Origin of the sequence: Pseudoalteromonas sp. XMcav2-N (assembly GCF_024124545.1) — a bacterium.
GTDB lineage: Bacteria > Pseudomonadota > Gammaproteobacteria > Enterobacterales > Alteromonadaceae > Pseudoalteromonas.
Genome location: NZ_JAMXSF010000001.1, coordinates 288358 through 345061 on the forward strand (window position 1 = coordinate 288358; position 56704 = coordinate 345061).

Annotated in this window: 57 protein-coding genes (1 of these 57 cut by a window edge); 29 read left to right on the forward strand and 28 right to left on the reverse strand. The window is 47.9% G+C overall.

What is annotated here, in order from left to right:
- The first annotated feature begins 37 nt into the window (after positions 1-37).
- Positions 38-376: a nitrogen regulatory protein P-II gene (gene glnB / locus NH568_RS00995; protein ID WP_010382451.1), complete on the forward strand. Its 339-nt coding sequence runs from the start codon at positions 38-40 to the stop codon at positions 374-376.
- A 119-nt stretch (positions 377-495) separates the two neighbouring features.
- Here the strand turns inward: glnB and NH568_RS01000 are convergent, their stop codons facing one another.
- Entirely contained in the window at positions 496-1263 is a 768-nt protein-coding gene (locus NH568_RS01000) for an outer membrane protein assembly factor BamD (RefSeq protein ID WP_253043955.1), read from the reverse strand.
- A gap of 121 nt (positions 1264-1384) precedes the next feature.
- On the opposite strand from NH568_RS01000, the gene rluD reads away from it, so the two are divergent.
- From rluD to NH568_RS01030, 6 genes are all read left to right on the forward strand, one after another.
- Complete coding sequence (rluD, locus tag NH568_RS01005) at positions 1385-2362, forward strand: 23S rRNA pseudouridine(1911/1915/1917) synthase RluD (protein WP_253043958.1); 978 nt, start codon at positions 1385-1387, stop codon at positions 2360-2362.
- 1 nt (position 2363) lies between these two features.
- Positions 2364-3089, forward strand: a complete 726-nt coding sequence (gene pgeF / locus NH568_RS01010) for a peptidoglycan editing factor PgeF (protein WP_253043960.1) — start codon at positions 2364-2366, stop codon at positions 3087-3089.
- A 90-nt stretch (positions 3090-3179) separates the two neighbouring features.
- Positions 3180-5753: an ATP-dependent chaperone ClpB gene (gene clpB, locus NH568_RS01015; RefSeq protein ID WP_253043963.1), complete on the forward strand. Its 2574-nt coding sequence runs from the start codon at positions 3180-3182 to the stop codon at positions 5751-5753.
- Positions 5754-5869: 116 nt separating this feature from the next.
- The gene (locus tag NH568_RS01020) at positions 5870-6805 is read left to right on the forward strand and encodes an NADP-dependent oxidoreductase (protein WP_253043965.1); all 936 of its coding nucleotides are present in this window, start codon (positions 5870-5872) and stop codon (positions 6803-6805) included.
- Positions 6806-6876: 71 nt separating this feature from the next.
- The gene (gshA, locus tag NH568_RS01025) at positions 6877-8454 is read left to right on the forward strand and encodes a glutamate--cysteine ligase (RefSeq protein WP_253043967.1); all 1578 of its coding nucleotides are present in this window, start codon (positions 6877-6879) and stop codon (positions 8452-8454) included.
- A 117-nt stretch (positions 8455-8571) separates the two neighbouring features.
- Positions 8572-9180, forward strand: coding sequence for a hypothetical protein (locus NH568_RS01030; RefSeq protein ID WP_253043969.1), 609 nt, complete (start codon positions 8572-8574; stop codon positions 9178-9180).
- 121 nt (positions 9181-9301) lie between these two features.
- On the opposite strand, the gene NH568_RS01035 is transcribed toward NH568_RS01030, so the two are convergent.
- The 4 genes from NH568_RS01035 to ccsA all read right to left on the reverse strand — a co-directional run bounded on the left by NH568_RS01035 (position 9302) and on the right by ccsA (position 12158).
- Positions 9302-9550 carry a hypothetical protein gene (locus NH568_RS01035; RefSeq protein WP_138549724.1) on the reverse strand — a complete coding sequence of 83 codons (249 nt, stop codon included), beginning with the start codon at positions 9548-9550 and terminating at the stop codon, positions 9302-9304.
- Between the two features lie 19 nt (positions 9551-9569).
- Positions 9570-9818 carry a hypothetical protein gene (locus tag NH568_RS01040; RefSeq protein ID WP_253043971.1) on the reverse strand — a complete coding sequence of 83 codons (249 nt, stop codon included), beginning with the start codon at positions 9816-9818 and terminating at the stop codon, positions 9570-9572.
- A 156-nt stretch (positions 9819-9974) separates the two neighbouring features.
- Entirely contained in the window at positions 9975-11258 is a 1284-nt protein-coding gene (locus NH568_RS01045; protein ID WP_138544442.1) for an HlyC/CorC family transporter, read from the reverse strand.
- Between the two features lie 93 nt (positions 11259-11351).
- Positions 11352-12158 carry a cytochrome c biogenesis protein CcsA gene (ccsA, locus tag NH568_RS01050; RefSeq protein ID WP_253043974.1) on the reverse strand — a complete coding sequence of 269 codons (807 nt, stop codon included), beginning with the start codon at positions 12156-12158 and terminating at the stop codon, positions 11352-11354.
- A 162-nt stretch (positions 12159-12320) separates the two neighbouring features.
- Here ccsA and ffh point away from each other — a divergent pair, with 162 nt between their 5' ends.
- Complete coding sequence (gene ffh, locus NH568_RS01055) at positions 12321-13700, forward strand: signal recognition particle protein (protein WP_253043977.1); 1380 nt, start codon at positions 12321-12323, stop codon at positions 13698-13700.
- Positions 13701-13764: 64 nt separating this feature from the next.
- Here the strand turns inward: ffh and NH568_RS01060 are convergent, their stop codons facing one another.
- Genes NH568_RS01060 through NH568_RS01075 form a run of 4 tightly spaced genes read right to left on the reverse strand, consistent with a single transcriptional unit; the run spans position 13765 to position 17149 of the window.
- Entirely contained in the window at positions 13765-14505 is a 741-nt protein-coding gene (locus tag NH568_RS01060) for a DUF2470 domain-containing protein (protein ID WP_253043980.1), read from the reverse strand.
- The gene (locus NH568_RS01065; protein WP_253043982.1) at positions 14498-15295 is read right to left on the reverse strand and encodes a heme ABC transporter ATP-binding protein; all 798 of its coding nucleotides are present in this window, start codon (positions 15293-15295) and stop codon (positions 14498-14500) included. Before NH568_RS01065 ends, NH568_RS01060 begins: the two co-directional genes overlap by 8 nt.
- A complete protein-coding gene (locus tag NH568_RS01070) occupies positions 15288-16334 on the reverse strand; it encodes an iron ABC transporter permease (protein ID WP_253043984.1) in 1047 nt (348 codons plus the stop codon). The genes NH568_RS01065 and NH568_RS01070 overlap by 8 nt, the downstream gene beginning before the upstream one ends.
- Complete coding sequence (locus NH568_RS01075; protein WP_253043986.1) at positions 16331-17149, reverse strand: ABC transporter substrate-binding protein; 819 nt, start codon at positions 17147-17149, stop codon at positions 16331-16333. The genes NH568_RS01070 and NH568_RS01075 overlap by 4 nt, the downstream gene beginning before the upstream one ends.
- Before the next feature lie 242 nt (positions 17150-17391).
- On the opposite strand from NH568_RS01075, the gene NH568_RS01080 reads away from it, so the two are divergent.
- From NH568_RS01080 to tyrA, 6 genes are all read left to right on the forward strand, one after another.
- A complete protein-coding gene (locus NH568_RS01080; RefSeq protein ID WP_253043988.1) occupies positions 17392-19479 on the forward strand; it encodes a TonB-dependent hemoglobin/transferrin/lactoferrin family receptor in 2088 nt (695 codons plus the stop codon).
- Positions 19480-19797: 318 nt separating this feature from the next.
- Positions 19798-20046: a 30S ribosomal protein S16 gene (rpsP, locus tag NH568_RS01085; protein WP_010382415.1), complete on the forward strand. Its 249-nt coding sequence runs from the start codon at positions 19798-19800 to the stop codon at positions 20044-20046.
- Positions 20047-20063: 17 nt separating this feature from the next.
- Entirely contained in the window at positions 20064-20597 is a 534-nt protein-coding gene (gene rimM, locus NH568_RS01090) for a ribosome maturation factor RimM (protein WP_138549733.1), read from the forward strand.
- Positions 20597-21361, forward strand: coding sequence for a tRNA (guanosine(37)-N1)-methyltransferase TrmD (trmD, locus tag NH568_RS01095; protein ID WP_253043990.1), 765 nt, complete (start codon positions 20597-20599; stop codon positions 21359-21361). Before rimM ends, trmD begins: the two co-directional genes overlap by 1 nt.
- A 33-nt stretch (positions 21362-21394) precedes the next feature.
- Entirely contained in the window at positions 21395-21754 is a 360-nt protein-coding gene (gene rplS, locus NH568_RS01100; protein WP_054014092.1) for a 50S ribosomal protein L19, read from the forward strand.
- Between the two features lie 267 nt (positions 21755-22021).
- Positions 22022-23155, forward strand: a complete 1134-nt coding sequence (gene tyrA / locus NH568_RS01105) for a bifunctional chorismate mutase/prephenate dehydrogenase (protein WP_253043992.1) — start codon at positions 22022-22024, stop codon at positions 23153-23155.
- 252 nt (positions 23156-23407) lie between these two features.
- On the opposite strand, the gene NH568_RS01110 is transcribed toward tyrA, so the two are convergent.
- Entirely contained in the window at positions 23408-24562 is a 1155-nt protein-coding gene (locus tag NH568_RS01110) for a chorismate mutase (RefSeq protein WP_253043994.1), read from the reverse strand.
- 315 nt (positions 24563-24877) lie between these two features.
- Between NH568_RS01110 and NH568_RS01115 the strand changes: the two genes are divergently transcribed.
- On the forward strand, positions 24878-27871 hold the full coding sequence (locus NH568_RS01115) for an EAL domain-containing protein (protein WP_253043996.1): 2994 nt from the start codon (positions 24878-24880) through the stop codon (positions 27869-27871).
- Positions 27872-27918: 47 nt separating this feature from the next.
- On the opposite strand, the gene NH568_RS01120 is transcribed toward NH568_RS01115, so the two are convergent.
- Positions 27919-28248, reverse strand: coding sequence for a stress response translation initiation inhibitor YciH (locus tag NH568_RS01120; RefSeq protein ID WP_138549737.1), 330 nt, complete (start codon positions 28246-28248; stop codon positions 27919-27921).
- A 145-nt stretch (positions 28249-28393) separates the two neighbouring features.
- On the opposite strand from NH568_RS01120, the gene NH568_RS01125 reads away from it, so the two are divergent.
- The 4 genes from NH568_RS01125 to NH568_RS01140 all read left to right on the forward strand — a co-directional run bounded on the left by NH568_RS01125 (position 28394) and on the right by NH568_RS01140 (position 32425).
- The gene (locus NH568_RS01125) at positions 28394-28699 is read left to right on the forward strand and encodes an STAS domain-containing protein (RefSeq protein WP_054014087.1); all 306 of its coding nucleotides are present in this window, start codon (positions 28394-28396) and stop codon (positions 28697-28699) included.
- 18 nt (positions 28700-28717) lie between these two features.
- Positions 28718-30364: a fused response regulator/phosphatase gene (locus NH568_RS01130; RefSeq protein ID WP_253043998.1), complete on the forward strand. Its 1647-nt coding sequence runs from the start codon at positions 28718-28720 to the stop codon at positions 30362-30364.
- 102 nt (positions 30365-30466) lie between these two features.
- Positions 30467-31126 carry a GAF domain-containing protein gene (locus NH568_RS01135; RefSeq protein ID WP_253044000.1) on the forward strand — a complete coding sequence of 220 codons (660 nt, stop codon included), beginning with the start codon at positions 30467-30469 and terminating at the stop codon, positions 31124-31126.
- 105 nt (positions 31127-31231) lie between these two features.
- The gene (locus NH568_RS01140) at positions 31232-32425 is read left to right on the forward strand and encodes an amino acid aminotransferase (RefSeq protein WP_253044003.1); all 1194 of its coding nucleotides are present in this window, start codon (positions 31232-31234) and stop codon (positions 32423-32425) included.
- Between the two features lie 75 nt (positions 32426-32500).
- Here NH568_RS01140 and NH568_RS01145 read toward each other — a convergent pair whose 3' ends face one another.
- The gene (locus NH568_RS01145; protein ID WP_253044004.1) at positions 32501-32812 is read right to left on the reverse strand and encodes a YebG family protein; all 312 of its coding nucleotides are present in this window, start codon (positions 32810-32812) and stop codon (positions 32501-32503) included.
- Between the two features lie 384 nt (positions 32813-33196).
- Between NH568_RS01145 and NH568_RS01150 the strand changes: the two genes are divergently transcribed.
- Positions 33197-33490: a ComEA family DNA-binding protein gene (locus NH568_RS01150; protein WP_253044006.1), complete on the forward strand. Its 294-nt coding sequence runs from the start codon at positions 33197-33199 to the stop codon at positions 33488-33490.
- A gap of 53 nt (positions 33491-33543) precedes the next feature.
- Here NH568_RS01150 and NH568_RS01155 read toward each other — a convergent pair whose 3' ends face one another.
- Positions 33544-34458, reverse strand: a complete 915-nt coding sequence (locus tag NH568_RS01155; protein WP_253044015.1) for a hypothetical protein — start codon at positions 34456-34458, stop codon at positions 33544-33546.
- Positions 34459-34467: 9 nt separating this feature from the next.
- Complete coding sequence (locus tag NH568_RS01160) at positions 34468-36813, reverse strand: TonB-dependent receptor (protein WP_253044017.1); 2346 nt, start codon at positions 36811-36813, stop codon at positions 34468-34470.
- Between the two features lie 282 nt (positions 36814-37095).
- Here NH568_RS01160 and NH568_RS01165 point away from each other — a divergent pair, with 282 nt between their 5' ends.
- Positions 37096-37254 (forward strand): hypothetical protein, encoded by a 159-nt coding sequence (locus tag NH568_RS01165; protein WP_253044019.1) that lies wholly within the window; start codon positions 37096-37098, stop codon positions 37252-37254.
- A gap of 45 nt (positions 37255-37299) precedes the next feature.
- Here NH568_RS01165 and NH568_RS01170 read toward each other — a convergent pair whose 3' ends face one another.
- Entirely contained in the window at positions 37300-37602 is a 303-nt protein-coding gene (locus NH568_RS01170; RefSeq protein ID WP_253044021.1) for a hypothetical protein, read from the reverse strand.
- 7 nt (positions 37603-37609) lie between these two features.
- Positions 37610-38122 (reverse strand): disulfide bond formation protein DsbB, encoded by a 513-nt coding sequence (dsbB, locus tag NH568_RS01175; protein ID WP_253044023.1) that lies wholly within the window; start codon positions 38120-38122, stop codon positions 37610-37612.
- A gap of 171 nt (positions 38123-38293) precedes the next feature.
- Between dsbB and NH568_RS01180 the strand changes: the two genes are divergently transcribed.
- Both NH568_RS01180 and NH568_RS01185 read left to right on the forward strand, forming a co-directional pair.
- On the forward strand, positions 38294-38716 hold the full coding sequence (locus NH568_RS01180) for an NUDIX hydrolase (protein ID WP_253044025.1): 423 nt from the start codon (positions 38294-38296) through the stop codon (positions 38714-38716).
- Positions 38717-38933: 217 nt separating this feature from the next.
- Positions 38934-40043, forward strand: a complete 1110-nt coding sequence (locus tag NH568_RS01185; protein WP_253044027.1) for an AraC family transcriptional regulator — start codon at positions 38934-38936, stop codon at positions 40041-40043.
- Here NH568_RS01185 and NH568_RS01190 read toward each other — a convergent pair.
- Both NH568_RS01190 and NH568_RS01195 read right to left on the reverse strand, forming a co-directional pair.
- The gene (locus NH568_RS01190; protein ID WP_253044029.1) at positions 39992-41164 is read right to left on the reverse strand and encodes a DUF418 domain-containing protein; all 1173 of its coding nucleotides are present in this window, start codon (positions 41162-41164) and stop codon (positions 39992-39994) included. The genes NH568_RS01185 and NH568_RS01190 overlap by 52 nt on opposite strands.
- Positions 41165-41343: 179 nt before the next feature.
- The gene (locus tag NH568_RS01195; RefSeq protein WP_253044031.1) at positions 41344-41748 is read right to left on the reverse strand and encodes a helix-turn-helix domain-containing protein; all 405 of its coding nucleotides are present in this window, start codon (positions 41746-41748) and stop codon (positions 41344-41346) included.
- A gap of 101 nt (positions 41749-41849) precedes the next feature.
- Between NH568_RS01195 and NH568_RS01200 the strand changes: the two genes are divergently transcribed.
- Positions 41850-42458: a class I SAM-dependent methyltransferase gene (locus NH568_RS01200; RefSeq protein WP_253044032.1), complete on the forward strand. Its 609-nt coding sequence runs from the start codon at positions 41850-41852 to the stop codon at positions 42456-42458.
- Between the two features lie 65 nt (positions 42459-42523).
- Here NH568_RS01200 and NH568_RS01205 read toward each other — a convergent pair whose 3' ends face one another.
- A complete protein-coding gene (locus tag NH568_RS01205) occupies positions 42524-44284 on the reverse strand; it encodes a S41 family peptidase (protein ID WP_253044033.1) in 1761 nt (586 codons plus the stop codon).
- Positions 44285-44587: 303 nt separating this feature from the next.
- On the opposite strand from NH568_RS01205, the gene fadR reads away from it, so the two are divergent.
- Entirely contained in the window at positions 44588-45301 is a 714-nt protein-coding gene (gene fadR / locus NH568_RS01210; protein ID WP_253044034.1) for a fatty acid metabolism transcriptional regulator FadR, read from the forward strand.
- A 310-nt stretch (positions 45302-45611) separates the two neighbouring features.
- Entirely contained in the window at positions 45612-46217 is a 606-nt protein-coding gene (locus NH568_RS01215) for a peroxiredoxin C (RefSeq protein ID WP_010382361.1), read from the forward strand.
- Positions 46218-46444: 227 nt separating this feature from the next.
- Here the strand turns inward: NH568_RS01215 and NH568_RS23895 are convergent, their stop codons facing one another.
- The 3 genes from NH568_RS23895 to NH568_RS01225 form a co-directional block, all read right to left on the reverse strand.
- Positions 46445-46570, reverse strand: coding sequence for a hypothetical protein (locus NH568_RS23895; protein WP_290444055.1), 126 nt, complete (start codon positions 46568-46570; stop codon positions 46445-46447).
- 1 nt (position 46571) lies between these two features.
- Positions 46572-46883, reverse strand: coding sequence for a hypothetical protein (locus tag NH568_RS01220; RefSeq protein ID WP_253044035.1), 312 nt, complete (start codon positions 46881-46883; stop codon positions 46572-46574).
- A gap of 191 nt (positions 46884-47074) precedes the next feature.
- Positions 47075-47875: a response regulator gene (locus tag NH568_RS01225; protein ID WP_253044036.1), complete on the reverse strand. Its 801-nt coding sequence runs from the start codon at positions 47873-47875 to the stop codon at positions 47075-47077.
- A 126-nt stretch (positions 47876-48001) separates the two neighbouring features.
- Between NH568_RS01225 and NH568_RS23900 the strand changes: the two genes are divergently transcribed.
- On the forward strand, positions 48002-48130 hold the full coding sequence (locus NH568_RS23900) for a hypothetical protein (RefSeq protein WP_290444056.1): 129 nt from the start codon (positions 48002-48004) through the stop codon (positions 48128-48130).
- Here the strand turns inward: NH568_RS23900 and smrB are convergent.
- Positions 48127-48681 carry an endonuclease SmrB gene (smrB, locus tag NH568_RS01230; RefSeq protein WP_253044038.1) on the reverse strand — a complete coding sequence of 185 codons (555 nt, stop codon included), beginning with the start codon at positions 48679-48681 and terminating at the stop codon, positions 48127-48129. The genes NH568_RS23900 and smrB overlap by 4 nt on opposite strands.
- Before the next feature lie 85 nt (positions 48682-48766).
- Between smrB and prmB the strand changes: the two genes are divergently transcribed.
- Positions 48767-49702, forward strand: coding sequence for a 50S ribosomal protein L3 N(5)-glutamine methyltransferase (gene prmB / locus NH568_RS01235; protein ID WP_253044042.1), 936 nt, complete (start codon positions 48767-48769; stop codon positions 49700-49702).
- Between the two features lie 55 nt (positions 49703-49757).
- Positions 49758-50858, forward strand: coding sequence for a chorismate synthase (gene aroC / locus NH568_RS01240; protein WP_253044045.1), 1101 nt, complete (start codon positions 49758-49760; stop codon positions 50856-50858).
- 56 nt (positions 50859-50914) lie between these two features.
- Here the strand turns inward: aroC and NH568_RS01245 are convergent, their stop codons facing one another.
- From NH568_RS01245 to NH568_RS01265, 5 genes are all read right to left on the reverse strand, one after another.
- The gene (locus NH568_RS01245) at positions 50915-51526 is read right to left on the reverse strand and encodes a superoxide dismutase (protein WP_253044048.1); all 612 of its coding nucleotides are present in this window, start codon (positions 51524-51526) and stop codon (positions 50915-50917) included.
- A gap of 16 nt (positions 51527-51542) precedes the next feature.
- Positions 51543-52046, reverse strand: coding sequence for a hypothetical protein (locus NH568_RS01250; RefSeq protein WP_253044050.1), 504 nt, complete (start codon positions 52044-52046; stop codon positions 51543-51545).
- 236 nt (positions 52047-52282) lie between these two features.
- Positions 52283-53137 carry a glutathione-dependent disulfide-bond oxidoreductase gene (gene yghU, locus NH568_RS01255; protein WP_253044053.1) on the reverse strand — a complete coding sequence of 285 codons (855 nt, stop codon included), beginning with the start codon at positions 53135-53137 and terminating at the stop codon, positions 52283-52285.
- 145 nt (positions 53138-53282) lie between these two features.
- Positions 53283-55847, reverse strand: coding sequence for an Ig-like domain-containing protein (locus tag NH568_RS01260; RefSeq protein WP_253044056.1), 2565 nt, complete (start codon positions 55845-55847; stop codon positions 53283-53285).
- Positions 55848-55925: 78 nt separating this feature from the next.
- A protein-coding gene (locus NH568_RS01265; RefSeq protein ID WP_253044057.1) for a mechanosensitive ion channel family protein crosses the window boundary here: on the reverse strand, positions 55926-56704 show its 3' portion. Its footprint extends 61 nt past the window's final position; the window shows 779 of its 840 coding nt (coding positions 62-840); the start codon falls outside the window, past its right edge — the gene reads right to left on this strand; it ends in the stop codon at positions 55926-55928.

The window sequence follows — 56704 nt, forward strand, 5'->3', positions numbered from 1 at the left end:
TAAAATCGACGCATTACCAAAGGGATAAAAATCAATCATGAAAAAGATAGAAGCCATTATAAAACCATTTAAGCTAGATGACGTGCGTGAAGCCTTGTCTGACATCGGTATTACCGGTATGACAGTATGTGAAGTAAAAGGCTTTGGCCGACAAAAAGGGCATACCGAGTTATATCGTGGCGCAGAATATATGGTCGACTTTCTGCCAAAGGTGAAACTGGATATCGTGCTGGCCGAAGAAGATGTGGATCGGGCTATCGATGTCATTTTAAAAACAGCGCAAACCGGCAAAATTGGCGATGGTAAGATCTTTGTCACAGAAGTGGAGCGTGTTGTTCGTATCCGTACGGGTGAAGAGGATGAAGAAGCGATCTAATATCAATTGCACTTAATTAAGCAAATGATGTAGCAGGCAACTGACTTATCAAGAAAAGATATAAAAGCGCCGGGTACTGCAACCAGTCCCGGCGTTTTCGATTGATCAGTGAAGTGCTGTTATTGCTGACGCTGTTGGTTTTGCTCTTTGGCTCTGCGAGCGTTGTCGCTGAGCTCTTCAAGTCCAAGCATTGCGTAGCTCTTTTCCATCATTTCAAGGGCAGGTACCAGATAGCTGCTTTGTGAAAAGTGTTCTACAACATACTTGCCCCGATTGGCTGCGGCAAGATAGGCTTCACGCTCAAAGTAATAGTTGGCGACCTTCAGTTCATAACGTGCCATTTTGTTTAGCAACCAGGCAAGGCGCTTTTTGGCTTCCGGCACATAGGCACTGTCAGGATAATTCTTTACCAGAGTCGATAAGTCCTGAAAAGCAACGCGTGTCCGGCTTGGGTCGCGGTCTGCACGGTCAATACCAAAGTATTCCTGGAAGCCATTCTCATCTGCCTTAATGTTGATCAGGCCCCGCATGTAGTACATGTAGTCGAGGTTTTTATGGTTGGGATTAAGGCGTAAAAAGCGATCTACTGTCGCTAAAGCCTGTTCTGTGTTCCCTGTTTGATAAAAGGCATATACCAAGTCCATTTGTACCTGATGAGAGTAAGGGCCAAATGGATAGCGTGAGTTGATGGCACTCAGTAGTTCAATCGCACGGGCATATAGGCCAGAGTCGAGTGTTTGTTTGGCGTCTTCGTACAATGCCTGCACAGATTTATTTGGTACGCGTTCGATTTCTTCTTGTTCTGGGGCGGATGAGCAGGCTGCTAATCCCAATACAGATGCGCTCAATACGATTGCAAAAGCGCGTTTTCCCAACGTCTTTATCATTTTATTTTACTACCTTCGTTATCAGGCTAGGCCAAGTCGGCAAAACCGAGTAAACTATGCATTTATGCGATTCTAACCCAGTCGAGCATGGCTTGCACTGGTATTTTAGGTAAAGTTACACATGTCTGAGCAAATTTCTCTACAAGCCGATGTGCCAGTGGAACTGGGCGGTAAACGTCTAGACCAGATTTTGGCGCAATTGTTCCCCGATTTTTCACGTTCCAGAATAAAAACTTGGATCCTTGACGAAAAAGTCACCGTCAACGGTGATGTACTGGCGATCCCTAAGGAAAAACTGCTGGGTGGTGAAGTGGTTGCGGTGGAAACGCAAATTGAGGCTGAACGGGAGTACGAAGCGCAGGACATCGCGTTAGATATTGTTTATGAAGATGACGACATCCTAGTGATCAATAAGCCAATGGGTCTGGTTGTACATCCTGGTGCTGGCAACCCCAACGGTACCGTGCTGAATGCATTGTTACATCACCACCCCGAGATCATTAACGTCCCACGTGCGGGCATAGTGCACCGTCTTGATAAAGACACCACGGGATTGATGGTGGTGGCCAAGACCATAGTTGCGCAAACACATCTGGTGAAAAACCTTCAGGCACGTGAAAACTTTACCCGTGAGTATGAAGCGATATGTAATGGCACCATGACCGCCGGTGGCATGATAGAAAAGCCCATTGGTCGCCATGCCACTAAACGTACCCACATGGCAATCCATGAAATGGGTAAACCGGCGATTACGCATTACCGGGTTGCGGAAAAATTCCGCGCACACACGCGCTTGCGGTTACGCCTTGAAACTGGCCGTACCCACCAGATCCGTGTGCATATGGCTTATCTCAAGCATCCTCTGGTGGGGGATCAGCTTTATGGTGGTCGTCCCTGTCCGCCACGCAATGCATCTCCAGAGTTTCTTGATACGCTTCGGGGCTTTAAACGTCAGGCACTGCATGCGGTAAAATTGCGTATCGCACATCCTGTCAGTGGTGAGGTCATGACCTGGGAAGCGCCGATCCCAGAAGATATGCAGGAGCTCACCGCGGCACTGCGTGAAGATAGCAAACAGAACCCACAGATAGATTACTAATATGATCTATCCAGATTGGCCGTTACAGGGGGTCGTTGGCGCCCTGTCTACCACAAGGCAGGGAGGCGTATCTGCGTCCCCTTTTGATGGTTTCAATCTGGCCTATCATGTCGGCGACGCGCCGCAGGCCGTCGCACAGAACAGGGCACGGTTGCAGGCTGAGGTCTCGTTGCCAATCGTCTGGCTGGAGCAAGTACACGGTAACACTGTCATCGATGCTGATGATGAGTATGATATTGCTTCACTTCCTCAGGCTGATGCCATTTTTACCCGTTCTTCTCAATTTGCTTTGGCAATCATGACTGCCGACTGTTTACCTGTGCTGGTTGCCAGTGAAGACGGTCTGGAAATAGCGGCGGTTCATTGTGGCTGGCGGCCATTGGTGGCAGGGATTCTTGCTAAGACTCTGGCGCATTTTAAAACGCCTGCGAGTCAATTACATGTCTGGTTAGGGCCTGCTATTGGTCCTCAGGCTTTTGAAGTAGGCAAAGAGGTCGTTGATCAGTTTGTCGCACTCAGCTGGGTACACAGCCAGGCGTTCGTGCGCCAGAAAAACGGTCAGTATCTGGCTGATATTTACCTTCTTGCCAGACAGCAACTGAGTGAACTGGGTGTCACTGCTGTGTCTGAGCACGCACACTGTACGGTTGCTCATCCTCAATATTATTTTTCTTATCGCAGAGATAGACGCTGCGGTCGAATGGCCAGTTTGATTTGGCGCAAATAAATCTCGCTCTTTTGCTTTACACACCTTGATCAAACTCGCTGTGATACCCATTTTATAGGTAATTAAGTTATTTATAAGGTTATTTAGGGTATGCGAATAGATAGGTTTACCAGTAAATTTCAAGCTGCGCTGTCCGATGCGCAGTCACTCGCATTAGGGCGGGATCATCAGTTTATTGAACCTGTACATTTAATGTACTCTTTGTTGCAGCAAAGCGGCTCCAGCGTCCGTGCTTTGTTCGCTCAGGCCGGGGTCAGTGCCGATGAGCTGAACACGAAACTCTCTCAGGCCATAGAAAAGCTGTTCAAGGTTGAGGGGGTCGGCGGTGATGTACAACTGTCAAATAACCTCATTTCACTAATCAATTTATGTGACAAGTATGCTCAGAAACGCAAAGACAAATACATCTCCAGTGAGCTGTTTGTGTTTGCGGCATGCGAAGATAAAGGCCCGCTGGGCGATATCTTCCGCTCGTTGAATATCACTCAGGACAAAATTGAAAAAGCCATTAAAGCCATTCGCGGTGGCCAAAAGGTGGATGACCCGAATGCTGAAGATACCCGTCAGGCACTGGAGAAATACACGATAGATCTGACTGAGCGTGCCGAGCAGGGCAAGCTGGATCCGGTGATTGGTCGTGACGATGAAATTCGCCGAACCGTGCAGGTTTTGCAGCGTCGAACCAAGAATAACCCTGTGTTGATCGGTGAGCCCGGCGTTGGTAAAACAGCCATTGTAGAGGGCCTGGCACAGCGTATCATCAATGGTGAAGTACCTGAGGGTCTTAAAGACAAGCGTGTACTATCGCTTGATCTTGGGGCACTGGTAGCTGGTGCAAAATACCGCGGAGAATTTGAGGAACGCCTCAAGTCTGTACTGAATGAATTGGCCAAAGAAGAAGGCCGGGTGATCCTCTTTATTGATGAGATCCATACTATGGTGGGCGCTGGCAAGACAGATGGCGCCATGGATGCGGGCAATATGCTCAAGCCAGCGCTGGCACGCGGCGAGTTGCATTGTGTGGGGGCAACAACCCTGGATGAGTATCGCCAGTACATTGAAAAAGACGCTGCGCTGGAGCGACGTTTCCAGAAAGTCTTTGTGGCAGAGCCAAGTGTCGAAGACACCATTGCGATTTTGCGAGGGCTAAAAGAGCGCTATGAATTGCATCACTCTGTTGATATTACCGATCCGGCCATTGTCGCTGCGGCACACTTGTCACATCGTTATATCAGCGACAGGCAGTTGCCGGATAAGGCCATTGATCTTATCGATGAGGCCGGCTCTTCCATTCGTTTGCAAATAGACTCTAAGCCGGAACAGCTGGACAAGCTGGAGCGTCGCATTATTCAGCTAAAACTGGAAGACAATGCACTGGCCAAGGAAAAAGATGAAGCCAGCCAGAAGCGCCGCACTGAAATGCAGACTCTGATCCAGCAGTTGGAATCTGAGTATCGTGAACTCGATGAAGTATGGAATGCAGAGAAGGCCTCATTGCAGGGTACGCAGGTCATCAAGGCGGAGCTGGAACAGGCCCGTCTGGATCTGGATGTGGCACGCCGGGCAAGCGACTTGCAGCGTATGTCAGAGCTGCAATATGGTCGAATTCCGGAGTTGGAGCGCAAACTGGATTTAGCTTCTCAGGCTGAGATGCAGGAAATGAGTCTGCTGAAAAACCAGGTTGGTGAAGATGAAATCGCGGAAATTTTGTCGCGCTGGACAGGGATCCCGGTGGCAAAAATGCTTCAGGGCGAGCGAGACAAACTGCTGCAGATGGAAGATGAGTTACACAGAAAGGTCATTGGTCAGGATGAGGCCGTCAGTGCGGTGGCCAATGCCATCCGCCGCTCGCGCGCGGGCCTGGCCGATCCTAACCGGCCGATTGGCTCGTTTTTGTTCTTAGGTCCAACTGGGGTAGGTAAAACTGAGCTGACCAAAGCGTTAGCAGGCTTTATGTTTGACACGGAAGATGCCATGGTGCGCATTGATATGTCTGAGTTTATGGAAAAACACTCGGTAGCACGTCTGGTGGGGGCACCCCCAGGGTATGTGGGGTATGAAGAGGGGGGTTATCTGACCGAAGCGGTCCGCCGTCGCCCTTACTCCGTGATTTTGCTCGATGAAGTGGAAAAAGCGCACCCTGACGTGTTTAATATTTTACTTCAGGTACTCGACGACGGGCGTCTGACGGATGGCCAGGGTCGCACTGTTGATTTTAAAAACGCGGTGATCATTATGACCTCGAATCTGGGCTCAGATGTTATTCAGGAGCAAGCAGGCAGCAATGATTATGCTGTCCTGAAGCAACGTGTCATGGATGTATTGGTGACGCAATTCAGACCTGAATTTATCAACCGTATCGACGAAACGGTCGTCTTCCATCCGCTGATCAATGAGCACATTAAGCAAATTGCGGACATTCAGCTGTCAAAGCTGCGCCAGCGTTTGCATGACAAAGGGTTTGGCTTTGAGCTCACTGAGGCTGCGCTGGATAAGATTGCGGCCAGTGGTTTCGATCCTGTCTACGGTGCGCGACCACTCAAACGTGCGGTCCAGCATCATATTGAAAATCCGCTGGCACAGCAGCTACTGCAGGGGGATTTTGACGTTGGTGACGTGATTAAGGTGGATGTTGTTGAAGGCGACATCGTTTTCACGCGTTAACTCCTTCATCGGGCGGCAATATGCTGTCCGTATCTGTTTAAATTCAGCGTGCTGAGGTTGGGGGTTTTGTTGTGATATGTTAGAGTTCATTATCGCCACATAAACACGCATCTTCCATGGAAAAGCTCTTTCGCCAGTATGGCATTTTTCAATTTGGTGGCAGCACTGAACTGTGTGCTCAGGACTTGCCACTGACATCACCTAGCGATCAGCAGGTGCTGATCAAAGTTATTTCAACGTCAGTCAATCCCATCGATATTAAAACACGCAACGGCCTTGGTTATGTTGCACAAGGTAAAGCGCCCAATGCGTTTTTGCCTCTGGGCTATGACGTATTGGGCGAAGTCGTACAAACCGGTAACCATGTAAGCGGGCTTGAGCCGGGAGATAAGGTGATTGGCATGGCTGGCTTTGCCAGTCATCCCGGGAGTTATGCCAGCCATGTTTATTGCAACGCTGATGAATTAATTAAAGTCGAACAGAATGTGAAAACCAGTTTGGCCGGTCTGTGTCTGGCAGGGTTGACTGCATGGCAGGCGCTGGCCGATTTTAATCCTGAGCACGCGCCTGTGTATGTCAATGCAGCAACCGGAGGGGTTGGTCACCTGTTACTGCAAATCGCCAGATTACGCGGATTTGATGTGGTCCCTGTCAGTCGGCGCACTGAGCATCAGGTATTCAGCACATTGGACTTTGAGGCCATCACGTTGGACGCGTATTTGTCACAGCCTCGTAAGGGCCTCTTGATTGATTTAGTCGGAGGAAAGCTTGGGCAAAGTATGACGCAAAACCTGCTTGCTGGCTCTGAACTCGTCACTGTTCCCACGGTAACAAAAGATCAGGTGTTAGCAGTTGCTCACCAACAGGGTGTGACGGGACGTGGACTATTGGTTGAAGCAAACCAGGCACATTTGGCATGTTTGTATGAAGCCGTATGTACAGAGCAGTTGCAGGTATTGGTTGATCAGCAATTTAAATTAAGCGACATTCAGCGGGCGCATGAGTATGTTGAACAAGGTGCGCATTTTGGCAAAGTGATCATTACCGCTTGAGTATTCGTAATTTGCCCCAATTGACAGTAGCATTGTGTATTACTGAGCACCGGGCCTCGAGGTATTAGTTTTTGAAACAGTTAAATTTACAAGGCAAGTTAGAAGCGCTTGCGACATCGGCACATCGTAGCGCCTTGCGTGGCATTAAACGTGGGATTGAACGAGAAGCGCTGAGAATTAAGTCATCCGGAGAGATAGCAAAAACCCCTCACCCTCAAGGGGCTGGTCATGCGTTGACACATGGTGCGATCACAACTGATTTCTCCGAGTCTCTCCTGGAGTTTATTACCCCGGTCAGCGAATCACCAGAGGAAACGCTATCTCAGCTGAGGGACTTGCAAAAATATACCCTGAGTCATATGGGTGATGAACTCTTGTGGCCAATGAGTATGCCGTGTTTTATCCAGCATGAAGACGACATTACGCTGGCACAGTTTGGTCAGTCAAATATTGGTCAAATGAAAACCTTATATCGGGAAGGCTTAAAAAACCGCTATGGCAGTATGATGCAGGCTATTGCGGGAGTACACTTTAACATATCGTTCCCTGATTCTTTGTGGCAGAGCCTGCAGACACTGGCAGAGGATACGCAACCTTCACAAGACTTTATTTCTGACCAGTATTTGGGCCTCATCAGAAATTTTAAACGTGAATTGTGGCTGATCAGTTACTTGTTTGGCGCTTCTCCTGCTCTGTGTCATTCTTTTTTGCAAGGCAAGAGCAGTGAATTACCGTTTAAACAGCTGGGACAGGGGACACTCTACCTGGAGTATGGCACGGCATTACGTTTGGGAGATCTGGGTTACACCAACAGTGCTCAGTCATCACTGCGTGTTACCTACAACAGCCTGGATGAGTATGTCGCGGGGCTGCAAAAGGCCATTCGTAGTCAATCTGATCTGTATCAACATATTCCGGACTATCAACACGATGCGCCGAAACAGCTCAATAAGAACATTCTCCAGATAGAAAACGAATTCTATTCGCCTATCCGGCCTAAGCGCAATGGTCGTGCAGGAGAAACCCCAACTCAGGCGCTTAGCCGAGGTGGTATTGAGTATGTTGAGATTCGGGCTCTGGATGTTAATCCATTCAGTGAGACAGGGATTGATCTTGAACAAATCCTGTTTTTGGATGTATTCCTTACTTATTGCCTGTTGAAAGAGTCGCCTGCACTAAGCTGGGAAGAGCAAAAAGTCTGTGATCTAAATTTACAACAGGTCATCAATGAAGGACGTAATCCTGATGTGACTCTCAAGCGGGAAACAGAAGCTTGTTCTTTACAGCAATGGGGCCAGGACATTTTTGAGCAATTGCATCGGGTTGCAGCTTTGCTGGATGAAGCGCATGGTGCTGAGCGCTACATGCCTGTGATAACTAAGCTCAGTGAGTGGGTAAGTCAGCCTGAGTTAACTATATCCGGACGTATTGTTGAACAACTAACCCGCCAGGCTCAGGATAGCGGAAAACTGGCTTTGTCACTGGCACAGCAGTACAAACACTATCACGTGTCAGACGACTATCATGTATTTCAGCAAGCCGATCTGGATACAATGAGTGCGCAATCATTTGCGGATGAACGAGACGTTGTTGCAAAAGACAGTGCCACGTTTAACGAATTTTTGCGTGACTACTTTTCCAGAGCATAAAAAAAGCGCAGCCAGTAGGCTGCGCAAATAAATATCAGGGATGAAACAATGCTAAACTGCTGCATTCAGAGAGTAAGACCGGCACAATTTTGAAAAGTTCAACGAGTTCATAAAAAAATGAGAAAAAAAATAATTTTATTACCTTTGTTGGCTGCATTAACTGGCTGCGCGACTGCACCTCCGAAGCAACCGAATGATATTTGTAAAATTTTTCAAGAAAAGGAGGACTGGTACTTTGATGCAAAAGATGCCCAAGAAAAGTGGGGATCGCCAAAACACGTATTAATGAGCATGATGTACCAGGAAAGTTCGTTCAGACATGACGCCGCGCCTCCAATGGAGTACTTTTTATGGGTTATCCCCATTGGTCGTGCCAGTAGTGCCTATGGCTACTCACAGGCAAAAACACCAACATGGAGTGATTACATTCGCGAAACGGGTAACTCAGGTGCAGACAGAGATGATTTCGAAGATGCCATAGATTTCATGGGGTGGTTTGTCTACAAGACCCATAAAATCAACGGTGTGTCCAAATGGGATGCCTATGCACAATACCTCAACTATCACGAAGGTTGGGGCGGCTACCGACGGGGTACCTATAAGAAGAAGCAGTGGCTGATGAAAGTAGCCAATAAAGTGAAGCATCGTGCCTCGCGTTATGGTGCTCAGCTTAAGCGATGTGAGGCCGACCTGGATAAGAACTGGTTTGAGCGATTATTCTCCTAACGTTACGCTATTTAAGCTCCTTCCTTAAAAATGTGCAGCAGATAACTCACCTGCTGCACCGTGCTCAATGTTTAGCAATAGCATTGGGCAGAATTGCAATTCCTGTTATTTCCTTGTCGAATTAGCAGGTAGTGTTGCGTGAAAATCGACAATCCCAGGTGTCACACTCATTATGGATAGAGGGCAGGCAGTTGTAGGATTGGGCGCAGTTCAGTGTTGTACAGGTGTAGCTGGTGCGCGTATCCCAGTCACTTGGACAATTTGAAGTAGGTGGTACACCACCTGCGATTTTACCAGTCATTTTGACTGGTAACACTGAGTTGTCGGCTGAGAGTGTTTTTACTTTTTTCTTATTTAGCTTAAGTTTCATATTAATTCCTTTATTGATATTAGCATCCGTTTCTGGAGAAACGGCAATCCCAAGACAAAGGGCAATCACCGACAATAGTGTGCGGTAGCGGGCAAGTGTAGGTTTCGCATTGAGTTGATACACAACCGCCGCTGGTCCAGCGATCCCAGTCACTTGGACATTCTAGTGTCACTAAACCACCGGCAACCTGACGTGTCATTTTCCCGGGTAGCACTGCGCTGTCAGAAGACAAGGCTTTCACGCTTTTTTTGTTCAATTTTAACTTCATTTGTATTTCCTTGTTTATTTTGAATATGCCCATAGGTTGGGCTGACTTAGTTAACAATAATGAAATTAATTTGTACAGAATATGGGCAAAGTTTTAATGGGGAGTTGGTGAGTTTTTTGTAACTAAAAATAAAAAGCCGCGTAACGCGGCTTTTTATTAGTGTGATTTGGCAGGTTTTTTCTTTTTATTGGGGTAAACCTTGACCACTTTAATCATATTTTCCTTTATTTCGACCACTTCCATGGGGTAGCCCGCTATTTTCAGGCCCAACTGTGTCTGTGGAATATCCTCAAGATATTCAACAATCAGTCCGCTGAGGGTTTTTGGACCTTCCGTAGGCAGGTGCCAACGCATTTCTTTGTTCAGGTCACGTACGTTCGCGCCACCATCAACCATAACAGAGCCATCATTTTGAACGTCTACCTCGTCGCTCGGGGCTGGTGTTTTGGTTGTGGTAAAGTCGCCGACTACTTCTTCAAGGATGTCTTCCAGTGTCACCAGGCCCTGGATATCTCCATATTCGTCGACCACCAGACCGATACGCTCTTTGTTTTGCTGGAACTTTAAAAGTTGCGTGTTCAGTGAGGTGCTTTCCGGAATATAGTAAATTTCTCGCACCGCTCGCAGCAGAGAAGGCTTGTCAAACTGCTCTTTGGTCAGCAGACGCAAAGCATCGCGTGAATGGATAAAGCCCACGGCGTCATCTATCTGGTCGCGATATAGCAACACTCGGGTATGCTGAGCGTTGGTGAGCTGTTTAGAGATCACTTTCCAGTCGTCGTTGATATCAATTGCATTGATCTCACTGCGTGGGATCATAATGTCTTCAACCGTCACATGATCTAAATCCAATATGGAGGTCATCATATCTTGGTGATTGGTTGGCAACATAGCGCCAGATTCATTGAGGACAGTTTTGAGCTCTTCTTTACTCAAGCTGTGTTCTTCTATCTGCTCCGGTGATACGCCAATCAGTTTCAACATGCCGTTGGTGATCCAGTTCACAGTCACAACCACAGGGAAGAGTATTTTTAACAGGAGTTTCAGAATCACAGAGCTGGGAAACGCGATTTTTTCTGGGTACAGTGCCGCCAATGTTTTCGGTGTGACTTCTGCAAAGATCAAGATGACCAAGGTCAGAGCAAAGGTAGCAACCACAATACCTGCATCACCCAGTAAGCGCATACCCAACACGGTAGCAACCGCTGAAGCGGCAATGTTAACCAGGTTATTTCCGATTAAGATCAGACCAATTAAACGGTCGGGGCGTTTTAAAAGTTCGTCTACGCGCTGTGCCGACTTGTGTTTTTCTTTTACCAAGTGACGCAATCGGTAGCGATTGATAGACATGATCCCGGTTTCCGAACTGGAAAAGTAGCCCGAGAGCAGAACAAGCACGCCAAGAATAATAAACAAGGCGCTGGTTGATATGTCGTCCAACAGAGGATCCCTTTTTTGCTTACGAAAGAGTATTAAGCGTTAGCCAGAATTCAGAGTCAAGTCAAAAAGCATGAACTTAAGTTAAAACTTAGATTAAAACTTACCTAAGATCACTTCTTGAACAAATCGACTGCCGAAATAAGCTAATGTCACAATGCCTGATGCGCCTAATACAGCGAATACCACAGACTTACCCCGCCAGCCAAACTGGTGGTGGCCAATGGTCACAGCAGTGAAAATACACCAGGCAATCAGCGACAGTACTGTCTTATGTAAAAACTCTTTGGCAAACATGCCTTCGAGGAACACAAAACCAGACAACAGCGCCAGAGTTAACAGGCCCGTACCTACAGTCAGTAGTTGGTAGAGCTGAGATTCAACCTGCATCAATGGCGGAAGGTGACTGTGCATGATGGCCAAATCTTTTTCTTTTAATCTGCGATCAATAAAATAAAACTGTACCGCGTAAAGCGTGGCAATAATAAGTACGCAGTAAGCCAGTAAAGATAAGGAAATATGCACCACCAAGCCAATATCCACGTCCAGCGATTTCATCACAATATGATGCGGGACAAACAGGCTGGCGACCAGGAGAATCGAGGCGAAGCCGTAGACAACCGGCAATAACAAAGTGGCCGGAAACTTTAAAGAAACCGTAGTCACCGACACCACAATGACCCAGCAGGTGAGCAGCGCCACATTAATGGTGCTGAGGTCTTGGCCATCCTGCGTAAACACGGAGTTTACCAGTACCAGCATATGGCTAAGTATCGCCACGGTGCTGAAAATAATGGTCAGCTTTTGACTTGGGCCTTCCTTATGGAATAGGCGCGATAGTACATGCCCGGTGGCAAGTACATAAAACAGACTGGCAAACAAAGATAAACTGATGATCAACATGAATGGCTTTCTACTTACATGCTCCTTTTGTAGGCTATTGTATTTTAAGCTCGGGTTCTTGCATAGGGGCAGGGAAAAAGTTTCTTAACTGACTTGAATACTGTATTAGTGACGCGCATATCAGTATAATGCTGGGCAATTACGACATACTGGAAGCGATAAATGTTTGAGAACCTCCAAGAACGCTTAGGAAAAACGCTTAAAAACATCAGCGGCCGCGGCCGACTAACCGAAGACAATATTAAAGAAACGCTCCGCGAAGTGCGTATGGCGCTGCTCGAAGCGGATGTGGCTTTACCTGTCGTCAGAGACTTTGTGAAGCAGGTCAAAGAGCGTGCGGTTGGTGTTGAAGTGACTAAGAGCCTGAGCCCGGGTCAGGTTTTCATCAAGATCGTGCGTGAAGAACTTGAAAAAGCCATGGGTGAAGCCAACGAGGAGCTCAACCTGGCTGCGCAGCCACCTGCGGTTGTTATGATGGCAGGTCTGCAAGGTGCGGGTAAAACCACCAGTGTGGGTAAGCTTGCTAAGTTCTTAAAAGAGCGTAAGAAAAAATCTGTGCTGGTGGTCAGTGCCGACGTCTACCGTCCGGCGGCTATCAAGCAGCTGGAAACGTTGGCCACAGAAGTAGACGTTGAGTTCTTCCCCAGTGATATTTCGCAAAAACCGGTAGACATCGCAACGAATGCGATTTCACATGCCAGGAAAAAGTTCATTGATGTAGTACTGGTGGATACTGCCGGTCGTTTGCACGTCGACAGCGAGATGATGGGCGAGATCAAAGATCTGCACGCAGCCATCTCTCCAATTGAAACTCTGTTCGTTGTTGATTCCATGACGGGTCAGGATGCTGCAAATACGGCGAAGGCATTCGACGAAGCCTTGCCGCTAACTGGTGTGATCCTGACCAAGACTGACGGTGATGCACGCGGCGGTGCGGCGTTATCTATTCGTCATATTACTGGTAAACCCATTAAGTTCATCGGTGTGGGCGAGCGTACGGATGCGCTGGAACCATTCCACCCGGATCGTGTCGCGTCACGTATTCTTGGTATGGGTGACGTACTGTCATTGATCGAAGAAGTCGAGTCTAAGGTTGATAAAGACAAAGCGGCTAAAGTGGCCGAGAAAGTCTTTAAAGGCGATGGATTCACGCTCGAAGACTTTGCTGAGCAGCTGCGCCAGATGAAAAACATGGGCGGCATGATGTCAATGCTGGACAAACTGCCTGGTATGTCGAACCTGCCGGATGCAGTGAAAGGTCAGGTAAACGACAAGACGTTTAACCAGATGGAAGCCATCATTAACTCCATGACACCGCACGAGCGCGCGCGCCCGGAAGTCATTAAAGGCTCACGTAAGAAGCGGATTGCGGCCGGTTCAGGTACTCAGGTGCAGGATATCAATAAACTTCTCAAGCAGTTTACCCAGATGCAGAAAATGATGAAAAAGATGAAGGGCAAAGGCGGCATGATGAAAATGATGAAGAACATGAAAGGCATGATGCCGCCGGGCATGTTCGGTGGTGGCGGTCCGAAGTTTTAATTCAGGGCCAAGCCAGACTAAAAAAGGACAGACTGATGCAAATCACTCTGTCCTTTTTTAATAGTTAGCTTTCTACAGCTTCACTGAATTGTGCGCGGGCCGCTTTGGTAAGGCGCACCAGCTCTTTGCGCACTGCGGTTGCGTCTTCACAGCGCTTATCAAAAGGCACGTAGTATGATTTGTCATTGGCTCTGAAATAGCAGCCTTCATTGAGTAACGTGGTCATAGTCACCTCTGCGGCATCAACATTATGCACCAGCTTGAGGATCAACTGATTGGCATCCTGATGATCATCATTCATATGCGCCACCATGTGCGCTTCACTGGCCAGGTCCCAATTTGCAGCAGGCTGTGCCCATTCGTCTGCCTCCAGCCAGAATATCTGCCCAAATCCGGCAATATACCGTACGCGTTTTATTTCCATACGCCAGAGTTTGAAATCATGGGCCTGGCGATAGCTGATGGCTTCTGGAAAATGACGCTCGTAACGCAGCAGTAGGTCAGCGGTTTCTTCATCTGCAACTGGCGCAGCGTCACCGACTATAGTGACTCGGGCATGTTCGTTCTGATCGCCGCTTTGTGCAGCATCGAAAATTGTTGCACACACCCTGCTGTCTTCTGTCAAATTGCGCGAATGTTGCGCAATACCAGCAATGTAAAAAACCAGCCGACCCTGATCGTCACTCATAAACGGTGTGACGGAGCCAAACGGGTAGCCCGCCAGGTTTTTAGAGAGTGTGGACATCACACAGACAGTCGATTGTCTGAGCAGCTGGCGCGCTTCAAAAACGGCTTGTTCACGCATTGGGAGCTCCTGTTAGCGGTTCTGAGAATATCATAGGTATATTATATCCGGGATGCAGATTAATCTGCATGCCTGTTTGGTAAATGGGTTGCAATACTTCGTGTCTGAGAACATCTTGCGGCGGGCCATCGCTGCGGATCTGGCCATTATCCAGCAAGAGGATCCGGTCGGCATAAAGCGACGCGAGATTTAAATCATGTAACACGGCAATAACCGTATTGCCTTGACGGGCAAAGCGTTGCGCGGCACTGAGTACCCGATGCTGGTGGTGCAGATCCAGTGCCGAGGTCGGTTCATCCAGCAACATCAGCTTGTTTCGGGTCTTGGGGTCATGAGCGTTAAGCTGGGCAAGACAACGGGCAAACTGGGCGCGCTGAAATTCACCACCCGACAATTGCGTAATTTCCCGATTTGCGAGTTTTTCAAGTGCCAGTTGCGTGATGAGTTTATCAACCACTGCCGCCTGCTCAGCGGTGCTTTCCTGATAAGGGTAGCGACCCATAGCGATTAACTCGGCGGTACAGAAAGCAAAATTAACACGGTTGTGCTGTAATAGCACAGCCCGTTGAGTAGCCAGAGTCAACGGATCGAGCGTACCTAAGGTATGTCCGTGCCACAGGATCTGGCCACTATAAGGAATATCATCACAAATCGCGCTTAATAATGTGGATTTTCCTGCACCATTTTCACCCAACAGGACAATAAACTGGTCAGTGTGAAGTTCAAATGACAGTTCCTTCAGCACGGGTTTACCTGAGCGGGCGACGCTCAGGTTGCGACATTCAAGCATGTGCGCCTCGCTTTTGTTGTATCAGCAAATAAACGAAAAAGGGACTACCAAACAATGCGGTGATCACGCCAATAGGTAGTTCTGAGGGGGCGACCACGAGACGAGCCAGCCAGTCAGCAGTGAGCAACACCACACAGCCAAGCAGCATACTCAAAGGCAACATTCGCCTTAAATCGGGACCAACCAACAATCGTGCCAAGTGGGGGACCAGCAGGCCGACAAAGCCAATCATGCCCGACATAGCAACCGCCCCGCCGACGCCCAGTGCTATCAGAAAAATCACCTCATTTTTGAGTCGGCTGACATTGACACCCAGATGCCTGGCATCACGTTCCCCGAGCATCAGAGCATTGATCTGTTTGCGACGCATAACCAGCATCACGATACAAATGAGAATGAGCGGTGCGCCATATTGCATAGCGGACCAGCTGGCGCCGGCGAGCGCGCCCATCTGCCAGTAGGTCATCAGGCGCAAAGAAGTATCATCGGCAAAAAAGCTGAGCAGTCCGATCAGCGCCATGGCCACGGCATTGATCGCCACTCCGGCAAGCAGCAGTATAGTGATCTGGACCTGACCGTTGTGGCTGGCAATACGATACAGCAGGGAAGTAATGGCCAGCGCGCCTAAAAAAGCCGCCGGGGCGACCATGGCTTCGTTAATGAAGGCTACTTTTGGGGAAAGTGCTATCACCGCAATGGCTGCGACGGCCGCACCACCGGTGACCCCCATCAAGCTGGGGTCGGCCAATGGGTTGCGGCACAGAGCCTGACTGGCAGCGCCACTGCAGGCAAGCACACACCCAACCAACAGGGCCAGTAACAGCCTTGGCAGACGGATCTGAGTGACCACGGTTATATGCAGCTCGGTAATATCTTGTGTCAGCTGATCTGGGAGCAGGGCTACCAGAGGCATACGCCAGTCCCAGCCTACCGGACCGCTACTGAGAGACAACCAGGCCAGCGCAAGCAATACAGTACTGCTTAACCATAACCAGATTGTGTGATGACGTGATGTTAAAATCGAGTGCGTCGGAGTCATAGCGTGGATTGTTCCCGATATGCGGCAAGCTGAGCTATGGCTTCAGGTAGCCGGGTGGTCATCCCCATCGACATCAAAGAATCCATCACGAGCAGTCTGCATTGCTGCGCGGCCGGTAGCAAAGTCAGGGCACTTTGCTGACAAAACTGCTCCGGGCCACCGAGGCTGTAAACAACGTGGCTTGGGGCGACCAGAAAGTCGGGCGAACTGACTAGCATAGCTTCGCGATTGAAGGGCTTATAGCCGGGCTCTGTTGCCAGATTGCGCACACCTGTGTAGCCGAAGAGCAGATCAGGCACGGTTTCAGGGCCGGCCACGGTGATGCCTCGCTCGCCGGCAGAGAGAATAAAAAGCGCACTGAGGGATGATGGTGGTGCTTTGGGCGGTAAGGCTTGCTTCAGTTTATTTATAAGTCTTTGTGCCTGACTTGGCTGGTTTAGATCTTGGCCAAGCTGGGCTATCAGGTTAAATAGCTCATTGGTATTAGTCGGCTTATCATACAGGTTTAGCTGCACTCCGGTGCTGCGCAACTGAGTCAAAACTTCGGGCCTTCCGCTGCCTTGTAAAGCTAGGATCAGTTCAGGGTGTTGCGATAGCACGCCTTCAGCGGCCAGATCTCGATAGTAGCCCACCTTAGGCAATTTAGTTGCAGCCACAGGAGAGGTGCTGGAGGTATCTACAGCCACGACGTTTTCTCCTGCCCCCAGAGCAAATACTATGTCTGTTATGGAGCCTCCCGCGATAACTATCCGCTGTGCGGCGACCCCTTGGTGACTGAGCATTGATATCAAAATCAGAAACATTAATTTATGCATTGGTTTATCTCGTTTAATACAATGATTTTTGGTTGCCCTTTATTTTTTGTCACAATTTTTTAATTCATGTGTCACGCAGAAATAGAGGGTGATTGCCTTGTCAGATGCCGATTCTACTGAATAAAAACATCTAAATCTACATAAATATAAAAATGAAAACCATTATCATTTGCAAATGTGTTTCAGGAACATTATAGTGCACAGCAAAATAGTTCTGTTTAAATCCCTGAATGAGGTTTCTAATGACTTTTAAGCACAGCAGTATTGCGCTTGGCGTAGTGACGGCACTCCTTGGTACGACCGAATTAAAGGCCGATGAATTTGAAAAGTCGGACGAGGTCATTGTGGTCAGTGGCTCGCGGGTCGAACAAAAGCTATCGGATTTGGCGGGGAGCGTCAGCGTTGTCACTGAGCAAGCTCTTGAGGAGGAGGTCAGTATCGACCTGGCTTCGGCGTTTCGTTATCAAACGGGTATCACGACGCATGGTAGCGCCGGCAATGCTCAGGCTATGACAATACGGGGTATCGGAGGCAATCGGGTTGTCTATATCAAAGATGGCCGGCGCATGAACGATGCTTATGAAGGCGGGCAGGGGTTGCTGGTTGGCCGGGGTTACCTGGACGTAGAAGGCGTCAAGCAGATTGAAGTCGCCAAAGGCGCTGCCTCCTCTCTGTACGGCTCAGATGCACTTGGCGGCATCGTCGTAATTACGACCAAATCGCCTACAGATTACCTGGCAGGTGAGCAGAGTTTCGGACAGCTAAGTGTGGTCTATCATGGCGCTAGCAGCGAGCAAAGCCTCAGCGGAGTATTTGCGACTAAAGTTGGCGAGCATGCCGCGTCGATGCAGCTTACACGTCGTGATGGTAAGGAAACTCAGAACTATGACGATAATTTACCAGGCTATGAATACACCTCAACAGCAGCAATCTTGAAAGGCGAATTTGTGCTCGACGAACAATCGATTTTGCTTGGTACGGTTGATTTCTTTGAGCAGGACACGGAGCAAGTACTGGTTGCCAATGCGCATGAGACACAAGATATGAACGACAGCCTTGCAGTGTCTTTGGCATTTCAAACGAGTGCTTCCACACCACTATATAACACGCTTGAAGCCCAAGTCTATTTTAGTGATTACGAGCAAACGAGTGATCAAGTTCGCGCAGGCGCGGATCGTTCCGGCCTTTATGTGGATACCAATGACTATCGTTTTGAACAGCAGATCTTTGGTACTCGTTTAGTGCTCGCCAAGCAGCTCAATGCAGGCAACATACAACATCAACTGATTTATGGCGTTGACTTGGATAGTTACGAAACCCGGCGGCCTCGTTTCAAGACTCGCAGGGATATGCAAGGTGCTCTAATTAAAGAGCACGAGGCGCAAAAAGCGTTTCCTGGTGCGGATACTCGCCTCATTGGTGTGTTTATTCAGGATAATGTGACGCTTGTCCCTGAAAAAATATCTCTGAACGCAGGCCTGCGCTTTGATAGTTATAGGATGGAGCCTAAACAGGATGTGCTCTATAAAGATGCACAGTTTGACGATATCAGCGAAACTGCGTTGTCACCAAAAGTTGGCTTAGTCTATTCGTTGACGGAAAACCTCAATATTGTCGGCCAATACGCACGTGGATTCAAAATTCCACCGCATGACCAGGCCTATCAAAGTCATGGTGTCGAGCCTTTCTATCAAATTATCCCTAATACTGACCTCGATCCAGAGTATAGTGACAGTGTGGAGCTAGGCCTCAAGGGGAGCTTTGAAAATAGTCAGTTTTCAATCGCGCTATTCCATTCTAAGTTTGATGATTTTATTAATAATAAGCTTGTTCGTACTGAGCCGACCTTTATTCCTAATGTTGAAAAACAGATTTATCAGTACCAGAACATAGAAGAAGTTAAAATTAAAGGTCTGGAAGCCAATATGACACTGTGGCTTAATGAGTATGTTGCGCTTGATAGTGGTGTCACATACTTGTATGGCAAGGACGAGCAAACAGATGAGTACATCAGTTCATTGAGCCCGTTAAATGGCTTCATTAAGGCGCGCTATGAGTCTGAGAACTGGTCTGTAACCGCCGCCATGCGCGCGGCCAGCAAAATGACTAAGGTGCCTGCTGATGCGATTGAAACCGCTGGCTGGGCAACCGTGGATGTATTTTCTGATTATCAGTGGAAAAACTGGAAACTGAACGCTGGTATTTTCAACCTTTTCGATAAGGAGTATGTCAATTATGAACGTATTGCCAGCAACCCTGTGGACAGCAATATGTCACAATACACGATGCCGGGTCGGCATTTGGCTGTAAAGCTAAAAATGACCTTCTAGCCAAGGCTTAATTTGACAGGTTATTACAACGATAGGTTGTATAACTCTGCCATGAGAGAAGTGTCGTCTCGTTGCGGCCCTTCTCTTTTTCAGATCAGTTAAATAATCTTAAGAATATGCCCGTTGAGCGGCTTTAAACAGCGGTATTATTGTGCCTTTGCTACCAGCTATTATTGTACAACCCCTCTTTCTTCATCATTTGGTAATAAAATGGATTTCCCACTTGCAATGCGTGAAAAAAGACGTACAATTCCCCAGCTTCCCAAAGTGGGAAGCAAATCTTATTAATGAAAACAGTCAATCTATGTAGAGGACGGTATGGTAACTATTCGTTTGCAACGTGGCGGCGCTAAAAAGCGTCCATTCTATCAAATCGTGGTTGCGGATAGCCGTTTCTCGCGTGACGGTCGTTTCATCGAGAAAGTAGGTTTCTTTAACCCAATCGCTGCTGGTCAAGAAGAAAAGCTTCGTCTAGACCTTGCCCGTGTTGATCACTGGGTAGGTCAAGGCGCTGGTCTTTCTGATCGCGTAGCTAAATTGGTTAAAGACGCTCGTAAAGCGGCTTAATAGGCGTAAGTGTAACCATGAGTCAAGAAAAAACCTCGACAATCGTTGTTGGTAAACTTGGTGCTCCTTATGGCATCAAAGGTTGGCTTAAGGTGCATTCATTTACTGATGATCCCCAAGGGATCTTCGATTTCAGCCCATGGTTGATAGGTCAACAAGGTAAATGGCAAACCTTTGAAGTGAGCGACTGGCGTCGTCACAGCAAAGGCTTTATCGCTAAGTTTGCGAACATCAACGACAGAGACGAAGCAATGGCACTGACCAACGCGGAAATCTCGGTAGATGTAGAGCAGCTCCCTGAATTACCAGAAGGGGAGTTTTATTGGCGAGATCTCATCGGTATGACAGTCGTTACGACAAAAGGGTATAACCTGGGTCATGTTGATGACTTGATGGAGACAGGATCAAATGACGTTTTGGTTGTGAAAGCAAACAAAAAAGATGCATTTGGCCAGTCAGAACGTTTAATCCCTTTCCTGACAGACTCTGTTGTGATTGAGGTTAAACATGAAGAACGAGAAATTACTGTAGACTGGGATCCGGCGTTTTAATGAGTGAACAGCAAAAACTATGGGTTGGGATGATTTCACTCTTTCCTGAAATGTTTGACGCGGTAACTCAGCAAGGTGTGACCGGTCGGGCCGTGAAAAACGGTTTGATCGACTTTCACTGCTGGAATCCGAGAGACTATGCACTGGATAAGCACAGAACCGTTGATGATCGTCCTTATGGCGGTGGTCCGGGCATGCTGATGATGGTTGAGCCTCTCAAGCAAGCCATCCTTGATGCCAAACAGGCAGCAGGTGAGGGCGCAAAAGTAATTTACATGTCTCCACAAGGGCGGAAGTTAGATCAACAAGGTGCGGCCGAACTGGCTCAATCCGAAAAGTTGATTTTAGTCGCTGGTCGCTACGAAGGTATAGACGAGCGGATCATCGAGTCGTATGTCGACGAAGAATGGTCCATCGGGGATTTTATTTTAAGTGGGGGTGAACTACCCGCCATGACATTAATCGATGCAGTCGCACGATTGGTGCCAGGTGTGTTAGGGCACAACCAGTCTGCGGAACAAGATTCGTTCTCAGAGGGCTTATTAGATTGTCCACACTATACTCGGCCAGAAACGTTGGATGGAAAACAGGTGCCTGCTGTATTACTCAGCGGAAACCACCAAGCGATAGCCGAGTGGCGCTTAAAGCAGTCACTGGGAAGAACTTGGTTACGCCGTCCAGACTTGTTGCGTAACCTAGCTCTGACTGAGGAGCAAGCACGTTTGCTTGCTGAATTTCAGCAAGAACATGAAGCTTGTGGCTAGAAGACAGTTACTCCTAGGAATGTGAGAAATAAAATGGCAAAAGTAAACCAAAATATTATTAAAGAGCTTGAAGCTGAACAGCTTAAGCAAGACGTACCTGCTTTCGGCGCTGGTGACACAGTAGTTGTTCAGGTTCGCGTTAAAGAAGGCGAGAAAGAGCGTCTACAGGCCTTTGAAGGTGTTGTAATCGCTAAGCGTAATCGTGGTCTTCACTCTGCATTCACAGTTCGTAAAATCTCGAACGGTGAAGGTGTAGAGCGTGTATTCCAAACGCACAGCCCTCTTGTTAGCAGCATTGCAGTGAAGCGTCGTGGTGCAGTTCGCCGCGCGAAACTTTACTATCTGCGTGAGCGTTCTGGTAAGTCTGCACGTATTAAAGAAAAACTTAACTAATACGTCGCATTTACCAATGCTTAAAAACGGGCCACTCTTTGAGTGGCCCGTTTTGGTTTTGGGCCACAATCATCTGACTTCGTCAATTGCCTACCTATACGTCTACGACTTTTAATATTGATCCGCTTTAATTCAATGATCAACCTGCTTTAGGTGGACTATGATGAGATTTAATCGCGGTAAAAGAGCTTGCCAATCTGAGTGAGTTGGCATTAGACTGGTGTACCTTTTGGTTTACTAAAGTAAATAATAGTTTACAGTATGGGAATGAGTCAAACATCTGAACTAACTTTGCTCAGGGAAAAAATTGATGCCTGCGACAGTGCGTTGGTTGACCTGCTGGCACAACGTCGAGAGCTCACTGAGCAGGTTGGAAAAATCAAGCAAGTCACCGGGGCACCGCTGCATGTGCCGCAAAGAGAGGCGGACCTGATTGAGGCAAGGCGAGCGCAAGCAGATAAAAAGGGAGTCAACCCGGATCTCGTTGAAGACATATTACGCCGAATGATGCGCGAAGCCTATGAGAATCAGCAAAGTGAGCTGGCTTGCGCAGCCCCTCAGTTATCACCCGTGGTGATAGTGGGTGGTGCAGGCGCCATGGGCCAATTGTTTACCCGCCAGCTAGAGCGCTCAGGGTATGAAGTACGTATTTTGGATAAAGCACAGCAAGCAGATCAGGGCGCGATGCTCTCAGATGCTAAGCTGGTGCTGTTGAGTGTGCCTATTAATGCGCTGGAGCAAGTGATCAGTGAATTACCGCCACTTCCCGACGATTGCGTGCTGGCAGATATCACCTCTGTTAAACAAGCGCCCTTGCAAGCGATGATGAAAAAGCATCCAGGGCCTGTTGTGGGGTTACACCCCATGTTTGGACCAGATATTTCACATTGGGTGAAGCAGACTGTGGTGGTGTGTGACGGGCGCAACAGTGAGGCGTATCAGGGATTGCTTGAGCAACTCAAAATCTGGGGATGCCATTTGGCTAGTATGGCTGCTAAGAAGCACGATCAGGCTATGCAAATCATTCAGGTTATGCGCCACCTCACGACGTTTGTCTATGGTCAGTTTCTGGCTCGTCAGTGCCACACGCTGGAAGAGTTAAAAGGGTGTTCTTCACCGATTTATCAGCTTGAGCTGATGATGGTTGGGCGGCTGTTTGCGCAGTCGGGTGAGCTTTATGCCGATATTATGCTGGCGCAGTTTGATGAAGTGGAAGGACTGCTTGCAAGCTACCAGGATACCTTTGAACAGACGCTTAATCGTTTGCAGTCGGGTGACAAAGCGGCTCTGATGAGCGCCTTTGACGAGGCAAAAAATTACTTTTCGGACAGTGCACAAACCTTTTTACGTCAAAGCCGGGGTTTGCTCAATAAGGCCAACGACGCTAAGGTTATTTCTTAGCATTTTGATAGTAGAGCGAGGCAAGCCTCGCTCTCATTCTTTTATACCAATTTGCTTAATTAAGTGTTCTATTTTGAGGCGAGAAAATATCGTCGATAACACCGCTCACGCGTCCTGCTATCGCTGAGGCACCTACGTCCATGTAGGCGAGGCAAAAATTTCGTTATTTAGTTGCTCTAAATGAGAAATTTTTAACACCGTTACCGGCATATTTGCTCCTTCAAATTGAACAGGTATTAAGTGAAATTGGTATTATACCACCTCTACTGCCTGCAGAGATTCGCTTTGGTAACAACCCAGAATACGTACATACTGGGTATGTTCTTTCAAGGATTCCAGGGCGCTTTGCACTTGTTTATCCGCGACATTCGCTTGTAGGTCAACATAAAACACTTCTTCCCATGGATTACCCGGCACCGGGCGTGACTCCAGTTTGGTCATATTGATATTGTGTTCTTTGAACACCATCAGCGCGTCGGCCAGAGAGCCGACTTGTTGTTTGGTGGCCATGATCAGGCTGGTTTTGGTTGGGATCTGAGTCGACACTTGCAGTGGCTGGCGCGCAACGACAATAAAGCGACTGTGATTTTCCGCTTGATTAGCCAGACCACTTTTCAGAACTGCCAGACCAAACCCTTTACCGGCTTGTGCAGAGCCTATCGCGGCACTGTTTGGGGTGTCTGCGGCCAGTTTCAGAGCGCTGGACGTGGAGTCGCAGGTTTCTTGTGTCAGGTCGCCCAGCCCTTCCAGGAAGCGGCTGCACTGAGCGAAGGGTTGATGATGGGCGAAGATTTTATTGATGTCTTTGAGGGTTGTCCCTTCTTTTGCCAGCAAACAGTGTTCAACACTGTGTGTCACCTCACCAATAATAGAAACCTGAGCATGCTGAAGTAAATCAAAGACTTCATTGATACTCCCTGAGCTGGTATTTTCAATTGGCAGTATACCGTAGTCGGCCTGGCCTTTTTCAACAGACTGGGTTATGTCTGAAAACGTCTGACATCCCAGCTCAACCAGCGTACCGGGGCGACGGCTGAAATATTTGTGACAGGCAAGCTGGCTGTAGGACCCCTGCCCACCCAGGTAGGCGACTTTATGAGTATCACTCAGGGACTCGGGATTCAGGCTCTTCTGAAGGAGTGCTTGCTGATTCAATACTGAGTCTTCCAGGATCACCTGGAAAACGTTGTTAATATAGAAAGGGTCCAGCCCCAGTGATTTGCCGTAGCTGATGAGCTTTTCCAGCAGTGCCAGCTCGCGGGCTTCATCCCTGATAGGTTTGTTGTTGGTGATCTTGTATTCCAGTACGCTGTGGCTTAATCTGCGGCGTTTTGCCAGCAGGATCAACAGCTCAGAATCAATTTCATTGATGTCCTTACGCAGCGCATCCAAAGTATCTTGTGTCATAGGTCCTCACTCCCATTTTGCCAAAAAAAAGCCTCCCAGTGTGGGAGGCTTAGCTATCTGATTTTTACACGCAAACAGTTAAGCCTCTTCACCTAAAGAAGCTAAAAAAGAAAAAGTAGTTGCGTGTCGTTAAAGTCATAAATCTGTCTAAAATATGGTTCTTAATCTAATTAACCCTATTATTAGCACAGATCATTTTAACTATACAAGCCCGAATTGAGACATATCTGGCAAAGTGTTTGGCGAGGTTCTCCGTGATCTGGTATATTCTGCCCATATACTGTTGAAAAACGACAACTAGCTAAAAGGTTTATCGTGGGCTATCGACGACCTGTGTCTCGCTTTGGTTTTAATTCACTCAGTGTCAAACTCCCGGTGTTAACGGCAGCCGTTTGTTTGATTGCCGGCGTCATTGCCGCCGCGCTGATGTTGAAAACTAAAGAAACGCAACTTGTGTATGAAGAATTTCATGAGTTACAGCAAAAAAGCGAGCAAACGCTCACACATTTCTCCGAATTCTTAACACTGAAGAAAAAATTGGCTCAGCAAGCCAATATGGTTGTTGGCAGAACACTGTTTTCTGGTCAGGTTAAACGGAGTGCATCAGAGTCACAGGTACAAATTAATCGAACGGATGAGCGAATTAACAGCATCGCAGCCAATGGTATTTCGGCAGCCTATCTGCCTGCAAAAAATTTAAACCCACAAAGTCAGGCCCTGCTTAGCGAATCTGAGTATGTCTGGAATTCATTATCTCCGCTGCTCCTTCAGGACTTTTTTAACTTTTACCTCTATACCACTGACGATTTTGTACGGATATCTCCGCCAAACTCCTTGTTGATTGACGGCAAAGGAGGTAATCATTTCAGCATTCATGCTTTACCGCTATTGAGGGAAGAGCTGAACCCGACCCGTCAGGCACTCTGGTCGGGGATCCACTTCGACGAAGTCTGGAGTAAGTGGGTGGTCAGTGTGCTTGTCCCTCTGTATGTGGATGATACGTATCAAGGCTTTACAGGCAGCGACTTGGAGTTAGATGTGCTGTTGAGGCGCCTTCCTGAAGCTTCCGATACCCTCAGTTATCTTGTATTTGATAAGCAGGGCAGAGTTTTGTCTGCACCTAATCTGGGTATTGTTGCGCATAATAATGAATTGGCAGATAAATCGTCTTTGCCGGTGGCGTTTCAGGAGATGATCGAGAGCACGTTACGGGTCAATTTACCCAGCTTGCAAAGTGAGTTTGGGTTTAAACAGGAATCTTATCTCGCTAATGTGGTTCATTTGACAGAGTTGGACTGGTACATCGGTTATTACAAGAAGCGTGATGCTGCGCTGTTTGCACTCAATGATCTTAAATGGAAGTTCTCTGGTCTATTTATTCTGTACGGGCTCTTTGTTTCCTTACTGCTGCATCAGGTTATCTATCACCTGATTTTAAAGCGTATCAATCAGTCGGTGAATGCGCTGGTTTCGTTCGGTAAAGGTCAGCTTGATCATCCCGAGCTGCCTGATGCCAATGATGAGCTAGGTGTACTGAACGCATCAATTAATGATATGAGCGGCGAAACTCGCAAGCTTATCCAGGGCCTCAATACTCGGGTATCCGAGCGAGAATCCGCCCAGAAACAAGCAAATCGTCTTGGTAAAGCCGTGGAGTTTTCTGGTACTGGCGTGCTGATCACCAATGACAGGTTTAAAGTAGAATATGTCAATCCAAAAATGCTGGAGATGACCGGCTTTGATGAAGCGCATTTTATTGGTGCACCTTTGTTAGGAATTGTCTCTAAAGAAATGGCGATTATCGTTGACGATATCGATTTTGACCTGCGCAGCCGCAACTATTGGCGTGGAGACACGTTGCTGCAAGGCGTCTCTGATGAGCAGATCTGGGTGAGCCTGAGCATTTCTCCGATTCGCGAAGAAAGTGGCAGAATATCCAGCTATGTAGCATCGGCGCAGGATATCTCATTTGTTAAAGAAAGCCAGCGTAAAATGGAAGAGCTGGCTTATTTTGACACGCTGACCGGGTTGGCAAATAGAACCTTTTTCCGAATGCAGTTACGCAAGTCGATGGCACTGGCCGAGCGGGGGCATTATGCTTTTGCGTTATTTTATTTCGACCTCGATGAGTTCAAGCGTATCAATGATACCTTGGGTCACGATGCCGGGGACCGATTGTTAGTTGAAGTGGCCGATCGCTTGAAACAGCGGCTGCGAGCTGAAGATACGATAGCACGTCTTGGCGGTGATGAGTTTGCTGTACTTCTTAGTGGCATAGAGAGCCGGGAAAATGCCATGGATGTGGCCAACACCATTCAACGGACATTGGCTAAGCCAATCCGGCTTGGCAATAATGAAGTGATTGTCAGTGCCAGCATTGGCATCACGCTGGCGCCTTTTGACAGCAAAGAAGAAGAGCAGCTACTAAAACATGCTGATCTTGCAATGTATGAAGCCAAAGCGAAGGGAAGAAATACCTTTCACTTTTATTCTCAGGAACTGGACGCTGCGGCCAATGAACGCTTGTATATTGAAAACGAGCTCCGTCAGGCTATCAAAGAGGGTCAGTTCAGTTTGCGCTACCAACCTCAGATTGACAGCATTACGGAGCAAGTGGTGGGGTATGAGGCATTGGTCCGCTGGTATCACCCAGAAAAAGGGTTTATTGCGCCAACCAAATTTATTCCCATCGCAGAAGCGACCGGCATGATCGTTGAACTAGGTGCCTGGGTATTACGAGAAGCCTGTCAGTTCTCTGCAAGATTGCGCCGCAGTGGCCGTACCGCGGATATTTCTATCAACCTGTCTGCACGGCAATTCAAAGATGCAGAGCTGATAGAGTACATCTCAACCACCTTGAAAGAAACTGGCCTGTCTCCCGATATGCTGCATCTTGAGCTAACAGAAAGTATGTTGATGGGGGATGTTGAGGCGGCGATAGAGCAGCTGCTGGAAATGAAAAAGTTAGGTGTGTCTTTGTCGATTGATGATTTTGGTACGGGTTACTCTTCGCTTAGTTATCTGAAGCGTTTTCCGGTCGATGTGCTAAAAGTGGATCGCTCATTCGTCAAGGATATTCCGCAAGACTCGAATGACATGGAGATCACGGCGGCCATCATAGCGATGGCACAGAAGTTGAGCATGAAAGTGATTGCTGAAGGCGTGGAGACTCAGGAGCAGGTGGCGTTTTTACAAAGAAATAACTGCTTTATCGTACAAGGTTACTATTACAGTGCGCCTTTAACTGAACACGAAATTCTGATGCAAAGCCAACACCCAGATATAGGGCAGGGCAATCAGGCACATTAAGCCTGTTTGACGAGCTTGACGATGTCAGGCTCGCCTCTATGCTGAGATCAGCCTCCAGCGATTTTAACTTTGAAACCTTGTGCTTCGAGCAGAGTTTTGAGCTTATTTCTGTCATCTCCCTGAATTTCTATCACATTATCTTTGAGCGCGCCGCCCTGGCCCATTTTACTTTTTAAGGTTTTCGCCAGTTTTTTCATATCGTGTTCTGCCGGGTCAATGCCAACAACCAACATGACGCCCTTACCCTTGCGGCCTTTGGTTTGGCGTTCGATTCGTACCGCGCCATCTTTAAACAACTTTGCTTGTGGCTCTGGCTTAGATTCTGTGTGCTTTATGCGGCCAGACTCGGTTGAGTACACTAAACGACTCTCTGACATTTTGACTCTCCTGTTTGAGGCTGAATGCCGCCATGGTAACAAAAAGCGTTTTGAAGCGAGATAATTTTTTGGCTAATTTCACTTATCGGTTTATATTTAAAACAACATCATGGATACCAAAATTCAACCAAAGTAGGAGCTTGCGATGAGCCTGAGCAAAAATGCTTCAGCGGACGGAAAAACTTTAACGATACAAATCAAAGGAAAGTTTGACTTTAACTTGGTCCAATCTTTTCGTCAGGCCTATGCCGAAGTAGGCAATCAAACTGAGAAAGTCGTCGTTGATTTGCGTGACACAGACTATATGGATAGTTCAGCGTTAGGTATGTTGCTCAATATGAAGAAAACCTTGGGTGATTCGGTGTCGAGCATACAGATCAGTAATTGTCGGCCTCAGCTGAAAAAGATTTTGCAAATTTCACGGTTCGATAAAAAGTTCGATATTGATTGAACCATTAGGGATTAGTGCATGCTAATTTTGGTTGTAGACGATCAGCCTCTCAACTGTCGATTACTGCAAACTATGCTCGAACACCAGCACTACGAGGTGTTAGTTGCTAATAATGGGCAGGAAGCGTTGGACTTGCTCCAAGACCATGATGTAGATATCGTTCTGTTGGACGTGATGATGCCCGTGATGGATGGTTTCGAAACTGCACCCAAAATCAAAGAGCATGCAGGCGATGTCTACTTACCTGTTATCTTTATTACCGCTTTAGAAGACCATGCCAGCTTTGAAAAGTGCCTCCATGTAGGGGGCGACGACTTCATTCATAAACCCTTTGACCGGATCATATTGTCTGCCAAGATCCGAGCGCACGCTCGAACAAGAAAGTTGAGTAAAGAGGCTTATGAACAAAAAAAGCAGCTTGAGTATCATTACAATCAGATTGAACGTGAGCACGAGATTGTAGAACATATATTTCGCAATGCGTTGTCGGGTCAGGAAGATTTTGCCGACCTGTGTGATTATCATTTGTCCCCCGCGTCCATGTTCAACGGCGACATGTTCTTAATGGCTAAAAGCCCCATCGGTGGCTTTTATTGCCTGCTTGGGGATTTTACAGGGCACGGTTTGGCGGCTGCGGTGGGCGCATTACCCGCATCAAAGATATTTTATACTATGGTGCAAAAAGGCATGGCGGTGAATGACATTGCAGCCGAACTTAACAGCTCACTGAACACCTTATTGCCCGGACATATGTTCTGCGCAGCAGCCATTGTTGAAATTAGCAGTTCAGGCAGAAACGTGTCAGCCTGGCTTGGCGGGTTTCCGGATATTTATCTGATAGACAGCGATGGGCAGATGCTCAAGACCATAGAATCTCAGCACATGTCACTGGGGATCCTGGACGAGGACGAGTTTGAGCGTAACACCTTGCACTTTGAAGTCGAGGTGGGTACTCGCATTGTCATGGCAACGGATGGCATCATTGAAAGCGAGGCGCCTGACGGGACGTTATTTGGTGAGCAACGGCTGATCGATGTATTGAGCTGCAAGGTGGATATTTCAACCAGGGATATTATCCAGCAAGTCAGGGAGTACAGTGGTCATAAAGAGCAACAAGATGACTTAAGCATCGCTATCATAAACTGTCTGCCTGACTGCTCAACGGAAGCATTACCACCAGAATACTCCACTTTGCCTTTCAATATCAGCATTTCACTCAATGCTGAGCAAATGCGATATACAGATCCGGTATTGGAGTTGGTTGATATTTTATCGAAAGTGGAAGGGCTTCATGCTCACAGATCGAATGTCTTTTTACTGCTGTCGGAAGCCTATAATAATTCGCTTGACCATGGTGTTTTGGGATTAAAATCTGATTTAAAAAACCAGGACGATGGCTTCATAGAATATTATCACCAGAGGGCGCGTGCATTGGAAAACCTTAAAGATGCCCTGATCATTATTAACGTGCGTTTTAGTCCTGAAGAGTACCGTATTATTTTTAATATTTGCGATTCCGGTAACGGATTCGATCAAAATACGAATACACAGCATCAATCTCAGCAGGAACATGGCAGGGGCGTCGAACTGCTCTCTGAAATAGCGCAAAGTGTGACGTATAATCAGGTCGGTAACGAGGTTGAGCTGGTTTACTCGCTTCGCTAACTGCATGCTGCCTATCTTAAAATAAAATATTCTGACAACACGCTGGCATAGCACAGCCTTCCGTGTTAAATTCAATGGATATTTAGATGTTTGGATGGCCAAATGATTTCTGCTTATCTATCTCATAGTAATTTATCCATTAGTGAAAGCGCCGTAGCGGGTCAGTTTGCGGAGCTGGATGCGTATATTGAAACCCATACCTTTGATGCAATATGGTCGTATCAAATCCCTGAACTGGGCGAGGGAGGCAGTTGCAGCCTGTTTGGCCATTTGCAGGAAGCGCCTTTTCTACTTGCGCAATATGTCAGCCAAAATCGCGAAAGTGAGCACAATTTATCCCGATTACAGGCAATAGCTGAATACGTTAAAACGGCCACAGGAGTCGACTGGTTCGGTATTTATCAAGCCAGGGAGGCCGATGGTTTACAGCAGCTACTGAAGCTGGCTTACTATGGTGCACCAAGTCGACCTCTGTTCCCGATTACAGACGCTTTTGCAGTAACTTCAAATAATATTCAAACCTTTTTGTCTGAAAAAGCTCGAGTGATCAATAACATTCCAGATTATGTCGCCAATGGCGGTGAGTATTACACCTGCGATCCAAAAGTGCAGGCTGAGGTGTGTTTGCCATTATTAGACGCGCAAGGCCGGTGCCTTGGGATCATTGATGCAGAAGCTTTTGAGCAAGAGTGCTTTGATGAATACAAACTGGCAGTTTTAGTTGCCGCTTGTCTTCGTGCGATTGAGTATCTTCCACGCTAAGCAGGCTCGTCTTCATTACAACTTATGTTAATATGAGCCCAGAGTTAACCCCGTGACAAACGAGCCAGAAAACCTCGTTTACGTTAATTAGGAAAAGAGAGAACCATGTTTTCAGAACTAAAACCACTTCCGACGGATCCAATCCTGGGCCTGATGGCCGCCTATAAAAAAGATACTAACCCGAATAAGATTGACCTAGGGGTTGGGGTGTACAAAGACGAGCAGGGTCATACCCCGGTTCTGAAGGCGGTAAAAAAGGCTGAAGCGTTTCGTCTGGAGAATGAAACAACTAAATCTTACATTGGTTTAGCGGGTAACCTGGATTACTGCGATAAAATGGAAAAGTTGCTACTGGGTAATGATCACCCTGCATTGCTGGCAAATCGTGTCAGAACAGCGCAGGCGCCGGGCGGCACAGGTGCTTTGCGCGTTGCGGCTGAATTTATCAAGCGTTGTAATACCAATGCCACGGTATGGGTGACAACTCCTACCTGGGCAAACCATATTAGCTTGTTTGAGGCAGCCGGCTTACAGGTTAAAGAGTATCCATACTATGATTATGAGAACAAAGGGTTATTGTTCGATGAAATGATAGATGCACTGAAGCAAGTACCGAAAGGTGATGTAGTACTGCTTCATGCATGTTGTCATAACCCAAGCGGGATGGATTTAAACGCAGAACAATGGAAGACAGTTGCAGAGCTGGCCAAAGACGTGGGCTTTACACCACTGATTGATATCGCCTACCAAGGCTTTGGCAGTGGTCTGGAAGAAGATGCGCAGGGGCTACGCCTGTTGGCCGCAACCGTTGACGAGCTGTTAATCTGTTCTTCCTGTTCTAAGAATTTTGGTTTATACCGTGAGCGTATTGGGGCTTGTTCATTTATCGCTAAAGATGCTGCGGTTGCGGATGTGTCTAACTCAGTGTTACTGAGTGTTGTGCGCAGTATTTACTCTATGCCACCGGCACATGGTGCAGACATTGTGAATACCATCCTGGGCAGTGAGGAATTGACTCAGGAATGGCACCAGGAACTGGCTGAAATGCGTGATCGAATTAACGGTCTACGCAGCTTGATCAAAGACAACCTGAATGCAAAAGGCACAGCGCAGGACTTCTCATTCATTGAGCGCCAAAATGGTATGTTCTCATTCCTTGGTATAGATAAAGCACAAATTGACAGACTACGCGAAGAGTATTCAATTTACATTGTCGGCTCGAGCCGCGTAAACGTTGCAGGTGTAAGCAAAGACAACATCGATTACTTTGCAGATGCCGTTGCGACCGTGCTTAAATAAATTCAACTGAATTTAAAAAGCCAGTATTCTGTGAGAATACTGGCTTTTTTTGTGACCTAATTAAGTCATTTGGTATCAGGCTTGTTTGATTGCCGTGACCTTATCATCGTCACCTTTTTTACCGGCTGGCTTTTCTTCGTTGTCTTTCTTTGACGGCACTTTAGTGCCTTTTAGAATAGCCATAAAGTCGTCTTTTTGTTTGGCAATTTCAAGTGCCAGCGATTCAACTTGCTGCTCACTAAGCGGAACGTCCACTTTCTCTAACATGCCTTCAAGCGCTTCTGCAACATCCAGCATTTTATCATAAGCATCTGCCTCTTTCTTGCTGGTAAATGTCATACGCTCTACTCCATTTCTTTCTACCACATACTTTACGATAACCGCCATGATCACTCTCCACGAACACTGTTTTTATATACAGTAACTTGTCTCGTTAATAATTACAACTGATAAAGCACTATTATGCATTAGTATGGCCCATCTGTACCTAGGCATCCTTCATTTACATTCTTTAGTTGCTGGCATAAATACCTGAACTCTGAGAATGTGGGCTGCTCAACTCGTACAGCCATATTACGACTAGGTCGCCAGCAAAAAGTTCGTGTTCGTTCAGAGGTTGAGTTGCTATTTTTAGTTCTGTATGAAAAAAAAGCAACTGAAAAACGCAGACATAATTTTGACATAATTGATGATGTTTACTTTATTTTAACTGTGCATATACATTGATGTGAACGCACAAAGAAATGGAATCTGAACTTGAGGGATCTGATTATGAATATCAAAACACTTTTAGCTACATTGGCATTGTCCGCCGCACTTCCGGTTATGGCTCAACCAGAGCAAGCACCTGCAGAGACACAACAAGTTGTTGATGCTGTGGTGAATGTAAACCGTGCCACCGTTGAGGAGTTGATACGCTTACCTGGTATTGGCCAGAAAAAAGCCGAAGCCATTATTCGCTCACGAGAGGAAGCGGGTGATTTTCAGGATATGGACGCGCTTTTACGGGTTAACGGGATAGGTGTCAACATGCTTGCTAAGCTAAAAGGAAAGGTCGCATTTTAGCATAGACTCAGTGTTGTTTGTTCATCTCCAGGAGCGGCCCAGGCTGCTCTTTTTTATTGTCCATTATTTTGTATCGCCAGATCCTGAGCAAGCGCTTTGGTGATCTGTTGCTCTATTTGCTCCCTGAAATAAGCTCTTTCCGCGTTTGGCAAGTAACGCAGGTGCAGGGCTAAAAAGTCCTCTTGTTGGTACAAATGACTCAGTGCTTCATTGACGGTTTTAAGGAACTGCCTGGACTCTGGGGTGTCGGAGCATGCTATGTGGCCGAGAACAAACGGCGGGTTGTTGGCGACTTCCAGACTATGTAACTGATTTAGCGTCAACTGGCTGGCATAGCGTTGAATCGTCGTTGGATAGGTAAGAATAAAGCTGGCCCTGCCTCGTTCGAACATAGTCACAGTGGCTTTGTAACTGTCACCGCCTGGGCGTCGGATCAATTGTGTTTTGCTAATGCGACTCAGTTGCACATCAAGATAATCTCCATAAGAGCGCTGAGCTTCCGTCAGTAAAGTGGTTCTCGGATGAGCTTTTAATAACGCATTGAGATCGGTTAGCTGTCCCTGAGCATTGAGAAAAGGAGATAACTCAATGTTTAATGGCAAAAAATACAGCCGATGACTGGGGTATAGGTGTACGGGTAAACTGAACAGGTACTGTTTTGCTCTGCGTTGTGTTTTAATCCGGTTTAGTGCACAAAAAGGCAAGGTACTTTGCAGTAACTGATCAATACGAGTACCCGGTGCCAGCAACAGAGGCGGACGGATAAACCCCGGTGTTTTTTGCGCAATGTAGTCAAAAACCAGGTTATTGGAATCAGTTGATATATCCAGCGCCTGATCTGAAAACATCATCTTGATATCTAATGGATCATCACTGAGCAACTGAAGCTGAGCCGCTGCTGTAGAGCACAGGCTGATGCTCAAGAACATCACAGTGATAAACAGAAGGGGTTTAGTATTTGTCATCATATTTGGTCTTTAAAACTGATATCTCAGGGACATGCCCCACTCTCTGGGTGGAGCCAGGTAATGCTCTGCGACACCAAATACTTCAGTGAAGTCATTACCGCCGATGAGTATGCGCTTATCCAAAAGATTGCGAACAAACAGGGCAACCTCCATCTGCTCAGTGACTGCATGGCTGATACGAGTATTAACTAAAGCAAAGCTACCCTGTGCACCAAGCTCTGTATTAAAGACATCGTTATAGGTTTTACTGCGAAATGCCCAGTCCAGACCAAATTTAATCGGAGCACTAAGACTGGCATTCGACCACTGGTAACGCACCCCCAATGCTGCTGTCCAGAGAGGTGAGCGCATGAGTTTACTGTCTGTGGTAACTTGTGTGGCCGTACCTACAGAGTCAAATTGTGCATCGGTGTAAGACAGATTACCTGAAAAACGCCAGTCGTGTGCGGGAAGCGCCTCGAAACTGACTTCAATGCCCTGAATACTGGTTTCGCCCACGTTGTCGATGAAGATCTCAAGCCCCGCGTCGGTAGACTGACCACCTCGCAGCTGCATGGCTTTGTGTTGCATATCAAACGCTGCCAGACTGAGCTGTAAAGTGTCATCAAACAGAGTGGTTTTATATCCCAGTTCATACGCTGTAAGGTATTCAGGGTCAAAGGGTTGAGCTGAGGTCGGCGAGTTCGGAATGCCGTTAAAGCCACCAGATTTAAATCCCCGGGAGGCGCTCAGATAAACGAATTGTCTGTCATCGAAATGATATTCTACTCCGCCTTGTGGAGAAAATACCCGCCAGCTGCGAGTAATGGGGCCGCCATGTTTTTGACCCAGGGTCTGGTATGTTCTGTCGATTAAGATAACACCGGCATTATCGGCGTCACTTTGGACCTGTTGCATCTTGTCCTCAAATGTCAATCTGCCTCCGAGGTGGAAGGCCCAGTGTTGTGTTAAGGCGTATTTGGCATGAGTAAAAATCGCTGTGCTTTGGATCTCGACCTGATTATCAAAGCCACTATCTATATCCAGCCCGATGTTGAACGGGTTGCCCGGACCACCTATGCTGGTGGGGTTACTGAGCGGTGAGCCATCCAGCGGGCCCGGTACACTTTCCAGCGCCTGATAAAGGCCCCCGATGAATACAAGATCAGTCAAGTGTTTAATGGATTCATCAAAATGGAATAAGCCCACTAACCATTGCATCCGGTCGTTTAAGGTACTGCCGCTGATATGCAGCTCCTGACTAAATTGAAACTGACGCTGAAAATCCTGAGTATCGCCTATGACTGCTGGGTTGTTATCAAAGTCCCGACCATATGTCGCATAGAACTCTCGATAGGCTGTCAGAGATTTAAGCTGCCAGTGTTGCGGTGTTTGCCATTCGACAGAAAGCTGTGCGCCTGATTGATCCAGGGAATTAAAGTTTGTGCCCAAAGAAGCGCTTTGGTGTGCACCGTCAAATATCTGCAATGCAGGGTAGGGCTCAGAGATACTACTTTGGGTAACCAAATCATTGTATAGCACAAGCAAGTCGGCCTGATCGTTTTTGGCAGCGAGTATCGAAGGCGCTGACCCTGAATTGATCCGACGTTGATCCAAAGACAGCTGGGCGGTTAACTTAGGGCTGATTTGGTAGCGAAACTTGGCGGTAGCTGCCCACTCGTCTTGCCCTCCTTCAAATTCACCATTGGCACGTTTGACAAAACCATCCCGGTTGAGGTGGGTAAAGGTGAAGCGACTGGTCAGCGACTTGTTCAATGCGACGTTGGCACGCAAACGCGCATCCCGGCGCTGAAACCCGCCAAAAGTGACCTCTCCATCAGCAAATGTGTCAGGAGCGGGGTCGTGGGTGTAAATTGTGACGGCACCACCTATGGTGTTTTTGCCGAAAATTGCGCCCTGTGGTCCTCTTAATACTTCTATCTGCCGGACATCATACAGGTCAAAGATCCCGCCAGCTGAGCGAGCGTAATAGACACCATCAAGATAGAGGCCCACACTGGGGTCGACCGTGGGTAAAGGGTCCACCTGGCCGATCCCCCGGATTGTAATGTTCGCGCAGTGTGTGCAGCCGGAGTTTTCGCCTACGGTGGTGACATCAATATTAGGGATAAAGTAAGCGGCCTCAAGCAGGGTATTAAGATTACGCTCACGCAAAAGTTGCTCCGACATCACAGAAATCGAAATCGGTATGGTCAGTGCGTTTTCTTTGACTTTACGTGCCTCAACGGTCACTTCCATTAGCTCGTCAATAGACAGCGCGAATACATCATTGTCACTGTCTGGTGCCGTGTGAGCACCCGGGGCGGCGCTAATCAGTGCACAGAAGCTTGCGATACAAGGGAGTCTGTTTTTCATTGAGTACCCAAATGATGGCGTTTATTCCAACTCCCTGGAGGAACAAGCAGCTCTGGTGACCCAAACGGGTGGGTCATTGCACTTGATTATAGCAGCAATAAACCAGCTCGTTGGATTGTTTGCTGACTTCAAGGTCCAAGGGGGATAGTAGATCGCAATAATGTGAAAGGAATATGTCAGTAGCATCACCTTGTAACATTTGTCTGTTTTTTGAACTTGCGGCTAACGAAAGCTTTGTGATTTTATGGTGTTGAAACAATAACCAAAAAAGGAAGCGAAATAATGAAACTACAATTAAAAACCAGCAAACTAAAACGCCTTAATGAACAACACCAACAGTTGGCGATGGCTAACACCCCGCAGGTGGGCGGCGGCTATACAACAAAACCCTGGACGGTTTGGTGTGAAGAGTTAAGCAAAGGGCCGGATTGTCGCGCTTAATCTGTATGACTGACGAGTAGAGAAGTGGTGCTGTGCACCACTTTGTTATGCCTGCCCTTTGTTAAACTCTGCAATAGCCTGACGCAGGTAGGGTTTGGCAAACTGGATCTCCAGCGGCACGGTCAGTAGCGGATAAGCCAGCCCACACAGGAGTAAAACGGGTAACAACAGCCAGCCATGGATAAACGCCAGCGCCATAAACAGCGGGGTGAGTAACATCAGCTTGGCAATGTTGAGCAGGACCTTTTGCGAAGAGGGTAAATGCGCCAGTGCCAGCGCTTTAATACGTTGTTTATCGCGCAGTGCAAAGCCATCTAATTCGGCCAGTTTACTCAGTCTGAAAACCATTTATCTCTCATCTTTTAACAACAAATACGGCGGCAAACGCGATAAAGCTGATGCTGTAAAGTGCAAAAATCACTTCCATCCAGCCCGGCATCGAAAGTCCCGCAAAAAACCAGTCAATATTACCACAATCTCCGGTCGCAGCGAAGAAGGCAGGCAGCCACTCATGTAAGGGCATAAAGCTTGGGAAGTTAGGTACAAAGTCACAGGTAAACGCAAACGGATCTGTGGTGGTCTGCATAGCGATATGTTCTTTCGCTAACAGCCAGCCCCAAATGGCTGAAACGCCCCAACAACTCATGGCCAGAAGTCTCACAGGCAGGCTCGTCGGTGATGTCAGACCGATCAGGCCAGCTGCAGCAATGCCCAGTACCGCAGTGCGCTGGTAAATACACATGATGCAAGGCTCCAGCCCCATCGCATATTGGAAATACAAGGCGATCACTTCAAGCACGAAAGCCGAGAAAAACAGTGCACCCCAGGCAAGGCGGGTGCGAGAAAATTCAGCAAGTTTATTTAACATAGGTGTTCCTTTTTTTGCCCACTATTATGGCTGTGTCGATGCATCCGGGCAACTGGTTTCAGATTAGTCGTGCGGTTTGACTGCTGAACAGAATATAAGTTTCCGGAACAGACGCGTTTTGGGCACAAAGTATGGTATCTTCACGCCAACCGATAAGTGAGGGAGAAAGTAATGCAGTCAGTTGTGCGTGTAGGTGTCGCCGTGGTGATTAAGCGTCAGGGGAAAATTTTACTGGGTGAGCGTATTGGGTCGCACGGGGCACATACCTGGGCAACACCAGGAGGTCATCTTGAAATGGGAGAAAGCGTAGAGCAGTGTGCGCGCCGCGAAGTATTAGAAGAAACCGGCCTGACGCTGGCTCAGGTGACCAAGCTTGATTACACCAATGATGTATTTGAATCTGACGGCAAACATTACATCACCTTGTTTGTGACGGGCGAGTGCGTGAATGGAGAGCCGCAATTGCTGGAGCCGGGCAAATGCCTGCAGTGGCGCTGGTTTTCTCCGGATTCACTGCCTGAGCCGCTGTTTTTGTCATTGCAGAATCTGTTACGTGATAATCCACACAGCTTAGAACGGGCACAGAGTATTTAAGAAGGCAGAACAAAAGCGCAAAGGTTTATGTCTGTATTCATGGTAAATATCACTAGCCTGGTTATTGTTGTTCTCTATTTCCAGACTGTGGTTACTTTGTCTAAACTCCTTAGTCTGAGAAACGTTGCGCAGAGTGTTAGCCCGCTGAAAGCGGCACCAGAGTCATCTGCAAGTATGTTATTGATGTCATTCGCTACTACCAGTCGAGGAGGGGAAGGTGCTTCTGTATGAGTTAGTGCTGGTGAGTAGTGCGACAACCAGTTTGTTATTCGTCTTTATCTCTTTGTCCTTACCATTTAAGCAGCGCAACAGCACTCATTACCTGCTTGGCTATTTTGCGTTAATTGGGATGGTGCAACTGGTGGATATGGCCACGGGTCCCGGTGACACTTTGCATCAGTTTATTGTGCCACTGGCGCTGATGCTTGGTCCGCTCTTCTACCTTTATGTGACGGCTCAGATACCCCACCGGCAGGCACGCCCAATCCAGCTCGCCTTGATGTTCATGCCAGCCGGGCTGCTATTGCTGCATGTGTTGCTGGTGGAAGGTGAAGTAATTATGGCACCGCTAATAAGCAGAACAGATGCTTACAGGTTGATTGCACCAGTTGAACTGGGGTTTGTCATTGTGGCCAGCCTGCAGTTACGGCGGGCGACAGTTAAGCTTAGTCGGGTTAGCAATGAGCCACAACCCGCGTTACTTGTCTGGTTGCATCGTTTGTGTTGGCTTAACATGACCATTTTGCTGGTGGAAGTGACTTACTATATTGCTCTGGCAACAACACACCTGCAAGTGACACATCACCGAGCTTTTCTCAATGCGGCTCTGCAGCTATTTTTACTTTTGGTAGCCTGGTGTGTGATCCGCTCACCCAGGGTATTCTATACTGAGCGGCAAAAGCAGGCGGTGGCTGACAAGTATCAAAAGTCTGGTTTGACGCCAGAGCTGTCGAACTACTATGCGCGCAAGCTTGATAAGCTGATCCGTGATGAGCAACCCTATTTAAGCAATGAACTGACGCTGTCTGCGCTAGCACGGCAAGTTGGCCTCAATACCCATAATTTATCACAATTGCTTAATGAGCATTTAGGCACCAGTTATCATGATTATATCAATCGCTTTCGGGTCACCCATGCCACACAATTGCTGGAAGAGACGACTCAGTCAGTAGAGGAAATTGCCTACCAATCGGGGTTTGGCACTCGAGCCGCGTTTTATGCGGCATTTAAAAAGTTTCGCCAGACCACTCCGGCGAAATGGCGAGTGGGCGTCAATCAGCACTTAGACAGCCAACGCCACAATCGCTCTATGGGCCCGGATGAATGATGTTTTAACCATAGGCGAGAGGCCTGTAATTGTATCACCCAGATAACTACAGTGACACTCATGGCCTCCCAGGCCCGCGTTGCGGCAAAGCCTCCCAGTCCATAAAACCACACTGTACATAACAGGCTTTGCAGCAAATAGTTGCTTAACGCCATGCGTCCAACCTGGCTCAAAGCATGACGTAATGTCCTCAGCCACTGTCTTTGGCTGATCCAAGTCAGTAAAGCGATGTAGCCACACCCTGTTACAATAGCACCCCAGTAATTCCAAAGAGCGTGCTTAAAGAAGAAGTGAGGGAACGACCAATGCTGCTGGTGATTCAGCCACAAACCAATCAGTGACAAAGTGGTGCCAACAGGTATAGTGCACAGCGCAAACCAGCCATAAAAGCGATCACCCAGCTTGCCACAGAGAAATCCAGAACGATACAGGGCAAGGCCAATAAGCATCAGGCCGGATACCCTGAAAATTCCCCAGCTGGGAAAAGTTGAAAGATGAAGCTCGCTGGCCAACGCCATCCGCATGTTCAACTGTGCATACCAGTTGCCGGTAAAGGCGTCGATCTCAGGCTGGCTGACGAGCGCCGAATGGGCAAAATGCTCAGTAATAACCTGAGTTAATATTGGTTCGGGTAACGCCAGAAGTACGTTATACGTTGCCAGGCTCTTGGCACTCCCTATCGTCAGCAATATCAGCCCCGAGAGCAAAGTTAAACTAGCCGGCAACCGAATAAACAGTAGAGGAAAAACTCCACACAGTGCGTAGTAGACCAGGATGTCGCCATGCCAGATCAGATAGGCATGTACCAGGCCAATAGTCAGTAAGACTAATAGCCGCCTGAGATAATACCCATATGGAGAGTAACCGGCCTGTCTCATTTTATCGCAGATAAGGGCTGTGCTGGCCCCAAACAGCATAGAGAAAATAGCCATAAACTTCTGATCAGCAAACAAGTATTGAGCGCACCACCAGATATACCCCAAAGGTGACTGATCCGAATATGCCAGCGGTGAAAAATAAGCCGCGTAAGGCTCGGAGAAAAGACGAATATTCATCAGCAAAATGCCGAGCAGGGCGGTACCTCTGATAACGTCGAGCAAAGTGTGTCTGGATTGTGTCATGATGACATCTTTTATAAACAAGTGATGTCACAACGCTATCATGGTTTATTTTGTCAGCCGCCTAATCTGGCCGGAATTGACAGTTTTTAATGCCAGCGTGCTGCATGATTTTAGGCTAACTTATTGATAATAAATGCAAGAAATGTTTTTCTTTTCGTTTAGACTCCTTTGTAAAGATGCTAAAGCTTACTCTGTTGCGGTTTCAGGCGCTTACCTGCCAGCTTAAGCAGGCGCTGAAAGGTAGGGCAGGCAAGGTGGTTAGGGGCCGGGCAATTCGCTGCATGGTGAAGGCCCTCTCTGATGGCTTGCATCGTCGCTATTTGCTTATCCATTTCGGCGGTTTTTTGGCGCAACAGGGCTCGGTCTACGTCCACTCCGTTTGGCAGCAACATATGGCGAATTTCTTCCAGAGAAAGACCAACATAGCGCCCGAGGTTGATCAGCGCTAATCTCTCCAGCACTGTGGTGTCGTAGTAACGTCGCAGTCCATGGCGCCCGGCACTGCGGATCAACCCTTTTTGTTCATAGTATCTGAGGGTGGAAGGTTTGAGCCCGGAGGCCCTGGCAACATCTGCGATATCCATGTGTTTCTCTTTTATGTGAACTCATTTGATTATAGGGTCTTGACCTAAAGTCGACTTTAAGTTGTAGCATGGTTTGTATCACTTGACGAGAGGAGACTGTGATGAATTTTGATCCGATGTGGGACACGCGCTTTGCTGAATCTGATTATGCTTATGGCACAGAGCCAAACGACTTTCTAAAGGCACAGGTAAAACAACTGAAAGGCAAGCGAGTGCTGAGCCTGGCCGAAGGAGAAGGTCGTAATGCGGTTTATCTGGCAAAACTGGGTTTTAACGTAACGGCAGTGGATGCCTCGATTAAAGGCATAGAAAAAGCGCAACAGTTAGCTCAGGCATCCGGCGTATCTATCAATTTTATTCAGGCAGATCTGGCAAGCTTTGACCTCGGTCGTGAACAATGGGACAACATCATCGCTATTTTTGCGCCGTTTGGTCAGGGATTGCGAGCGAAACTGCACCAGCGAGTAGTACAGGCTCTGGTACCGGGTGGGGTGTTTTTGACAGAAGCTTACTCACCAGAGCAAATTCAATTTGGTACGGGTGGTGGAAAGGATGTTGATACCATGCTCACTGCGGCTCAGTTGGCCCAAGAGTTAAGGGGAGTAAAGTGGACTCTCCTTGAGCAACTGGAACGTTCGGTAGTGGAAGGTCGCTACCACACTGGAATGGCTGCTGTGGTTCAGGGAGTAGGAGTTAAACCGAACTTCTGATACAAATCCCACATGGCTTAAGCAGGGGCATACTATACAAGTAAGACCCTGATAACAGAGCACTGTTACAGTTGCTCAAGTACTTCAAGCGCCTTGCGAAGAATGATATCGTCATTTTGCGCAATGGATACCTGTGTTTGACTGACTTTGACATCGGGTTGGATCCCTACGCCAATGAGCTTATCGCCATTCAGCTGATCCGCCCGAAGGCCTGTGTATTTATATGAGATCCCGCCATTCTGAAAGCCACCAAAAACTGATCCCACCATGATATCTCCGTTAATTCCCATGGTAACTTCCCCTACAATAGGGATATTCATACCCTGGATCCACTGGAGTACATGCTCACCGGCACTGATGTTGGTTCTATCGGAAAGTGCCACGACAGGTGCGTCAATTAGTTTCGGTGTGTCCTCAAGTGTTAAGGGAATATCTTCCTGATAAGGCAGTGCCCGATGAGGTAATCGTTGTGTTTCGATCACAAACGGACCTGTACGTGTATAACGGTCAGTAAATAGAGACAATGCACTGCGCGTAAACCACAGGTTACTCGGATAGCCGCGCATATCCAGTACAATGGCGTGCGCATTTTGTAAAACGTCACGTGCTTGTTGCAGCTGTTCCTGGGTTGTCACATCCACGGCTCGAAAAACGACGACACCATTGTCCAAATGCCTCAACAGTGGACCATATGTATCATCACGATCGTATGGGCCCATGACGTCTCTGTGAATTGACGCTGTCGTAGTATTAATTACCCGGCCTTGTGTAGTTCTGAATGTTAGATCGACTAACTTAGGTTCACCGTACATAAACGGCAACCTGCGTGCAGCGGCACTGTTGGCGATGTGCTCACTGGTGAATGTTTTATCCCTCAGGTTATTGACCAATTGACGTGCATCTGTTCCTTCGATTGCAAGCAACTCATCCCCGATATTGATTTGCAGCGTAAGGTAAGGGGTTCTGTTGGTTACAATGACTTTGTCATCGATATAGTCAAGTGAAATTGGCAAGCTGTAACCCTGAACATCGCGATATTGCTTTGGCTGTCCAATCCAGAGATGATTGTCCTGTAGCTTGGTGAATGTTTGTCTCATAATGCGGGTTCTTTGCTGGCTGTCTTTGAGACAAGCGCCGAGCAGGCGTGGATGGCTGTTGGCCCAGTCAACATCAACTTGCTCGAAATAAGGCCAGAAGTGTGTTAGCTCGGCCCAAATTGAACTGAGTGCTGCCATACATGTTGCAGGGTCTTCAAGGGATACTTGTTCTTTTTGCTGAGAATAAGCACTGCCAGAGTTCGCCTGCTCCTGGGGGAGGTATAGCGGCCAGTACAGGGGGATGCCGTCATAGCGATCGGTATAAACAGGTGTAGGAGGGAAAAAGCCCTCATTACTGAGTGTCTGATAGTCGCCACTTATCAGGCGACGGGTATAGAAGCGATAATCCCGGGCACCGAAATTATACCAGGTGTTCACAGAGTCCGTTAGCCTTGGCACTGGCAAGCTCGATTGGTTGGTGGTTAAAAGCGGTGTTACTGTTTTTAGCTGTTGCAGGGCAAAACTGAGTTGAAGTGCCTCAGGCTGTTTAACCATCTCACGGATACTGTGTCGTAAGAAATAGTCCCATTGTGTTTCGCTATTTGCTGCATTTGGGTAAAAGTAGCGTACCCTATGCACAAGCTCCGAAAACTCTTGTATATTTGGCAGTGCTTGCTGATAGCGTTCTTTGAGAAGAGTCGTTTCATCATTTGCTTTTGCCAGAGGGGCTGAAAGTACACTGAGTAGAAGTGCCGCAGGCAACATTTTCTTGCGGATGTTGTATGTCATGCTTATTCCTTAGCGCTTTATTATTTGTATTTATAATTGGTCCATACAGATTGTTATGTCAATATGTTACATAATATTATTCATGGATTAATAAAGTCGTGAAGTATTTAGTGTTTGCGACGGCTAAAATACCGGGGGTGCGCCTATTATTGGGAAGCACTTAGCTTGCTTTCAGATATGCCTTGTTAGTTGCAAATCATCTGGTACAATCAGTGGATTATTGAGTTGCAGAAGCCTGTTGGTGTGCTACGCACATAAGCGCAGGCTTGTCGACGTACCTTATGTTGTCAAAAGTGGTGCTAAATGAGAATCTTTAAAGCCAAGAGCCCAGCAGGTTTTGCTGAGGAGTACATTGTAGAGTCGATTTGGAATGGCGAATTTCCTCCGGGCTCCATTTTACCAGCCGAACGCGAGCTGTCAGAGCTTATTGGTGTCACTCGCACCACATTACGAGAAGTTTTACAACGCCTTGCGCGTGATGGTTGGTTGACCATCCAGCATGGTAAACCTACACGGGTTAATAACTTCTGGGAAACGTCTGGTCTGAATATTCTAGAGACCCTGGCACGCCTGGATGAAGACAAAGTGCCTGAGTTAACCGATCAACTTCTGTCTGCACGTACTAACATCAGTGCAATCTATACCCGTGCCGCGATTAAGTTTAACCCGCAGTCTGTGATTGATATTCTGTCTAAGCACGCGGAAGTGGCCGATACGGCGGAAGCTTTTGCTGAATATGATTATCGGGTTCATCATCAACTTGCCAGCGCCGGCAACAACAAAATTTATGTACTGATCCTCAATGGGTTTAAAGGATTGTACTCTAAGATTGGTTGTCACTATTTCTCAGATCCGCGCACCCGTGAACTGGCACGTGAATTCTACGCTGAACTCACTGCGCTGGCAGAAAAAGGCGAACACGATGGAGCAATCACGCTGATGCGTCGTTATGGTCACCGTTCTGGTGAAATCTGGCAGCAATTACGTGGCGACATGCCTGACGATATTATGGACTAAGTTTGATTGTCCGACGATAGAAAGCACCTCAGGGTGCTTTTTTTGTGTCTGCAAGGGCGGCATATCGGCTATTTACTGCGTCATCAATTTATTAGATGGCTGCTATCGGATAATTCGATTGTATCCTTTTGAAGGAACAGCATAAACTGAGCGCCAAATAATACCATCTGGTATAGGGGTTGTTTTTTTATAAAACGCCTCAATAATAAGTGACAATTCGCAGTGATACAAAAATGCATAACCTGACAGGGGACGTAGCTTTGTGTGATTGTGAGACTTTGGAACTCAAACTAACTATTTGGAGATAACAATGGGTGTATTAGTAGGCCGCAAGGCACCTGACTTTACAGCAGCTGCAGTTTTAGGTAACGGTGAAATCGTAGATGGTTACAATCTACATGAGCGTATCAAAGGTAAGAAAGCGGTTATTTTCTTCTACCCACTAGACTTCACTTTCGTTTGTCCTTCTGAGCTAATCGCATTTGACAAGCGTTACGAAGAATTCCAAAAGCGTGGTGTTGAAGTGATCGGTGTATCTATCGATTCTCAGTTCTCTCACAACGCATGGCGTAACACCCCAGTAAACGAAGGTGGTATCGGTCCGGTTAAATATGACCTGGTTGCTGACGTGAAGCACGAAATCTGTCAGGCATATGACGTTGAGCACCCAGAAGCAGGTGTTGCTTTCCGTGGTTCTTTCCTGATTGACTCTGAAGGTAACGTACGCCACCAGGTAGTAAACGATCTACCTCTTGGCCGTAACATCGATGAAATGCTGCGCATGGTTGACGCGCTGGCGTTCCACGAAGAGCACGGTGAAGTATGTCCAGCTGGTTGGACTGAAGGTAAAAAAGGTATGGACGCAAGCCCTGAAGGTGTTGCTAAGTTCCTGTCTGAAAACGAAGGCGACCTGTAAGTCCAGCGTTGTTTAGTTAAGAAACCCGCCTTGTGCGGGTTTTTTTATGTCACTCCGCTTGTTCATGCCGCCCTTGTAGAGGCAAGGTAATGTCGTGGATAGAAAAGCACCATAGCTGGCATTGCGCAGTGCTGAGCGAGTGACCTTCAAGACCGTTGGAGGGTGTGCCAATCCCCAAGTCTGGTCATGAGTTACTGCAGGTTGATACCATTCCCAGTCTCGCTCAATCACGATGCACGCCCCATCGACCACTTGTGGTTGATCAGTCTAATCAATTCAACTGAACCATATGCCAGTACTAAACTGATAACGGGTGTAACCAGCAAGCTCAACAGTGTTATTTCATTCAGCATCTTATTGTCCTTTATCTTTTTCTTGACGTGTTTCTTTGTGCTCTGGCGTGAAAGACTTTATCAGTGTGGCTTTGGTGCTTTCTTTAAGCTCAATCAGGTTTGCCTTAATCGCTTTGCTGACATGAGATTTAATGTCGCTGAGTACTTCCTGAGTGACTGAGCCACTGTCTGTGCTTACAGTCGCCATAGAGCTAAGGCTGGCTGCAGTACTTGCGTTGACACTTGCTGTGACGCTGGTGTTGCCCGCTGCAAATGAACTGGCGCTCATGCCAAGGGTAAAAACTAGGATGCTGAGTTGGGTGGCAGTTTTCATGATCTGGTTCCTTTTGGGTTAGTAACGATACTTTAATGAGTTAGTCGTTCTAACTATTACAAAGGTTGTGCCAGCTTCGGAAAGAATTTTATGGTTTTGAATATTAAAGGTTTTTATTTTCTTGTGGTGTACTGGTCAAAATGCAAATTGTAATTTTGACCAGTGGAGTGGTTATCTTAACCAACTTTTGGTTAATTTTGTTCAAGCAACTGATAGATCAATTGTTTCACGACCTGGGGCTCGAACGGCTTGTCGCATAATGCATTCACTCCGGACTGCGCAATATTTGCCAGGTGGGTTTCGTTCGCTTCTGAAGAGACCATCAGTATTGGGACATGATTATGCTCATTCGAGTTACGAATGGCTTCAGCAAGCTCCTGACCATTGACCTCTGGCATATTGTAGTCCGTAATGATCAAGTCAAACATGGTGTCCTCAAGGATAGACAGGGCTTCTGCGCCATGTTCCGCTTCGCTGATCCGCGTTGCCCCCAGATTGTTGAGTACCCTGCGAATGTGATTACGTGCCAGACGAGAATCATCTACGACCAGGATCCGTAACTCCTGAATGTCATACAAGTCCAGCTCGAGCTCTTCCGGAGACAAAATATCCAAAGTGGCATTGATGGCTTTACCCAGGTGGGTTTTGTTGAATGGCTTGGGCAGAATCGCAACCACCCCGGACTGCTTGAATGCTTCCAGCTGCAGTCTTCGGGTTTCACTGGATACCAGCATAAAGGGCAAATGGTGGTCAGACAGGGTCGTTTGGATATGCTGCAATAACGTCAGTGCTTCGCCATCAGGCAGATACAAAGCGCTGATCACCAAATCAGGTTTACTGTCATTCAGGCTTTCCATGGCAGCAGCAAGTGTATCTACACACTCGATATTTTGGATCCCTTCTTCCTGAAGTTCGTTACTGATGATCCGCCTTTGTGTCTGGGACGGCTCCAGGAGTAGGATGCTCAAATCTGAGCTTAAAAGTTCATTCATGGTATGAGAGTAAGTGTTGCAATATAAATAGTCAGATTAACTGGCAATATAACGTATTTGTTACCGTGTCGCTAGCTTGGTGAGCAGGGTGTTAAAACAAACTATCGATGGTGTGTTGTCGGTTGGATGATAGAGCAGGAGGAAAGAGCGCTCAGAACACAGATGGCGCAGGGAAGCGCCAATACCGCCATCAGCGATAGATCTGGTGTAATGGACAGCGGCGTGTCTGTGGCCTGCTGCCCTTATTGCGATTAGCGGCGAAACTCCATACTTTGTGGCAGGTCCACCAGTATCAGCACAGCGCCTTTGCCGCCATACTCAAGCGGAGCCTGATGCATAGCCAGTATATCCGGATGCTGGACCAGGTACTGAGGTACTTTGTGTTTTAGTACGCGCTCACCAATACCATGTACCACGCAGGCGCAGGCAACATGCTGTTTTTTACAGGCATGGATCAAGGCTGCCAGCTCGTCTTTAGCCGTTTCTTTGTTCATGCCATGCATATCAAGAATAAGCTCTGGTGCATAATCACCGCGGCGCAGTTGCTTGGCGAGGTACTTGTCGGCGCCCGGACGCACGTAATTTACCGTGCCATGGGTGTCTATGTCCGGGACATATTCGTCCGAAAAGTAGAATTCGGCCTGATGCTGCTTCTTTTGCTCGGCGATTACTTCACCCTTGAAGCGTGTCTGGCGTCTTGCTTGCTGCACTGTATCTTGTTTGAACTGACTGGTACCTGATATTGCTTCTCGAAACAGAGCAAAATCGTCGTCTGGCAGTTGTGAGTTTGGTTTATCTGTGTTCATGGCGACATTTTAAAGAAAAAAAGCGTAAAAACCTAGCTTAAAAACCGTTACAATGCCGCCATGCAATTAGTAGTGAGAACAACTCATGAGTGACTCTGTTATTTCTCAGGCGATGGCTGAAGAAGCCTATCAGGATTTAGTAACCATTCAGGATTGGTTACGCTGGACGGTCAGTCAGTTTGCTGGCAATGGTGTGTTTTTTGGCCATGGTACCGACAACCCGTGGGATGAAGCGGTAAGTTTGGTATTACCTTTGCTCAATTTGCCCGTTGACGCGCCCAGAGAGCTCACCAGCGCACGGCTCACACACAGCGAAAAAGTCAGGCTGGTCGAGTACCTTCGACTGCGTATCGATGAGCGCATTCCCGTTGCTTACCTGACAAATCAGGCCTGGTTCTCTGGGCTGCCTTTCTATGTCGATGAGCGCGTATTGGTACCACGTTCGCCTTTTGCTGAACTGATCGAAGCTCAGTTCAGACCCTGGCTCGCGTCGCCGGAAAAAGTCACTCGTATTCTGGACATGTGTACTGGCTCCGGGTGTATTGCAATTGCACTTGCAAAAGCATTTGAACAGGCTCAGGTTGACGCGGTGGACATTTCTTTTGATGCTTTGGCCGTTGCAGAAATAAACATCAACGATCATCAGGTTCAGGATCAGGTATTTGCTATCCAGTCCGATGTGTTTAGTGGTGTGCCTGGCCAACAGTATGACCTGATTGTTGCGAACCCGCCTTATGTCGATGCCGAAGATATGGCCGACCTGCCAGAAGAGTTTCATCATGAGCCAGAGTTGGGTCTGGCTTCTGGAGAAGATGGTCTGGATGTGACACGTACCTTGTTACAAGAAGCGGCTGCACACCTTACCGAGGACGGCCTGTTATTTGTCGAGGTGGGTAATTCTATGGTACATATGGAAGCGCTTTATCCCGGCGCGCCGTTTACCTGGCTGGAATTCGAACGCGGCGGACTGGGCGTGTTTGTGATCAGTAAAAAACAGTTACTGGATTACTTCAACGACTAAGCGTTTTCCTGTGGTCAGGGAAGCGTAATGGTGTTTTTTGGAATGAGGAAAATCAATGGCAGGCAATAGCATAGGCCAACTATTCAGGGTAACGACCTTTGGAGAAAGCCACGGCGTCGCACTGGGTGGCGTAGTGGATGGTGTCCCGGCAGGGCTTGAACTGGACGAAGCGGATTTACAGGTTGATCTGGACAGACGCAAACCCGGGCAGAGCCGTTATACGACTCAACGCCGAGAGGGAGATGAAATCAAAATACTCTCTGGGGTGTTTGAAGGGAAAACAACCGGAACCAGTATTGGTTTGTTGATTGAGAATACCGATCAACGTTCCAAAGATTACAGTAAAATCAAAGATGTTTTCCGCCCTGGTCATGGTGACTATAGCTACTGGCATAAATATGGCCATCGTGATTATCGCGGGGGCGGACGTTCTTCAGCCAGAGAGACGGCGATCCGCGTTGCAGCTGGGGGGATTGCCAAAAAATACCTGAAGCAAGTGCATGGCGTTGAGATCCATGCCTGTCTTTCTCAATTGGGGCCAATCAAAGCTGAGCAATTTGACTGGCAGCAAGTTGAGCAAAACCCGTTCTTTTTCCCCGATGCCTCTAAGCTGGACGCGCTGGATGACTATATGCGCGATCTTAAAAAGCAAGGGGACTCTGTGGGTGCAAAAGTGAAAGTGGTTGCAAAAGGCGTCCCCGTCGGTCTGGGCGAACCGGTTTTCGACAGACTGGATGCGGAGCTCGCACATTCTCTGATGAGTATCAATGCTGTAAAAGGCGTGGAGATTGGTGACGGGTTTGATGTGGTTGAGCAGAAGGGCTCAGAGCACCGTGATGAGCTTACCCCTGAGGGGTTTACCAGCAATCACGCTGGAGGTGTGCTGGCGGGGATATCAACCGGGCAGGATATCATTGCCTCTATCGCACTCAAGCCGACCTCAAGTATCACTATACCGGGTCAGAGTATTAATACCCAGAATGAGTCGGTAGAAATGATCACCAAAGGCCGTCACGATCCGTGTGTTGGGATCCGAGCTATTCCCATTGCAGAAGCCATGATGGCAATCACATTGATGGATCATCTGCTCAGGCAGCGCGGGCAGAACCCGCATGTTGATTTGTCGTACGGGCCAATTGCGGCGCAAAAACCTTAACTGCGCCACCGGTAAAAAAGCCAGCGTTCTTACGTTGGCTTTTTTGTCTATGTGGCTTATTCAACGGCGGCGATAAAGCGGCGTTCCACTTCCTGCCAGTGGATCACTTTATAAAATGCTTCAATATACTCAGGTCTGCGGTTTTGATATTTCAGATAATATGCGTGTTCCCAGACATCCAAGCCCAAAATAGGCGTCAGCCCGTCCATGAACGGACTGTCCTGATTCAGTGAACTGGTTACCTCAAGGCGCTTCTGATCGTTTACCACCAGCCAGGCCCAGCCACTGCCAAAGCGGCTGACAGCGGCCTGTGTAAACTGGGCTTTAAAGGCCTCAAAGTCACCAAATGCATGGTTAATCGCGTCGGATAGCGTGCCCTGATGCAAGTGTCCACCCTGTGGTGACATGATCTCCCAGAATAGTGAGTGGTTATTGTGACCGCCGACGTGGTCACGCACGGCGCTGCGCAGCGGTTCGGGCAGATCGCGAATATGGGTGAGCAATTCGATGCTTGATTGACCCTCAAACTCGCTCCCTGCGAGTGCAGCATTGGCTTTGCTGACATACGTCTGATGATGCAAGGTATGATGAATTTCCATCGTTTTACTATCGATATGCGGTTCGAGTGCCCCATAGGCATAAGGTAATGCAGGCAGAGTAAACGCCATACTTCTCTCCTTTTGGTTAATGAAAATGAGTCGTTGAATGTGGTGCATCCAGTACCTGAGTAGCCCGGCTAACTAAGGTGGTGTGCGCCTCATGGGAAGAAATAAATCGCATTAATTCCGCGCGTGTTCTCAGGCAATGGCGCATTGCAATCAGCGCTATCTGAGGATTGGCATGATCACAAAGCCGGGTAAGACTGAGGTGCGCATTGATAAGCTGTTCACAAGCTTTGTGTGGTTCTGAGAGGGCGAGATAGCAGTCGGCCAGATTATGTGCAGCCACAACAAAAGCTGGACAGCAGTGTGCCAGTGCTTCTTCCTGAAGCTGGCTATCGTATTGATGAGTAAAATACTCAATTAAATTGCTAACCAGATAGAGGGCACTGTGATACTGATCTCTTGCTAAATAAAATGACTGGTTTTCAAAAGCCTGGTTGCCTTGGGTGATTGCTGTTTGCCATGGGGTGAGTGCATTTTCAAGCAAGCTGGTGGTGTCATTCAATGCAGGATAAGATTGCAGCATAAAGGGCTCCTCGTCAGTAACGTATGGTACGGCCACGGGCATAGGTATTTAATCAATACATGAAAACACAAATAAAAATGATTGTCATTTATATTTGATTGCTGGGGGTTGTCACGTACTCTGAGGGATTGCTTTTATTACATTGCACGTCAGGAGCCGGCGCATCCGGAAAAAGGGATGGCAAGGGATTAAAAAGGCAAGGGCGCGAGAGTCCCGCGCTTGCCCTGAAAATACGTTTACTGGTTCAGTACTGCGTCAATATCTGCTGCACTGTGGCGCTCGGGGAGTTGCTCTTGTGGTTCGCCAAAGGTCCGGTTGACTATTCTGCCACGTTGTACGGCCGGGCGAGATTCAATCTGTTTAGCCCAGCGTACCACATGCGTATACTGCTCAACCTGTAAAAACTCGCCGGCATCATAGAGTTTGCCCAGGGCAAGATTGCCATACCAGGGCCAGATAGCCATATCGGCAATACTGTAGTGATCGCCTGCAACATATTGGTGGTGTGCCAGCTGTTTGTCTAATACATCCAGCTGGCGCTTGACTTCCATAGCAAAGCGGTTGATGGGGTATTCCTGTTTGTCGTCCGCATAGGCGTAAAAGTGGCCAAACCCGCCGCCCAAAAATGGGGCTGAGCCTTGTGCCCAGAATAACCAGTTCAGGGTGTCTGTTCTTTGTACTCCTGAAGACGGGAGAAACTGACCAAACTTTTCGGCCAAATAAACGAGGATAGATGCAGATTCAAAGACATTGACCTCTGTTTCACCTGATTTATCGACCAGAGCGGGAATTTTAGAGTTTGGATTGACGGCAACAAAACCAGACGAGAATTGTTCAGCCTCTCCAATATTGACCAGGTGTGCATCGTATTCGGCTTCGGCTACCCCAAGGGCCAGCAATTCTTCCAGCAAAATAGTCACCTTTTGGCCGTTTGGTGTACCAAGCGAGTAAAGCTGTAAAGGGTGTGTGCCGACAGGCAGTGCCTGTTCATATCTGGCACCTGATTCAGGGCTATTAATATTGGCCCATTTATTATCGCTACTGGGCTGGTGTGTCCACACCTTGGGAGGCGTATAGGTGTTGTTACTCATGTGATCTCCTTGACTAAAATGGGTGCTAATCGGATAACCCTCACCTTAGCGTTAATTATGCCACTCTGCCAGCGGCAAAATGCCAAGAAAAAAAACGGAAGGAGGGTAACGGGCAGGAGGTCGCCGTTACCCTGTGATTAGGTGTTTATCGACCCTGATTCATTTCAGTGAGCTTGTTACCAACAGGCACTGAGAAGTTGTAGCCATCGAATTTATCCCAGTTGATAGACCAGGTCATAACGCCCCCAAAAGCAGGGTAGTTATGACTGGGCACTATGGTACCGCATTGGGTGCCTTTGGTGAGGCAATCCAGCGCCGCGATGATATTGGCAATGGGAGCCTGACCAGAATTGGCGGATTGCGGGCCGGATGGCAGGCCAATGGCAACCTGATCATCCCTAAGCGGCATAAAGCGGCTACCATCGGCCAGGTCGAACCCTTCAATCAGCATTTTGGCGTGTGCGACCATCATATTGACTGAGCCTTCCGGTGCGCTGCCTGGCTCGTATGGGTTGGGCAGTCCTCCATTGTTGTAGAGCTGCACATGCAGTAAGTCCAGCGTGTCTCTGAGTTCGTTGATCAATGGAATGTATGCGCCCCAAATGCCGGAGTAGGCTATCATGCCGCCATGAACGTAAGGATGTTCCGGCGCCATGGTGAGCACCATATCACCACCGATATTCTGCTCTATCTGCTTAATTGCTCTGGGCAGGCGGGCTTGTATTTGTGAGCCATGCAACAAATTAGAGCCACTTTCCAGGTCAATATCCAGACCATCAAACCCCCACTCCTGAATGATTGCAGTAAGACTGCTGACAAAGTTGGCTTCATCGGCGTCGGTGTTTAATGTGATAGTCCCTTCGGCACCACCCAGACTGAGGACAAACACTTTGCCCTGCGCCTGTAATGCTTGCATATCGGTTTTAAATTTAACCGGTTCAATGGGAGGGCAATTGGAGCGAATGTCTTTTTCAAATGGTTTGAAGTGCACTGTACCGTTAGAAGACCGGTCGTTTTCTGCAAAGGCAATGTCAATGATGTCCCAAGCGTCGGAGATCTGATCCAATGGAATAGGGCAGCCAGCCGGATTAACAAAGTTGTGCCAGTAGCCTATGAGTTTATGGGTTTTGCCAACCGGTGGTGTAATGACAGTGACAGTGGCGGCCGGGCTGCTTGCTGTATCTCCCGATGTGCTGGTCGCGGTTGCATAGATACTGTGTTGTCCAACTGTTGCTGGCGCGTAGTTAAACTCATAAGGTGCCTGGGTATCACTGCCAACTTTTACCCCGTTGGCATAAAAATCGATTATCGAGATCTGACCGCTGAGCGCCTGAGCATTGGCTTTGATAGTGATTATATTACCCAGTACATATTGAGTTCCCGCAGTCGGGGCGGTTAAATCAACGACCAATGGTTGATCTGTGACCGTGACCTGGATAGTTTGTTGGCTCTGATTGCTCTCGTTATCGGTTGCAACGGCACTGAGAGTAACGGGCCCGGTGTTGCCTGGGGTCCACTCAACAGTCAGTGTATTTTGTGCGGTGCTGCCAAGTAAGGTTTGACCAGCAAATAATTCTAATTGCGAGATAGTCCCGTCGGCATCGGAGGCACTGACAGCAATCTGTGTAGGCTGGTTACGCAGCAAAGTGGCATTATCGTTAGGCTGAGTAAAGCTAATGTCGGGCGCGATCGCACAGATCCCCAAATCGCTCCAGGCGTCCTGCCAGTGTTGACCTGTGCCGGGCTCGTAGGCCCAGGCAGCACTGGAGCTGCACCAGCCAGCGATGTCGCAGCGATATTTGCGATTATTGTGTGCTACCTGCTCACCACTTTGATAGCTTTGACCAGCTCGATAAGTGCTCAGACCTGCGCAGCCACCTGAGCTTGCAGCGCTCACCTCAATGGTCACACTGGCTTCTGCGGTTGCGCCTTTGTCATCTTGTGCAATGACTCTGAGCTGTTTGTTGCCGGCACTCACGGTCACAAAATCATGGCGAAAAGGTGGGGTACTGAGTGTTGTCAAACGCTGAGCATCTCGCCACATTTCGACCTGCACAACCTGGCCATCGGTGTCAGTGGCCTGCACAGCAAGGCTAACTGTATCGCCAACTTTAAATGCTTGGTTGTTTGTCGGTGTATCAATGGTGAGAGCGGGTGGTACATTGCCGTTGTCATCTCGCACCGTAATACCAGCTGTTGCAGGTGTACTGAGGTTTCCTTTGGCGTCTACTGCCACTGCGCTCACTGTGTGCATGCCCAGCTGTGCAGACCAGGTAAGCTGATAAGGAGGCTGGCTGAGTATACCGACGCTGATGTCGTTGACAAAAAACTCAACCTGGGCGAGATCGCCATCCTGATCACTGGCATTTGCAGAAAAAACAGCGCTGTCATTTTTGTTCAGCACAGCACCATCCTGGGGGCTTACCAGGGTAACCACCGGGGCGTTGCCGCTGATGCACTGGCCAAGTTGTCGCCATACGTCAAAGGTATCGGAATTATTCGCGGGTCGCTCATTTTGATTGAACCATTTTGCCTCATAAGCTTGAGCCTGAGCACGCACCTGATCCCCTTTGCGGTACACCGTTGAACTGGACCATTCGGCGAGCGCGCTGCAGTCATAGTTGGCGGTATCGGCCTGCGCCCAGCTGTGCACAGCGATGAGCTGCAGACCAGCGGCACAGCATAGTGTCACTAATTTTTTTGTGTTCATAAATCACTCCGTTCTACATGTTGTGTTGTATGTTTTGTAAACAAAACATTGACAGCATAGAGTGAAAAACAACCAGGATCAATCTGCGGAAGCAGGCTTCTCTTTGAGGGTGACGACCCGCTGTGGGAACGGAATGTCTATGTCAGCAGCCTGGATCGCGGCATAAATAGCGCCATTAATAGCCAGTTTATGTTCGATTATCTGTGTCGTGGGTACCCAGTAGCGGTAGCTAATGATAACGGCACTGTCGCCAAACGCTTCTATGCCAACCTGAGCTTGCGGGGTGTCGGCCACAGCGTCGTTATGCGATAAAATTTCATTGATGATGGTTATGGCTCTGTCTGTGCTGGCGCTGTAAGCGATACCAATTTCTCCTTTGACCAGTGAGTGCGCAAAGGAATTTTGCATTATTTCGCCAATAATATGCTTGTTAGGAATGGTGATCTCGACCTTTTCTTCATTGACCAGGATTGTGTGGCCCAGCTCGATACTTTTTACCTGACCGCAGACCCCTTTGACGGCAATGGTGTCACCGACTACAAACGGACGAGTGGCAATAATCGCTAATCCAGAACCATAATTAGATAACATCCCCTGGACAGCCAGGCCGGCACCGAGTGAGGCGGCACCGATTGCTGCTACAAATGGGGTAACACTGATGCCAATTTTACCCAGTGCAATGATGGTAAACATTATAATAATCAGCACCTTGACTACATTGCTGACGAAATTTGTCAGGGTAACGTCGATATTGTGTCTGAGCATCAGGCTCTCTGTGCCTTTCGCCAGCTTTTTCGCGAGCCATAAGCCAAGGAGCAGGATCACTAAGGCGCCTAACAATTGCATACTATAAGTCA

Bases quoted from the DNA above. Each gene is read 5' to 3' on its own strand.
- glnB (WP_010382451.1), top strand. From the start codon at position 38: ATGAAAAAGATAGAAGCCATTATAAAACCATTTAAGCTAGATGACGTG.
- NH568_RS01000 (WP_253043955.1), bottom strand. From the start codon at position 1,263: ATGATAAAGACGTTGGGAAAACGCGCTTTTGCAATCGTATTGAGCGCA.
- rluD (WP_253043958.1), top strand. From the start codon at position 1,385: ATGTCTGAGCAAATTTCTCTACAAGCCGATGTGCCAGTGGAACTGGGC.
- pgeF (WP_253043960.1), top strand. From the start codon at position 2,364: ATGATCTATCCAGATTGGCCGTTACAGGGGGTCGTTGGCGCCCTGTCT.
- clpB (WP_253043963.1), top strand. From the start codon at position 3,180: ATGCGAATAGATAGGTTTACCAGTAAATTTCAAGCTGCGCTGTCCGAT.
- NH568_RS01020 (WP_253043965.1), top strand. From the start codon at position 5,870: ATGGAAAAGCTCTTTCGCCAGTATGGCATTTTTCAATTTGGTGGCAGC.
- NH568_RS01030 (WP_253043969.1), top strand. From the start codon at position 8,572: ATGAGAAAAAAAATAATTTTATTACCTTTGTTGGCTGCATTAACTGGC.
- NH568_RS01035 (WP_138549724.1), bottom strand. From the start codon at position 9,550: ATGAAACTTAAGCTAAATAAGAAAAAAGTAAAAACACTCTCAGCCGAC.
- NH568_RS01040 (WP_253043971.1), bottom strand. From the start codon at position 9,818: ATGAAGTTAAAATTGAACAAAAAAAGCGTGAAAGCCTTGTCTTCTGAC.
- ccsA (WP_253043974.1), bottom strand. From the start codon at position 12,158: ATGTTGATCATCAGTTTATCTTTGTTTGCCAGTCTGTTTTATGTACTT.
- ffh (WP_253043977.1), top strand. From the start codon at position 12,321: ATGTTTGAGAACCTCCAAGAACGCTTAGGAAAAACGCTTAAAAACATC.
- NH568_RS01060 (WP_253043980.1), bottom strand. From the start codon at position 14,505: ATGCGTGAACAAGCCGTTTTTGAAGCGCGCCAGCTGCTCAGACAATCG.
- NH568_RS01065 (WP_253043982.1), bottom strand. From the start codon at position 15,295: ATGCTTGAATGTCGCAACCTGAGCGTCGCCCGCTCAGGTAAACCCGTG.
- NH568_RS01070 (WP_253043984.1), bottom strand. From the start codon at position 16,334: ATGACTCCGACGCACTCGATTTTAACATCACGTCATCACACAATCTGG.
- NH568_RS01075 (WP_253043986.1), bottom strand. From the start codon at position 17,149: ATGCATAAATTAATGTTTCTGATTTTGATATCAATGCTCAGTCACCAA.
- NH568_RS01080 (WP_253043988.1), top strand. From the start codon at position 17,392: ATGACTTTTAAGCACAGCAGTATTGCGCTTGGCGTAGTGACGGCACTC.
- rpsP (WP_010382415.1), top strand. From the start codon at position 19,798: ATGGTAACTATTCGTTTGCAACGTGGCGGCGCTAAAAAGCGTCCATTC.
- rimM (WP_138549733.1), top strand. From the start codon at position 20,064: ATGAGTCAAGAAAAAACCTCGACAATCGTTGTTGGTAAACTTGGTGCT.
- trmD (WP_253043990.1), top strand. From the start codon at position 20,597: ATGAGTGAACAGCAAAAACTATGGGTTGGGATGATTTCACTCTTTCCT.
- rplS (WP_054014092.1), top strand. From the start codon at position 21,395: ATGGCAAAAGTAAACCAAAATATTATTAAAGAGCTTGAAGCTGAACAG.
- tyrA (WP_253043992.1), top strand. From the start codon at position 22,022: ATGAGTCAAACATCTGAACTAACTTTGCTCAGGGAAAAAATTGATGCC.
- NH568_RS01110 (WP_253043994.1), bottom strand. From the start codon at position 24,562: ATGACACAAGATACTTTGGATGCGCTGCGTAAGGACATCAATGAAATT.
- NH568_RS01120 (WP_138549737.1), bottom strand. From the start codon at position 28,248: ATGTCAGAGAGTCGTTTAGTGTACTCAACCGAGTCTGGCCGCATAAAG.
- NH568_RS01125 (WP_054014087.1), top strand. From the start codon at position 28,394: ATGAGCCTGAGCAAAAATGCTTCAGCGGACGGAAAAACTTTAACGATA.
- NH568_RS01130 (WP_253043998.1), top strand. From the start codon at position 28,718: ATGCTAATTTTGGTTGTAGACGATCAGCCTCTCAACTGTCGATTACTG.
- NH568_RS01135 (WP_253044000.1), top strand. From the start codon at position 30,467: ATGATTTCTGCTTATCTATCTCATAGTAATTTATCCATTAGTGAAAGC.
- NH568_RS01140 (WP_253044003.1), top strand. From the start codon at position 31,232: ATGTTTTCAGAACTAAAACCACTTCCGACGGATCCAATCCTGGGCCTG.
- NH568_RS01145 (WP_253044004.1), bottom strand. From the start codon at position 32,812: ATGGCGGTTATCGTAAAGTATGTGGTAGAAAGAAATGGAGTAGAGCGT.
- NH568_RS01150 (WP_253044006.1), top strand. From the start codon at position 33,197: ATGAATATCAAAACACTTTTAGCTACATTGGCATTGTCCGCCGCACTT.
- NH568_RS01155 (WP_253044015.1), bottom strand. From the start codon at position 34,458: ATGATGACAAATACTAAACCCCTTCTGTTTATCACTGTGATGTTCTTG.
- NH568_RS01160 (WP_253044017.1), bottom strand. From the start codon at position 36,813: ATGAAAAACAGACTCCCTTGTATCGCAAGCTTCTGTGCACTGATTAGC.
- NH568_RS01165 (WP_253044019.1), top strand. From the start codon at position 37,096: ATGAAACTACAATTAAAAACCAGCAAACTAAAACGCCTTAATGAACAA.
- NH568_RS01170 (WP_253044021.1), bottom strand. From the start codon at position 37,602: ATGGTTTTCAGACTGAGTAAACTGGCCGAATTAGATGGCTTTGCACTG.
- dsbB (WP_253044023.1), bottom strand. From the start codon at position 38,122: ATGTTAAATAAACTTGCTGAATTTTCTCGCACCCGCCTTGCCTGGGGT.
- NH568_RS01180 (WP_253044025.1), top strand. From the start codon at position 38,294: ATGCAGTCAGTTGTGCGTGTAGGTGTCGCCGTGGTGATTAAGCGTCAG.
- NH568_RS01190 (WP_253044029.1), bottom strand. From the start codon at position 41,164: ATGACACAATCCAGACACACTTTGCTCGACGTTATCAGAGGTACCGCC.
- NH568_RS01195 (WP_253044031.1), bottom strand. From the start codon at position 41,748: ATGGATATCGCAGATGTTGCCAGGGCCTCCGGGCTCAAACCTTCCACC.
- NH568_RS01200 (WP_253044032.1), top strand. From the start codon at position 41,850: ATGAATTTTGATCCGATGTGGGACACGCGCTTTGCTGAATCTGATTAT.
- NH568_RS01205 (WP_253044033.1), bottom strand. From the start codon at position 44,284: ATGACATACAACATCCGCAAGAAAATGTTGCCTGCGGCACTTCTACTC.
- fadR (WP_253044034.1), top strand. From the start codon at position 44,588: ATGAGAATCTTTAAAGCCAAGAGCCCAGCAGGTTTTGCTGAGGAGTAC.
- NH568_RS01215 (WP_010382361.1), top strand. From the start codon at position 45,612: ATGGGTGTATTAGTAGGCCGCAAGGCACCTGACTTTACAGCAGCTGCA.
- NH568_RS23895 (WP_290444055.1), bottom strand. From the start codon at position 46,570: ATGCTGAATGAAATAACACTGTTGAGCTTGCTGGTTACACCCGTTATC.
- NH568_RS01220 (WP_253044035.1), bottom strand. From the start codon at position 46,883: ATGAAAACTGCCACCCAACTCAGCATCCTAGTTTTTACCCTTGGCATG.
- NH568_RS01225 (WP_253044036.1), bottom strand. From the start codon at position 47,875: ATGAATGAACTTTTAAGCTCAGATTTGAGCATCCTACTCCTGGAGCCG.
- NH568_RS23900 (WP_290444056.1), top strand. From the start codon at position 48,002: ATGATAGAGCAGGAGGAAAGAGCGCTCAGAACACAGATGGCGCAGGGA.
- smrB (WP_253044038.1), bottom strand. From the start codon at position 48,681: ATGAACACAGATAAACCAAACTCACAACTGCCAGACGACGATTTTGCT.
- prmB (WP_253044042.1), top strand. From the start codon at position 48,767: ATGAGTGACTCTGTTATTTCTCAGGCGATGGCTGAAGAAGCCTATCAG.
- aroC (WP_253044045.1), top strand. From the start codon at position 49,758: ATGGCAGGCAATAGCATAGGCCAACTATTCAGGGTAACGACCTTTGGA.
- NH568_RS01245 (WP_253044048.1), bottom strand. From the start codon at position 51,526: ATGGCGTTTACTCTGCCTGCATTACCTTATGCCTATGGGGCACTCGAA.
- NH568_RS01250 (WP_253044050.1), bottom strand. From the start codon at position 52,046: ATGCTGCAATCTTATCCTGCATTGAATGACACCACCAGCTTGCTTGAA.
- yghU (WP_253044053.1), bottom strand. From the start codon at position 53,137: ATGAGTAACAACACCTATACGCCTCCCAAGGTGTGGACACACCAGCCC.
- NH568_RS01260 (WP_253044056.1), bottom strand. From the start codon at position 55,847: ATGAACACAAAAAAATTAGTGACACTATGCTGTGCCGCTGGTCTGCAG.